The 54269-nt window shown below is 68.3% G+C and carries 63 protein-coding genes and 1 tRNA gene (2 of these 64 only partly in view); 23 read left to right on the forward strand and 41 right to left on the reverse strand.

Translation table 11 applies throughout. The annotated features are described in order from the left end of the window. The 3 genes from EP28_RS07085 to priS form a co-directional block, all read right to left on the reverse strand. Positions 1-314: the 5' portion of an MBL fold metallo-hydrolase gene (locus EP28_RS07085; RefSeq protein WP_049983290.1), read on the reverse strand. 931 nt of this gene lie to the left of the window's left edge; the window shows 314 of its 1245 coding nt (coding positions 1-314); it begins with the start codon at positions 312-314; the stop codon falls past the left edge of the window. Positions 315-386: 72 nt separating this feature from the next. Continuing rightward, the gene (locus EP28_RS07090) at positions 387-1505 is read right to left on the reverse strand and encodes a DNA replication complex subunit Gins51 (RefSeq protein WP_049983291.1); all 1119 of its coding nucleotides are present in this window, start codon (positions 1503-1505) and stop codon (positions 387-389) included. After that, positions 1502-2665 carry a DNA primase small subunit PriS gene (gene priS, locus EP28_RS07095; protein ID WP_049983292.1) on the reverse strand — a complete coding sequence of 388 codons (1164 nt, stop codon included), beginning with the start codon at positions 2663-2665 and terminating at the stop codon, positions 1502-1504. The genes EP28_RS07090 and priS overlap by 4 nt, the downstream gene beginning before the upstream one ends. Positions 2666-3178: 513 nt before the next feature. Here priS and EP28_RS07100 point away from each other — a divergent pair. Continuing rightward, positions 3179-3454, forward strand: coding sequence for a PadR family transcriptional regulator (locus EP28_RS07100; RefSeq protein WP_049983293.1), 276 nt, complete (start codon positions 3179-3181; stop codon positions 3452-3454). A 107-nt stretch (positions 3455-3561) separates the two neighbouring features. On the opposite strand, the gene EP28_RS07105 is transcribed toward EP28_RS07100, so the two are convergent. The 3 genes from EP28_RS07105 to EP28_RS07115 form a co-directional block, all read right to left on the reverse strand. Beyond that, positions 3562-4197 carry a non-canonical purine NTP pyrophosphatase gene (locus EP28_RS07105; protein WP_049983294.1) on the reverse strand — a complete coding sequence of 212 codons (636 nt, stop codon included), beginning with the start codon at positions 4195-4197 and terminating at the stop codon, positions 3562-3564. 108 nt (positions 4198-4305) lie between these two features. Next, positions 4306-5790: a sodium:solute symporter family protein gene (locus EP28_RS07110; RefSeq protein ID WP_049983295.1), complete on the reverse strand. Its 1485-nt coding sequence runs from the start codon at positions 5788-5790 to the stop codon at positions 4306-4308. Further along, entirely contained in the window at positions 5787-6059 is a 273-nt protein-coding gene (locus EP28_RS07115) for a hypothetical protein (RefSeq protein ID WP_049983296.1), read from the reverse strand. Before EP28_RS07115 ends, EP28_RS07110 begins: the two co-directional genes overlap by 4 nt. Before the next feature lie 174 nt (positions 6060-6233). Here EP28_RS07115 and dnaG point away from each other — a divergent pair, with 174 nt between their 5' ends. Next, on the forward strand, positions 6234-7814 hold the full coding sequence (gene dnaG / locus EP28_RS07120; protein ID WP_049983297.1) for a DNA primase DnaG: 1581 nt from the start codon (positions 6234-6236) through the stop codon (positions 7812-7814). 31 nt (positions 7815-7845) lie between these two features. Here dnaG and EP28_RS07125 read toward each other — a convergent pair whose 3' ends face one another. Both EP28_RS07125 and EP28_RS07130 read right to left on the reverse strand, forming a co-directional pair. Beyond that, positions 7846-8913 (reverse strand): mRNA surveillance protein pelota, encoded by a 1068-nt coding sequence (locus EP28_RS07125; RefSeq protein WP_049983298.1) that lies wholly within the window; start codon positions 8911-8913, stop codon positions 7846-7848. A gap of 25 nt (positions 8914-8938) precedes the next feature. After that, positions 8939-10009, reverse strand: coding sequence for a DUF4013 domain-containing protein (locus EP28_RS07130; RefSeq protein ID WP_049983299.1), 1071 nt, complete (start codon positions 10007-10009; stop codon positions 8939-8941). Positions 10010-10347: 338 nt separating this feature from the next. On the opposite strand from EP28_RS07130, the gene EP28_RS07135 reads away from it, so the two are divergent. From EP28_RS07135 to EP28_RS07145, 3 genes are read left to right on the forward strand one after another with little or no spacing between them, the layout of a single operon-like run. After that, positions 10348-10746, forward strand: a complete 399-nt coding sequence (locus EP28_RS07135) for a DUF8159 domain-containing protein (protein WP_049983300.1) — start codon at positions 10348-10350, stop codon at positions 10744-10746. Then, positions 10743-11675, forward strand: a complete 933-nt coding sequence (locus EP28_RS07140; protein WP_049983301.1) for an alpha/beta hydrolase — start codon at positions 10743-10745, stop codon at positions 11673-11675. Before EP28_RS07135 ends, EP28_RS07140 begins: the two co-directional genes overlap by 4 nt. Positions 11676-11700: 25 nt before the next feature. Beyond that, the gene (locus tag EP28_RS07145; protein ID WP_049983302.1) at positions 11701-12012 is read left to right on the forward strand and encodes an MTH1187 family thiamine-binding protein; all 312 of its coding nucleotides are present in this window, start codon (positions 11701-11703) and stop codon (positions 12010-12012) included. A 75-nt stretch (positions 12013-12087) separates the two neighbouring features. Here EP28_RS07145 and EP28_RS07150 read toward each other — a convergent pair whose 3' ends face one another. From EP28_RS07150 to EP28_RS14655, 3 genes are all read right to left on the reverse strand, one after another. Continuing rightward, positions 12088-13596, reverse strand: a complete 1509-nt coding sequence (locus tag EP28_RS07150; RefSeq protein ID WP_049983303.1) for an RtcB family protein — start codon at positions 13594-13596, stop codon at positions 12088-12090. A gap of 351 nt (positions 13597-13947) precedes the next feature. Beyond that, positions 13948-14454 carry an archease gene (locus tag EP28_RS07155; protein WP_049983304.1) on the reverse strand — a complete coding sequence of 169 codons (507 nt, stop codon included), beginning with the start codon at positions 14452-14454 and terminating at the stop codon, positions 13948-13950. Then, a complete protein-coding gene (locus EP28_RS14655; protein WP_255358269.1) occupies positions 14451-14585 on the reverse strand; it encodes a hypothetical protein in 135 nt (44 codons plus the stop codon). The genes EP28_RS07155 and EP28_RS14655 overlap by 4 nt, the downstream gene beginning before the upstream one ends. A 111-nt stretch (positions 14586-14696) precedes the next feature. On the opposite strand from EP28_RS14655, the gene EP28_RS07160 reads away from it, so the two are divergent. From EP28_RS07160 to EP28_RS07170, 3 genes are all read left to right on the forward strand, one after another. Further along, a complete protein-coding gene (locus tag EP28_RS07160) occupies positions 14697-15170 on the forward strand; it encodes a GNAT family N-acetyltransferase (protein WP_049983305.1) in 474 nt (157 codons plus the stop codon). A gap of 64 nt (positions 15171-15234) precedes the next feature. Then, on the forward strand, positions 15235-16458 hold the full coding sequence (hmgA, locus tag EP28_RS07165; protein WP_049983306.1) for a hydroxymethylglutaryl-CoA reductase (NADPH): 1224 nt from the start codon (positions 15235-15237) through the stop codon (positions 16456-16458). Between the two features lie 77 nt (positions 16459-16535). Next, entirely contained in the window at positions 16536-16724 is a 189-nt protein-coding gene (locus EP28_RS07170; RefSeq protein WP_049983307.1) for a hypothetical protein, read from the forward strand. A 132-nt stretch (positions 16725-16856) separates the two neighbouring features. Here the strand turns inward: EP28_RS07170 and EP28_RS07175 are convergent, their stop codons facing one another. The 6 genes from EP28_RS07175 to EP28_RS07195 all read right to left on the reverse strand — a co-directional run bounded on the left by EP28_RS07175 (position 16857) and on the right by EP28_RS07195 (position 23374). Then, complete coding sequence (locus EP28_RS07175; RefSeq protein WP_049983308.1) at positions 16857-19079, reverse strand: CDC48 family AAA ATPase; 2223 nt, start codon at positions 19077-19079, stop codon at positions 16857-16859. Beyond that, positions 19076-19198 carry a hypothetical protein gene (locus tag EP28_RS14660; protein ID WP_255358270.1) on the reverse strand — a complete coding sequence of 41 codons (123 nt, stop codon included), beginning with the start codon at positions 19196-19198 and terminating at the stop codon, positions 19076-19078. The genes EP28_RS07175 and EP28_RS14660 overlap by 4 nt, the downstream gene beginning before the upstream one ends. 116 nt (positions 19199-19314) lie before the next feature. Continuing rightward, a complete protein-coding gene (locus EP28_RS07180; RefSeq protein ID WP_049983309.1) occupies positions 19315-19872 on the reverse strand; it encodes a diadenylate cyclase in 558 nt (185 codons plus the stop codon). Between the two features lie 141 nt (positions 19873-20013). Then, complete coding sequence (cruF, locus tag EP28_RS07185; RefSeq protein ID WP_049983310.1) at positions 20014-20964, reverse strand: bisanhydrobacterioruberin hydratase; 951 nt, start codon at positions 20962-20964, stop codon at positions 20014-20016. Continuing rightward, on the reverse strand, positions 20961-21860 hold the full coding sequence (locus tag EP28_RS07190) for a prenyltransferase (RefSeq protein ID WP_049983629.1): 900 nt from the start codon (positions 21858-21860) through the stop codon (positions 20961-20963). Before EP28_RS07190 ends, cruF begins: the two co-directional genes overlap by 4 nt. A 14-nt stretch (positions 21861-21874) precedes the next feature. Further along, entirely contained in the window at positions 21875-23374 is a 1500-nt protein-coding gene (locus EP28_RS07195; RefSeq protein ID WP_049983311.1) for a phytoene desaturase family protein, read from the reverse strand. Positions 23375-23498: 124 nt separating this feature from the next. Here EP28_RS07195 and EP28_RS07200 point away from each other — a divergent pair, with 124 nt between their 5' ends. After that, on the forward strand, positions 23499-24224 hold the full coding sequence (locus tag EP28_RS07200) for an SDR family oxidoreductase (protein WP_049983312.1): 726 nt from the start codon (positions 23499-23501) through the stop codon (positions 24222-24224). 182 nt (positions 24225-24406) lie between these two features. On the opposite strand, the gene thiM is transcribed toward EP28_RS07200, so the two are convergent. From thiM to EP28_RS07245, 9 genes are all read right to left on the reverse strand, one after another. Beyond that, entirely contained in the window at positions 24407-25252 is an 846-nt protein-coding gene (gene thiM, locus EP28_RS07205) for a hydroxyethylthiazole kinase (RefSeq protein ID WP_049983313.1), read from the reverse strand. Next, entirely contained in the window at positions 25242-25880 is a 639-nt protein-coding gene (gene thiE, locus EP28_RS07210; protein ID WP_049983314.1) for a thiamine phosphate synthase, read from the reverse strand. Before thiE ends, thiM begins: the two co-directional genes overlap by 11 nt. A gap of 89 nt (positions 25881-25969) precedes the next feature. After that, positions 25970-26830, reverse strand: coding sequence for a mechanosensitive ion channel family protein (locus tag EP28_RS07215; RefSeq protein ID WP_049983315.1), 861 nt, complete (start codon positions 26828-26830; stop codon positions 25970-25972). Positions 26831-26907: 77 nt separating this feature from the next. Then, positions 26908-28071, reverse strand: coding sequence for a 7,8-didemethyl-8-hydroxy-5-deazariboflavin synthase subunit CofG (gene cofG, locus EP28_RS07220; protein WP_049983316.1), 1164 nt, complete (start codon positions 28069-28071; stop codon positions 26908-26910). 22 nt (positions 28072-28093) lie between these two features. Next, on the reverse strand, positions 28094-28774 hold the full coding sequence (cofC, locus tag EP28_RS07225; RefSeq protein WP_049983317.1) for a 2-phospho-L-lactate guanylyltransferase: 681 nt from the start codon (positions 28772-28774) through the stop codon (positions 28094-28096). 13 nt (positions 28775-28787) lie between these two features. Next, positions 28788-29966 (reverse strand): tubulin/FtsZ family protein, encoded by a 1179-nt coding sequence (locus EP28_RS07230; RefSeq protein WP_196219617.1) that lies wholly within the window; start codon positions 29964-29966, stop codon positions 28788-28790. A 153-nt stretch (positions 29967-30119) separates the two neighbouring features. Then, on the reverse strand, positions 30120-31016 hold the full coding sequence (locus EP28_RS07235; protein WP_049983318.1) for a complex I NDUFA9 subunit family protein: 897 nt from the start codon (positions 31014-31016) through the stop codon (positions 30120-30122). Between the two features lie 95 nt (positions 31017-31111). Next, positions 31112-31981, reverse strand: coding sequence for a universal stress protein (locus EP28_RS07240; RefSeq protein WP_049983319.1), 870 nt, complete (start codon positions 31979-31981; stop codon positions 31112-31114). A gap of 128 nt (positions 31982-32109) precedes the next feature. Continuing rightward, on the reverse strand, positions 32110-33537 hold the full coding sequence (locus tag EP28_RS07245) for a hemolysin family protein (protein ID WP_049983320.1): 1428 nt from the start codon (positions 33535-33537) through the stop codon (positions 32110-32112). Between the two features lie 134 nt (positions 33538-33671). Here EP28_RS07245 and tmk point away from each other — a divergent pair, with 134 nt between their 5' ends. Further along, on the forward strand, positions 33672-34265 hold the full coding sequence (gene tmk, locus EP28_RS07250; protein WP_049983321.1) for a dTMP kinase: 594 nt from the start codon (positions 33672-33674) through the stop codon (positions 34263-34265). A 65-nt stretch (positions 34266-34330) separates the two neighbouring features. Here tmk and EP28_RS07255 read toward each other — a convergent pair whose 3' ends face one another. Both EP28_RS07255 and EP28_RS14665 read right to left on the reverse strand, forming a co-directional pair. Further along, a complete protein-coding gene (locus EP28_RS07255) occupies positions 34331-34654 on the reverse strand; it encodes a DUF7991 family protein (RefSeq protein ID WP_049983322.1) in 324 nt (107 codons plus the stop codon). A gap of 237 nt (positions 34655-34891) precedes the next feature. Next, a complete protein-coding gene (locus tag EP28_RS14665; protein WP_255358271.1) occupies positions 34892-35026 on the reverse strand; it encodes a hypothetical protein in 135 nt (44 codons plus the stop codon). 218 nt (positions 35027-35244) lie between these two features. Between EP28_RS14665 and EP28_RS07260 the strand changes: the two genes are divergently transcribed. The 5 genes from EP28_RS07260 to EP28_RS07280 all read left to right on the forward strand — a co-directional run bounded on the left by EP28_RS07260 (position 35245) and on the right by EP28_RS07280 (position 38781). Next, complete coding sequence (locus EP28_RS07260; RefSeq protein ID WP_049983323.1) at positions 35245-35562, forward strand: PadR family transcriptional regulator; 318 nt, start codon at positions 35245-35247, stop codon at positions 35560-35562. Positions 35563-35587: 25 nt separating this feature from the next. Beyond that, the gene (locus tag EP28_RS07265; RefSeq protein WP_049983324.1) at positions 35588-36052 is read left to right on the forward strand and encodes a CopG family ribbon-helix-helix protein; all 465 of its coding nucleotides are present in this window, start codon (positions 35588-35590) and stop codon (positions 36050-36052) included. Positions 36053-36269: 217 nt separating this feature from the next. After that, entirely contained in the window at positions 36270-36659 is a 390-nt protein-coding gene (gene fer / locus EP28_RS07270; protein WP_049983325.1) for a ferredoxin Fer, read from the forward strand. Between the two features lie 179 nt (positions 36660-36838). Beyond that, on the forward strand, positions 36839-37288 hold the full coding sequence (locus tag EP28_RS07275; RefSeq protein ID WP_049983326.1) for a universal stress protein: 450 nt from the start codon (positions 36839-36841) through the stop codon (positions 37286-37288). Positions 37289-37401: 113 nt separating this feature from the next. Then, positions 37402-38781 (forward strand): DEAD/DEAH box helicase, encoded by a 1380-nt coding sequence (locus tag EP28_RS07280; RefSeq protein WP_049983327.1) that lies wholly within the window; start codon positions 37402-37404, stop codon positions 38779-38781. Positions 38782-38861: 80 nt separating this feature from the next. Here the strand turns inward: EP28_RS07280 and udk are convergent, their stop codons facing one another. Beyond that, entirely contained in the window at positions 38862-39560 is a 699-nt protein-coding gene (gene udk, locus EP28_RS07285) for a uridine kinase (protein ID WP_049983328.1), read from the reverse strand. 126 nt (positions 39561-39686) lie between these two features. Here udk and EP28_RS07290 point away from each other — a divergent pair, with 126 nt between their 5' ends. From EP28_RS07290 to EP28_RS07305, 4 genes are all read left to right on the forward strand, one after another. Then, positions 39687-40322, forward strand: coding sequence for a CBS domain-containing protein (locus EP28_RS07290; protein WP_049983329.1), 636 nt, complete (start codon positions 39687-39689; stop codon positions 40320-40322). Positions 40323-40391: 69 nt separating this feature from the next. Beyond that, a complete protein-coding gene (locus EP28_RS07295; RefSeq protein WP_049983330.1) occupies positions 40392-40883 on the forward strand; it encodes a GNAT family N-acetyltransferase in 492 nt (163 codons plus the stop codon). Positions 40884-40906: 23 nt separating this feature from the next. After that, positions 40907-40980, forward strand: a tRNA-Thr gene (locus EP28_RS07300). 138 nt (positions 40981-41118) lie between these two features. Then, entirely contained in the window at positions 41119-41298 is a 180-nt protein-coding gene (locus tag EP28_RS07305) for a hypothetical protein (protein ID WP_049983331.1), read from the forward strand. 39 nt (positions 41299-41337) lie between these two features. Here the strand turns inward: EP28_RS07305 and EP28_RS07310 are convergent, their stop codons facing one another. The 3 genes from EP28_RS07310 to EP28_RS07320 all read right to left on the reverse strand — a co-directional run bounded on the left by EP28_RS07310 (position 41338) and on the right by EP28_RS07320 (position 42846). Beyond that, the gene (locus EP28_RS07310) at positions 41338-42039 is read right to left on the reverse strand and encodes a helix-turn-helix domain-containing protein (RefSeq protein ID WP_049983332.1); all 702 of its coding nucleotides are present in this window, start codon (positions 42037-42039) and stop codon (positions 41338-41340) included. 127 nt (positions 42040-42166) lie between these two features. Continuing rightward, entirely contained in the window at positions 42167-42445 is a 279-nt protein-coding gene (locus tag EP28_RS07315; RefSeq protein WP_049983333.1) for a DUF7521 family protein, read from the reverse strand. Beyond that, positions 42442-42846 (reverse strand): ArsR/SmtB family transcription factor, encoded by a 405-nt coding sequence (locus EP28_RS07320; RefSeq protein WP_049983334.1) that lies wholly within the window; start codon positions 42844-42846, stop codon positions 42442-42444. Before EP28_RS07320 ends, EP28_RS07315 begins: the two co-directional genes overlap by 4 nt. Positions 42847-42954: 108 nt before the next feature. Here EP28_RS07320 and EP28_RS07325 point away from each other — a divergent pair, with 108 nt between their 5' ends. The 3 genes from EP28_RS07325 (at position 42955) to EP28_RS07335 (ending at position 45931) form a co-directional block, all read left to right on the forward strand. Next, positions 42955-44589 (forward strand): potassium channel family protein, encoded by a 1635-nt coding sequence (locus EP28_RS07325; protein ID WP_049983335.1) that lies wholly within the window; start codon positions 42955-42957, stop codon positions 44587-44589. Positions 44590-44721: 132 nt separating this feature from the next. Beyond that, complete coding sequence (locus EP28_RS07330) at positions 44722-45093, forward strand: 30S ribosomal protein S8e (RefSeq protein ID WP_049983336.1); 372 nt, start codon at positions 44722-44724, stop codon at positions 45091-45093. Positions 45094-45160: 67 nt separating this feature from the next. Beyond that, positions 45161-45931: a ribonuclease HII gene (locus EP28_RS07335; protein ID WP_049983337.1), complete on the forward strand. Its 771-nt coding sequence runs from the start codon at positions 45161-45163 to the stop codon at positions 45929-45931. Between the two features lie 20 nt (positions 45932-45951). Here the strand turns inward: EP28_RS07335 and EP28_RS07340 are convergent, their stop codons facing one another. The 7 genes from EP28_RS07340 to EP28_RS07370 all read right to left on the reverse strand — a co-directional run bounded on the left by EP28_RS07340 (position 45952) and on the right by EP28_RS07370 (position 51996). Next, entirely contained in the window at positions 45952-46425 is a 474-nt protein-coding gene (locus tag EP28_RS07340) for a hypothetical protein (RefSeq protein ID WP_049983338.1), read from the reverse strand. Positions 46426-46534: 109 nt separating this feature from the next. After that, on the reverse strand, positions 46535-47239 hold the full coding sequence (locus EP28_RS07345; protein ID WP_049983339.1) for a TMEM165/GDT1 family protein: 705 nt from the start codon (positions 47237-47239) through the stop codon (positions 46535-46537). Further along, entirely contained in the window at positions 47236-47940 is a 705-nt protein-coding gene (locus EP28_RS07350; protein ID WP_049983340.1) for a metal-dependent transcriptional regulator, read from the reverse strand. The genes EP28_RS07345 and EP28_RS07350 overlap by 4 nt, the downstream gene beginning before the upstream one ends. A 290-nt stretch (positions 47941-48230) precedes the next feature. Further along, positions 48231-49844 (reverse strand): preprotein translocase subunit SecD, encoded by a 1614-nt coding sequence (locus EP28_RS07355; protein WP_049983341.1) that lies wholly within the window; start codon positions 49842-49844, stop codon positions 48231-48233. Next, a complete protein-coding gene (secF, locus tag EP28_RS07360) occupies positions 49844-50725 on the reverse strand; it encodes a protein translocase subunit SecF (RefSeq protein ID WP_049983342.1) in 882 nt (293 codons plus the stop codon). Before secF ends, EP28_RS07355 begins: the two co-directional genes overlap by 1 nt. Positions 50726-50826: 101 nt before the next feature. Continuing rightward, a complete protein-coding gene (locus EP28_RS07365; RefSeq protein ID WP_230455269.1) occupies positions 50827-51381 on the reverse strand; it encodes a DUF5812 family protein in 555 nt (184 codons plus the stop codon). A 60-nt stretch (positions 51382-51441) separates the two neighbouring features. Beyond that, the gene (locus EP28_RS07370; RefSeq protein ID WP_049983343.1) at positions 51442-51996 is read right to left on the reverse strand and encodes a DUF8056 family protein; all 555 of its coding nucleotides are present in this window, start codon (positions 51994-51996) and stop codon (positions 51442-51444) included. A 165-nt stretch (positions 51997-52161) separates the two neighbouring features. On the opposite strand from EP28_RS07370, the gene EP28_RS07375 reads away from it, so the two are divergent. Then, a complete protein-coding gene (locus EP28_RS07375) occupies positions 52162-52800 on the forward strand; it encodes an undecaprenyl diphosphate synthase family protein (protein WP_049983344.1) in 639 nt (212 codons plus the stop codon). A gap of 60 nt (positions 52801-52860) precedes the next feature. Here the strand turns inward: EP28_RS07375 and EP28_RS07380 are convergent, their stop codons facing one another. Further along, positions 52861-54027 carry an inorganic phosphate transporter gene (locus EP28_RS07380; protein ID WP_049983345.1) on the reverse strand — a complete coding sequence of 389 codons (1167 nt, stop codon included), beginning with the start codon at positions 54025-54027 and terminating at the stop codon, positions 52861-52863. 60 nt (positions 54028-54087) lie between these two features. Further along, positions 54088-54269: the 3' end of an ATP-NAD kinase family protein gene (locus tag EP28_RS07385; RefSeq protein WP_049983346.1), read on the reverse strand. The gene runs 961 nt beyond the window's last position; the window shows 182 of its 1143 coding nt (coding positions 962-1143); the start codon falls outside the window, past its right edge — the gene reads right to left on this strand; the stop codon is at positions 54088-54090.

The following is a 54269-nucleotide window of genomic DNA, read 5'->3' on the forward strand; positions in this document are numbered from 1 at the left end:
TGCTCCGCAGAGAAGGGACAAAGCGGGCTGGTCCCGTGGAGTTTGAGCGTGTCGCGGGCGAGGGTCCGCGCGAGTTCCGCGGTCGGCGGCGTCCAATGTATCGTCGGCCTGCGCGAGCCCTTCAACAGCGCCGGGACGGCCCCGACGTGGTCGAGGTGTCCGTGCGAGAGGACGACCGCGTCGGGCTCTGGATCACGGATCGGATACTGCGGAGGGTCGCCGGTCAACAGGCCGTAATCGAGCAGCAAGGCGTCGTCGACGAGGACGGCGCTCCGCCCGACCTCGCGGGCTCCGCCGAGAAACTCGATCTCCATCGCCGAGGAGTAGTCGCTCTCGGCGTTAGTGTCCGTCGGTCGACGCCGGCGTGACGAGCCGGCTGCGTCGCGTCAGTCCAGTCGCTCCGCGGCGTCGCGCTGGACGAGGGGGTCCGCGTTCTCCGCCGGCAGCGTCACGACGTCCTCGCTCGCGAGATCGTACTCCCGGTCGTCGACGCCGAGGATCGGACCCACGTCTCGGGTGACCCTGACGGTCGTGCGGTTGTCGTGCGCGGGCGTATCGTCCCCCGGTGACCCGCCGGAGCCGCCGTCGTTGGTGCGGTCGGAACCGCGCTCTCGGTCGCCGTCTGGCGCGTCCGCGTCGGTTGCGTTCGGATTCGACTCCTCCACGCCCGGTGCGCCCGGCGGGGCGGGTTCCGGCGGTACTTCGGTCGGGACAGTGGACGCGGTCTGCTCCCCGGAGCCGTCGGCCGCGGTGTCCCGGGGAGCGTCGTCACGGGAAGCGTCGTCGTGGGACGTGTCGTCACGAGACGTCTTGGTTCCGACGATGTCGTCCGGCGGCCGTTCTCCAGTCCCGTCGGCGGTGGTCGCTTCGGACGGGACTGCGGGAGCGCCGGCGTCGTCAGAGGCGGCGTCGTCGGTGGGGGCGTCGTCGAGCGGCGAGTCGCCGGTCGTGCCGGCGGATCCACCCATCGCCCCCGCGAGGGCGCTGGCGTCCGTGTCGTCCGATGCCGTGGCAACGTCCGAGTCCGTCGAGACGGCGGTCGAGTCCGTCGAGGCGGCGGTCGACGGGTCGGGATCAGCTGACTGCGTCGCCGGATCCGATCCGGACGACGGCGGCGCGTCGCCGGAGAGCACGTCGAGCACGCGGGACTTGTTTTGGCTGATCCGGCCGACGAGGTCGTCGAACAGCTCGCGCTCCTCCGTCGTCATCCCCTCGTCTTCAACGGGCATGTCTGCCGCCGCGAAGGATGCGAGCTTGACGACCTTGCCGACGCGGCGCTCGTACAGGGCCTCTGCAACCTCCTCTGCGGTCTCGACCTCGTCGGACATGCGGCGCACGTCGTCGTCGGAGAACGGCTTTTCCACCTGCTCGGCGCGCCGGTCGCGGGCCGCGCGCAGGTCGGCGACGTAGGCGGCCACATCGTCGTAAAAGGAGTCCCGCAGGTGCTGAAGGCTGTCCTTGCGGCGTTCCTTGGCCTGCGCCGATCTGAGTTCGTCGAGGTTCATCGTTCGGAGGCTTTCCGCGCCTCGCCGCGGGCCATCAGGAAGACCCCCGCGAACTCTGGCACGGTGTTACTACCGGATTCGACTAACACTCTCTCGCCGTTTAGTTCTACCGTCCGATCCGCGTCGCTTTCGATCCGGATCTCGCGACCGACGAACCGCTCCGGAACCGCGTCCCGGAGCGGATCGAACCCGTCGAGGTCCGCGCGGTCGATCGGAGTGACGACGAGTCCGGACCCGCCGTGGAGCGTTCCCGGTAGCCGAATGAGCCGTCTGGTGTCCGTGGTGACCGGCTCGTCGATCGGGGCGGTGTCGGTCGCGGCCACGCGCGCTGCGAGCGCGGAGACGAGCCGGCGCACGCCCGGGCCGCCGGCCTCGACGTTCCCCTCGCGCACGGCGGTCGGGTTGCGCTCGAACGCGCCGAGGATCGTCTCCGCGCGACCCTCGCCGATCCCGTCGAGTTCCATCAGTCGCTCTCGGGCCGCCTCCGCTTCCATGTCGCGGAGGTCGTCCGCGTACTCCACGAGCGCCTCGTGGACGCGCGCGCCCCATCCCCCCTCGGTGCGGAGGACGCGTTTCGTCGTGCCGCGGTCCGACACCGTCCGGATCAACCCCTCCGCGTCGAGGTCGATCGCGCGGACGTAGTCGACGATCTCCCGGCGCGCCTCGCTGTTCAGGTCGCAGACGCTCTCGTCGCGGACGTGGACGTGATACCCCCGTCCGCCGGAGAAGACGATCGTGAGGTCGTCGAACGCGAAGTCGTCCTCCAAGAAGTCGAGCAGCCGCCAAAGGGCGTCCTTGCACGCGGCGAGCATCTCGGGATAGCTCGTCGTCTCCGGGTCGACGCCGGGGAGGTGATCGGCGTCGAGATCGAAGATCAGGTCGGCCGAGCGCCACCCTTTCTTCGACATCGTCGACGCGCCCGGGTCGTCGTAGCGGGCGGCCGAGAAGTAGGCGTGTCGGGGCGCGTTGTCCGCAAAGAAGGTGTCGACGTCGCCGAGGTCGAAGAGCGACTGGTGGCGCACCATCGTCGTGCCAGACCCCGGAGTCCACGGGATATGCCCCCACTCGCGGAGGTTCGCGTCCGGGGGGAGCACGGGCGAGGCATGGCGATAGTAGTCGCCGAACCGCCCCTCCAGATACTCGCGCGTCCGATCGTCCATGGTCTCGCGTTGTACCCGCGGTCGACGTATAGACGTTACCGTTTGCGGCGGTCACCTGTCGGGTGGTCCGTCTGAACACGCCCCGGACATGCGTGTTCGGTGCCGCCACACGTTCGGCTCCGCAAACCTGTGAGTGATCGAACACTGATAGCGCGTGCTCGTCAGGTTTATCACTCCATGTCCGTTATCATCGGGTGACGCTTCGTCTGGAGGGCCGAAGCGTCAGCGGGGACCAACGACACGCCCGACGCGGCTTTTTTTCCGCGTCGGGCGTGTCTCTTTCTGCCGACGAATCGCCGAACGGAAACGCCGAGGACCGGCCGGTCACGCGAGTGTATCAGTTTCCTTAGACGACGATACCAGCGAGTTCGATCGTCTAACTGCGCGCGGCGGTTGATTTTCTGATATGTCTGAGGTGGTGGAATCGCAGGGTAGTGGGGGCCGATACCAGCGATAGCGACTATTTATAACGATGTATTTATTTATTCGCGAACTGAACGTATACGCAGTTGTATGTACGACCTCACAGGTTTTCAGCGTGACCTGCTCTACGTGATCGCCGGGCTCGATGAACCGCACGGACTCGCGATCAAAGACGAACTCGAAGACTACTACGAAAAAGAGATCCACCACGGACGGCTCTATCCCAACCTCGACACCCTCGTCGAGAAGGGACTGGTGGAGAAGGGCCAGCGGGACCGGCGGACGAACTACTACACGCTGACGCGACGCGGGCAGCGCGAGATCGACGCCCGAATCGAGTGGGAGACGCAGTACATCGAGCACTGACGCCGCCCGGCCGCCGAGGCCGCCGTTTCCGGGACGGCCGATCGACCCACGAGCTACCGCGCGACCGTGAGCTACCGCGCGATCGGTAACTTCGTCTCGGCCGTGAGCTACCGATCCGCGTACCACTCCGCGAACTTCGCGAGGGCGCGACCGCGGTGTGAGACCGCGTTCTTCCGGTCCGTGTCCATCTCTGCGAACGTCTCGCCGTCGTGTTCGAAGATCGGGTCGTAGCCGAACCCGCCGTCGCCCCGGGGCGCGACGATCCGTCCGGGCACGTACCCCTCGAACAGCGTGACCGGCAGCGTCTCCACAGATTCCAAGCTGTCGTCCGTCGCCGGCCCGGCGGCCGCGGCCGTGTCGCGGTCGCCGCGGTCGACCGGATCCGGGCTCGCCGCGACCGCCTCGCCGTCACAGTAGCCGAGCGTGCACCGGAACGCGGCCCGCCGGTCGGCGAGATCGGCGGCGATCTCGTGGACGCGCTCGACGCCGAGCGTCTCCTCGACGTACGCGGAGTACGGGCCGGGAAACCCATCGAGTCCCTCGATGAACAGCCCCGCGTCGTCGACGAGGACCGGCTCGCCGGCGTGACGGTACGCCTCCCGCGCGCCGCGCGCCGCGATGGGACCCAGTTCGTCGGCCTGTACCTCCGTGTAGTCGAAGTCGAGCTGGCTAACCGAGCCGTCCGTCAGGTACCGCTCCGCCTCGCGCACCTTTCCCGGATTCGTCGTGACGTATCTGAGCACGACCCTCGATGCGGTCGGCGGCGACGAATAGCCGTCGGTCGGCCGCCGAGTGATAACAGGGATGACTGACCGGCCTGTCGTCGGACGTGGCGGCCGACCCCGCCGCCCTCAGTCGCCCGCGACGGTGAACCGCGAGGCGTCGCTCTCCGGAGTCGGCGCGGTCACGAGCGAGACGCCGACGGTGAGAAGGGCGGACAGCGCCATCAGCCCGAGCGCCACGTCCCAGCCGCCGGCGACCGTCCGCGGCAGCGTCGGGACGGCGGAGACGACCGCCGACAGCACCACCGCGAGGTACGCGACCTGCGGGATGAGCACGCCGGCGATCATCCCGCTCCGAGTCGTTCGAGGCCAGTAGAGCGCGCAGATCACGGGGAGCGCGAGCAGCGCGAACCCGGAGAAGGCCGTGTCGCCGACCTCGATCAGCGTGCCTGGTCGGAACAGGCTCGCGGCGAACGCGGCGAGCGCGAACGCGGCGACGCCGATCCGGGCGAGCCACGCCTCGCGGCGCTCGGACGCCTCGGCGTTGATCAGGGGACGGTACACGTCGCGGGTGAAGTACGACGACCCCGAGAGCAGCATCGAGTCGGACGAAGACATCATCGCGGCCATCGCGCCGGCGACCACGAGCGCCGCGAACCACGCGGGCGTGTACTCGTTCAACACGACGGGGAGCACGTTCGCGCCGTCTGGCACGTCGACCGGCATCCCGGCGGCCCACGCGCCGAGCATGAACGCGGGGACGAAAAGCAGGAGGACGAGCACCGGCCACAGCGCGAACGAGCGCTTCAACGTCTCGCCCGAGTCCGCGACGAAAAAGCGCTGGTTGATCTGCGGGAACATCGTCACGCCGAACGCGATGGTGATCGCGGTCGAGATGATGAACCCCGGCGAGTAGAGCCCGCCGCCGAAGCTCCCGAACTCGGGTCTCGCGTCGAGCATCGCGTCGGTCGCCGCGCCGACGCCGCCGACGGCGGACACGATCCAGACGGCCGCGATCCACACGACGGAGAGCATGAACAACCCCTGAATCGTGTCCGTCCACGCGACGCCGCGCATCCCGGCGAGCACGACGTAGAGGATCATGAAGGCGGTGACGAGCGCCGCGCCGCCCCAGTACGGGACCGCGCCACCGGTGAGGCCGACGAGCGCCTCGCCCGCGCCCATCTGCTGGAGCATGACGTACGGGAACAGCCACAGCAGACTCACGGCCGCGACGAGGGCCCTGAGTCCGGTCGAGCCGAACCGGTCGCCGAGCATCTCCCCGAGCGTGACGTAGCCGTGCCGGTCGCCGATCAGCCACTGCTTGTACCCGATCGCGTACCACAACACCGCGAACAACACGCCGTCGAGCGTTCCCATCACGATCAGCCACTCCGGCCCGGCGGCGAACGCGAGGTTGGGGCCGCCGAAGAAGGTGAACGCCGACAGCAGCGTGGCGAACGTGGTGAAAAGCAGAACTGCGGTCCCTATCGACCGGTTCGCGAGGTAGTAGTCCTCAGCGGTCGTCTCCGAGACGCGGTAGGCGACGAGGCCGACGGCGAGCGCGATCACGAGGTAGCCGACGACCACCCCGAGCGAGAGGCCGAGGGTCACGGCTCGTCACCTCGACCGATCGGGTCGGTCGCGCGCTCGGCGGCCGCACTCGACGACGCGTGGAGTCCCATGCCGCGCTCCCACGCCCCGCTCCGGACGAAGCGCGTGAAGAGGAGGGCACAGAGTCCCAGCCACGCGATGTGCCACCATACCCACACCGGAAGCCCCGCAACGATCAGGTCGACGCCCCACAGCGGCCATGGCACGGCGAAGGCGACGAGCACAGCGAACGTCGGTATCCACAGGAAATCTCTCTGCTTTCGCTCCATACAGATCGAATTTGATTCTATGCCCATAAATTCTACTGATTAGGTTCGATTTAGAGCTTCGTAGAATAATTCTCTTCAATCGCCGGCGACGGAGACAGTGCGATAACTATTTTCGGCGACGGACGTAACGACGCACGGGCGGTCAGCGCCGCCCGATCATCACCATTCACCCTCATGAAAGACACAGAGAAATACCTGATTCACGCCACCATCGCGGCCGACGGCGTCGTCGAGCGGAGCGACGTCGTCGGCGCGGTGTTCGGACAGACGGAGGGGCTTCTCGGAGAGGAACTCGACCTCAGAGACCTCCAAGAGTCCTCTCGCGTCGGTCGGATCGACGTCGCCGTCGAGTCCGAGAACGGTCAGTCGTTCGGCGAGGTCACCGTCGCGTCGAGTCTCGATAAAGTCGAGACGGCGATCCTCGCGGCCGCGTTGGAGACCATAGATCGCATCGGACCGTGTCACGCGTCGGTCGAAGTGACGAGCATCGAGGACGTCCGGGCGGCGAAGCGCCGCGAGGTCGTCGAACGCGCGAAGGAACTGATCGCGGGCGGCTTCGACGAGACGAGCCTCGCGAGCGACGACATCCTCGAAGAGGTCCGTGAGGCGGCCCGCGTCGAGGGGATAGTTGACTACCGCGGACTGCCCGCCGGTCCCCGAGTCGGCGACTCCGACGCCGTCATCGTGGTCGAGGGGCGCGCAGACGTGTTGACGCTTCTCGACTGCGGGATCAAAAACGCGATCGCCGTCGAGGGGACGAACGTCCCCGACGCGGTCGCGGACCTCACCGCCGACCGCACCGTCACCGCCTTCCTCGACGGCGACCGCGGCGGCGAGCTAATCTTACGGGAGCTGGCGCAGGTCGGCGACGTCGACTACGTCGCGTTCGCCCCGCCGGGCGAGTCCGTCGAGGATCTCGACCGCAGCACCGTGTTCGACGCGCTCCGCGGAAAGGTCCCGTACAGCAGCCTCGCCGACGAGCCGAACCTCCGTGAGGCCGCTGAGGCAGAGCCTCGAACGGAGACGACTGCCGGCACACGCGGTGCCGCGGTCGAGACCGATACAGTCGACTCGGTCGATTCGGACGGAGACACAGAGAGTGACTCGGCCGGAGCGGACGCGCGCGTCGAATCGAACGACGTGGCTGCGAACGCGACCGGGGGCGGCGGGTCCGACCGAGGTGACGGCGACGACGCAGTCGATGGTCCGAGTGGCGGCGATCCGAGCGACGGCGCGGGCGAGGACGCCGCCGCGGAGGATGACGCCACCGCGAGTGGGAACGCCGACGGGAGTGAAGACGCCGACGCGGAGGACAATGCCGACGCGAGCGAGGAGACCGTCACCGAGAGCGCGGCTCCCGCTTCTTCGGATGAACCGGCGGCGGCCGAAGACGAGGCACCCACCGACGATGGCGAGTCGGTCACCGCAGACGACGAGGCGACCGACGACGAGCCACGATCGCTCGAAGAGCACGTACAGGAGATCGTCGACGCCGAGAGCGGGCGCGCTCGGCTCCTCGGCGACGACCTCGGTGTGCTCGCCGAGGTCGCCGCGGGCGAGGCGTTCGACGCGATCGAGCGCGCCGACGTCGCTCCGGACGCGGTCGTCGTCGACGGGCCGATAAACCAGCGACTCCTCGACATCGCGGCACAACGGGGAGTCGGAGAGCTACTCGGTCGCGACGTCGGCGAGTTCGTGAAACGACCGGTCGGGACGCGCGTGTTGACGGTTGGGGACCTCCGTTCCGGGAGCTGACGTCAGTTCGGCGCGACGACGGGTCGGCACGCTACTGGAGCCGATATCGCAAGATCGCGGCGATTCCGCCGAGGTTCGCGAGCTGCTCGCCGGGCGCGAACTCGGAGGAGAAGACGACCACGTCGCCGCCCTGTTGTTCGACCGATTCGATGACGTCGTTGACGTCGATATCCCAGTCACCCTCACTCTGCCGCTCCGTTCGGAGCCGGTCGTCGACGACGAGGAGCGTCTCGATCGCGCCGAAGTCGGCGGCCTCGGCCACGTCCTCCGGACCGTAGGTCGCCTTCGCGCCCGTGGCGATCTCGGCGGTGAGGTCGTCGATGAGGTTCGCCTCCTTTGAGATCCGCGTCTCCTTTTGCACCTCGTCGACCGCGCCGCGTTTGAGCACCTCGTGGACGCCGCGGTCGCCCGCGGCGGAGGTGTCGACCGTGGTGATCCGGTCCGTCAAATCCCGGTACTCCTCTTCGATGTAGTCGAGCGCGTCCGTCTTCGTGAACCCCGGACCGGCGAGGATCACGGCGTCTGCGTCGAGGTGAGCGAGCGCGTCAGCGAGGTCGGCGAACAGCTCCTCTCGCGGGCGGGAGTAGTCGCCTTTCCCCGTGGGCTTGGTGAACGAGGCGTACTCCTCGGTGCCGTACTGCTGGACGGTGTGGACGTACGCGGCCCCCTCTTCGACGGTCGCGATGGCCACATCGGGGTTTTCCGCGGCCTCCGTGGCCTCCTCCAGCCGCTCGGTCTGGTCTGGCTTGAAGTGCTTTTCCACCGTGATTTCGTCGTGTTCCTCGACGTTGAGCGTGTGATGGGCGTTGAGCTGGTCCTCGCGCGAGCAGGCGACGATGATGCCCGAGACCCGAAGCCGGTTGGCGAACCGAGCGAACTCGACGTCTTCGACTTCGAGCGTCACGAAGATGTGCTCGCGTTGTCCGCCAGTGTCGCGCATCTGGTCGTCGTTCCGCTGGATCCGGCGGGTGGTGTCGCCCTCGACGTGGTCACCGGGCTCTAAGACGTGTGCCAGATGCCAGAGGTCGTCGACGTTCTCGGGAACGAGGGTGAGCCGCTCGCGCCCCTCCTCGCCGTAGCCCCGATCGGAGATTCGCATGGCCGCCCGTTCGTCCGGGCTTGTATCAACTCTTGTCTTTGCCACCGCTCAGAGGGTCCGCAGAGACCCACTCGAAGCCGGCGTCGTCCGCCTCACCCTCGTCTCGTGGATCCGGTCTATCGGGGGATTCTCGGCGGCGGATCGGGACGGTCCGCCCGGACTGGACGGCAGGGGAGGCCTCGGCTCGGCGCGACCGCGAGCCACCGTCGCCAAGCGACTGCGTCGATCGGTCGTTTCCCCCGGCGACTGCGGATGCGCCGCGCGCAGCGACTTCGGGGAACGGACGGGCGTCGTCCCCGGTGCCGACGCGTGTGACACCGGCAGGCTCGACCGCGGCTCCAGACAGCGCGTCTCGCGCGCCGCGGCCGTACACGCCGTGGGCGATCGCTCGGACGGCGAAGACCACCACGCTGCCGATCACGATCAACACGAGGGGACCGGCGAGCGCGTATCCGGCGACGAGCGTCGCTGCCGCGACGACCCACGCCGCCGCGTAGCGACTCGACCCGGCGACGCGGACGATCCGGCTCGGGTGAAGGCCGTCGCGGAGTCGGCCGGAGACGGCGAACCCGGCGAGTGCGGCCGGTTTGACGTACGCGTACGCGAGCAGGTACACAGCGGTGAGGACGCCGAGGAGTCCGACCGCGGTCGCCGCGGCCGCGGTGATCGCGCTCGGCCCGAGTGCGCCCTCGATCGCGACGGTGATCGGTCGTAAATCGGTGGACGCGGACCGCAAGACGGCGGTCACGACCGTCGCCGTCGCGAGCAGCACGGCGAGCGGCGCGAGGAGGACCGCGCTCACCAGCAGCGACCTGACGCCGTCGCGGTAGAGGTCGTTCCACGCGACGAACGACGCCGCGCCGTCGGCGTTTCCGTTCTCGATCGCGTCGGCGAGGATCCGGACGAAGTAGCCGCGAACCACGAGCGCCGGCGTGAGCACGAGCGGACCGGCGACGGCCACCGGCGGGACGGCGAGCGTCGCAACGAGCCAGATCGGAAAGGCGATCCACGTCGAGAGCGTCAACAGGCCACCGACGATGAGGGTGCCAGTGACGTCTGTCGAACGCGCCAGCGCCGTGGTCACCCTCGGAAGCATATCGGATCCTGTTCCGCGATGGTGATAAATGGTGACCGCGACGGAGAAGAATAACGAATGGTGACCGCGACAGAGAAGAATGGCGACTGCGACAGGAAAAACGGCGACACGCGGGGTCACGGTGACAGTCGATCAGATTCTGATAATTCGCCAGAGCGTTTATATATTTTCGAGAGATATCTTCACCCGGCCGCACGGGAAATCGTGTGCCTCTGACAGAATCGATAGCCGCCTCTCGGCGGCTTCCCCGTCCGCGGCTTTCAGTCGGTCGACCCCGAGGTTTGCGCTCACCGACCACACGCCGGTACCGATTTATCCCGGCCGACCGACGGTCCTGTATGACCGACGACGACCGGACGGACGACGTGGAGTCCGCGCTCCGGAGCTACGGGATCAACGTCGAGCGCATCGACGGGGGCGACCCGCTGGTGTTGACGTACATGACGGCGTTTCCCGGCCGCGAGGTCCACCACGGAGAGATCGGTCGGGCACTCAACGCGCTCATCGATCGCGCGGAAGCCGACGCGTGGGACCCAGTCACGGTTGACGGCACCGTGATCCGCTCGCCAGGCGACGTCCTTGGAACGTGGCGCGCCGAGGCGGAGTGGTTCGACGCGCTCATCGCGTACGAGATATCGGAGACCGAGTTTTCGACGCGGGTACTGGAGACGCTGACGCACGCGGACGGCGACGACGAACACGAATCGGCGGAAGCCGGGCAGGGAGACGGACAGTGACGCGCCGAAACCCGATCAACCGCGCGCAGCGCCGACTCCGGCGTCCGCCGCGGGAACGGTTCGCCACCCGCGAGGTCGCCTTCGACGTCGACGGGGAGACGTGCCGGGGCACGCTGTATCTCCCCGCCGGCGACCCGGACGATCCGCCCGTCGTCGTGTTGGCACCGGGACTAGGCGCAGAGCGGAACTTCGGCTATCCCGCGGTCGCGGAGCGGTTCGCGGACGCCGGCTACGCCGCGCTGTGTTTCGATTACCGCGGATTCGGCGCGTCCGACGGAGACTCACAGGCGGTCTCGCCCGCGGCACAGCGCGCCGACTACGCGGCGGCGATCGATCGGGCGCGCCGGGTCGACGCCGTCGGCCGGAGGCTGATTCTCTGGGGTACGTCGCTGTCGGCCGCACACGCCCTCACGCTTGCCGCCGACCGCACCGACGTCGACGCCGTGATCGGAGTCGTCCCGATGCTCGACGGGCGCGCGATCGCTCGCCGACGCGGCGCGCGATACCTGCTTCGCGCGGGCGTCGCCGGCGTCCGCGACCTGATCGGGACCCGATTGGGACGGGGACGCACGGTCCCGATCGTCGGCGACGACGCCGACCTCGCGGCGATCACGGAGCCGGGAACGAAGCGGGGGTACCTCGATCTGGTCGACCGCGACTCGCAGTGGCGAAACGAGACGCCGGCGCGGTCGCTGCTCCGCGTCGCGAGCTATCGCCCGGTCGAGCGGCTCTCGGAGATCCGCGCGCCGACGCTCCTCGTGGCCGGTACCGACGACCCGATCGTCGAGCGCGAGACGGTCGCGGACGCGGGCGAGACGCTCTCTCGCGGGACCGTCGTCTCGATGCCCGCCGACCACTTCTCCGTGCTCAGCGACGACTTCGAGCCCGCGATCGGCCACCAGCTGTCGTTCCTCCGCGGCGTGTTTTAAGTAAGAGCGACACGGAGCGCCGCGTATGACCGTCATCGCGCTGTTGAGCGTCGCGCCGGTGATAGAAGAGAGCATGGCCGAAGAGGTCGCGAAGGCCGTCGACGCGCTCGACGCGTTCGACGTGAGCTACGAGACGAACCCGATGGGGACGGTGATCGAGGCCGAGGACGCCGACACGCTGTTCGCGGCCGCGGCGGCGGCGCACGACGCCGTCGACGGCGACCGCGTCTCCACGGTGTTGAAAGTGGACGACAAGCGAACGAGCGACGAGGGCGCGGACCGCAAGGTCGAGGCGGTCGAGGCGCACCTCGGGCGAGCGGCCGAGCGCGAGCGGTGACACCGCACGGGTTCGGTCGGGCGACGGAACGCCAGCGGTGACCGCACGGGTGCGGGCGGCGAGTGACCTACTGACTCATCCCTTGATGTTACAGACGGGGAACGTCCGCGCGACCTTGTCGCCGATCCCGAGGTCGTCGCTGACGCGGATCACCTCGTCGATGTCCTTGTAGACGCCCGGTGCCTCCTCCGCGATCGTCGCCCCCGACTGCGCTTTTACGTATATCTGCTGGTCGGCTTCGAGATCCGACTGGACGTCGCCGCCCCAGAACTCCTGTTTCGCCTGCGTCCGGCTCATCAGACGGCCCGCGCCGTGGGCGGTCGATCCAAACGAGACCGCCATCGACCGGTCGCCGCCGCGGAGCACGTACGAGCCCGCGCCCATGCTCCCGGGGATGATGACGGGTTGGCCGACGTCGCGGTACGCCGCGGGCACGTCCTCGTTGCCGGCGGGGAACGCCCGCGTCGCGCCCTTCCGGTGGACGTACAGTTCGCGCTCCGCGCGGTCGACTGCCGCGTCGCCGACCGCGGGCTGCCCGTCGGCGTCGACGCCGACCTCGTGAGTCTCTTTTTTGGCGATGTTGTGTGCCACATCGTACAGGAGCTCCATGCCGAGGTCGTCGATTGGGTCGGCGTCGAACACCTCGCCGAACGTCTTGCGGGCCTGATGGGTGATGAGTTGTCGGTTCACCCACGCGAAGTTGATACACGCGCCCATCGCGCCGTAGTACTCCTCGGCAAGTTCGGAGCCGGCGGGCGCGGCGGCGAGTTCCTTGTCTGGAAGCTCATCGAGGAGGTCTGCGTGTTCCTTTTCGATCCGGCGGAGGTAGTCGTTGCAGGTCTGGTGTCCGAGCCCGCGGCTCCCGCAGTGGATCAGGACGACGATCCCGTCTTCTTCGAGCCCGTACGCTTCGGCGACGTCCTCGCGGAACACGTCCGTGACGCGCTGCACTTCGAGGAAGTGGTTCCCGGAGCCGAGCGAGCCGAGCTGGTTGCGGCCGCGGTCTTTCGCCTTCTGCGTGACGTATTCGGGGCGGGCGTCCGGGCGTCGTCCCTCGTCCTCACAGCGCGCGAGGTCGCTTTCGATCCCGTACCCCTCGTCGACCGCCCACTCGACGCCGCGCTCTAAGGCCCCGTCGATGGCGTCCGCAGTGCCGTCTACCACGCCGCCACCGCCGAGACCGGAGGGGATCGCCTCGAATAGGGCGTCGACGAGCTCCGCCTCGCGTCCGCGGAGGTCGTCGTACGTGAGATTCGTCCGCACCATCCGGACGCCGCAGTTGATGTCGTAGCCGACCGCGCCGGGCGAGATACAGCCGGTCCGAGCGTCGATCGCGCCGACGCCGCCGACCGGGAACCCGTACCCCTGGTGGCCGTCCGGCATACAGAGTGCCGGCTCGGCCATGCCCGGGAGGTGGGTCGCGTTCCGCAGCTGTTCGAGGGTGTCGTCTTCGCCGATCTCCTCTAAGAGCGCCTCGCTGGCGAGGACGCGGGCGGGGACGTTCATGCCGCCCTCGCGCGGGATCTCCCAGACGTGCTCGCGCACCTTCTCCAGTCGGATCCCGTCGATCTCGCGGGTTGTCATACGCCGGCGTTCGCCGGGACGGGGGAATAGCGTTACGTCCCGCGGGCGGTCCTCTGTGACCGGTCGTCACGCGGTCAGTACTCACCCGATCGGCGAGGAGCGCCGCGTCAGTCGTCCGGCGGGCGAACGCTGACCGCTCCTTCACCTTCGCCCGTGGAGTCGTCCGACGCGCGCCGCGGCGATGGCCGCCACCGAACGAACGAGACGGGGTCGTACCATTCCGAGCGGGCTCTGCGGGGAAAAATGGCCGAACGGCGAAAACGATAGGGTACAGACCCGGCGACGCGGCGCGGAGAGACGGAGCCGCCACGAGCGTCGGGGGAAGCGGCCGCCCGCAGTTGAGACAGACCGTCAGACGTCGAAGACGACGTACGCGTACCACTCGCCGTCGCGTCGTTCGAGCGTCATCTCGGAGTACGTGACCGCCTTGATCTCGCGGGCCGTCACGTCGTCGAGGGGGACGCCGCGGGCGGAGGCGTCGACCGTCCACGCGTCGTCATCGCGGCCGTCGGCTCCCTCGGCCGCCGTCGTATCGACCGCCGTCGTATCGGCCGTCGTCGTGTCGGACGTCGTCGTATCGGCCGTCGTCGTTCGGGATCCGGAGACCGAACACCGGTGGTCGGCCGGCAACACGGCCCGCACGTCTCGCTCGTATATCAGCCGGTCGAGGTAATCGAACAACAGCGCCTCGGGCCGCTCGGCTCGGACGGTGAACGCGAACCGATCGCCTGTCGTCGGGACCGACTCGCAGCTCGCGGCCGTGAGCCCGTCCGCGACGGCCGCGAACAGCTCCGAGAGCGTCTCTCCGGTCGCCTCGACGGCGACGTCTGCGGTGTGGTCGCGAAGCGCATACGTCATCGGTCGGGGCTCTCGGTCGCGTCCGTTGGGCCTGTCCCGTCGTCACTATCCTGTTCCGCCGCGGCGTCACTGCTCTTCTCTACCGCGTCCGTCGAACCGCGGTCGACGGCCGCCGGCGACTCATCGAACATACGCGTCACCACGATTGACCGCGACAAAACAGTTCTGTCGGGGGCGCTGACCGCCGCGAGGTGCCCCGGTGGCGGTGGAGTTATATCCCACAGGACTGTTAGATGCGTGCAGTGAGCGTCACCGTAGAGAAGCGGACGGATCCGCCCGGCGAGACCGAGTACGCCTCGGCCGCGTGGGACCTCAAAGAGCGGATCCGCGCCGACGAGGGCGTTCTACGACAGCGTCGAGGCTTCTTCGTCGACGCCTACCGGCGGTCCACGACTCACCTTCTCATCGAGCGGAACACGCTCGTCGCGTTCGCCTCCGTCCGCCGCGACGGCTACGTGCTCTTTCTCGCGGTCAATCCGGACTACCGCGGCCAGGGCCACGCGGAACGCCTCGTCGCCGACGTCGCCGCGGAACACCGCTCCGTCACCTGCCACGCCCGCACGACGAACGACACCGCGCTCGGGTTCTACGAGCACCTCGGCTTCGAGGTCGTCCGGCGGATCGACAACTACTACGAGGACGGCGGCGACGCCTACTACCTCAAGCTCGGCAGCGACTCGATACGAGAGCGGCTTTCCGAGTTCGTGAGCCGGTAGGAGGCCCGCCCGGCGATCCCGCCGAACCGATACCCATTAGCATACGCCGCGAGGAGGGTCGTCCATGACGGACCCTTCGCCGGCGTCGCTCGCGGATCGCGTCCGCGACGGCGACGTGCGGTTTCACGAGATCGAAGAGCACGCCGACGCCGACACCGCCGCGGCCGCCCGCCGGCGACTGGTCGCGGAGACGGCCGACGCCGACGTCGACGCACTCGGCGAGTACGCCTTCGACGCGGCCGACGCGCACGGCTCGAACATCGAGAACATGATCGGGGCGGTGCAGATACCGATGGGTGTCGCCGGCCCGGTGGCGATCGACGGCGGCGCGCTCTCCGGCGAGCGGTACCTCCCGCTCGCGACGACCGAAGGAGCCCTGGTCGCCTCGATCAACCGCGGCTGCTCCGTCGTCACCGACGCCGGCGGTGCGACCGCCCGCGTGACGAAAAGCGGTATGACGCGCGCACCGGTGTTCCGCGTCCGCGACGTCGCCGAGGCTGAGGCGCTCGTCGAGTGGGTCCGCGACAGCGAGGACGTCCTCCGCGAGGCGGCCGAGTCGACGACGAGCCACGGCGAACTCCTCGACGTGACGCCGTACGTCGTCGGCAACAACGTCTTCCTGCGGTTCCGCTACGACACGAAAGACGCGATGGGGATGAACATGGCGACGATCGCGACGCGCGAGGCCTGCGACCGGATCGAAGACGAGACCGACGCGTCGCTCGTCGCGCTCTCCGGGAACCTCTGTTCGGACAAAAAACCCGCCGCGGTCAACGCCGTCGAGGGGCGCGGGCGCTCCGTCACGGCCGACGTGGAGGTGCCCCGCGAGATAGTCGAGGATCGGCTCCACACCACACCGGAGGCCATCGCGGAGATCAACACGCGGAAGAACCTCGTCGGATCCGCGAAGGCCGGCTCACTCGGCTTCAACGCCCACGTCGCCAACGCGGTGGCGGCGATGTTCCTCGCGACGGGACAAGACGAGGCGCAGGTCGTCGAGGGCGCGAACGCGATCACCACCGCCGAGACGACGGCCGACGGCGACCTCTACGCGTCGGTGTCGATAGCGAGTCTCGAAGTGGGCACCGTCGGCGGCGGCACGACGCTCCCGACGCAGGCGGCCGGGCTGGATATCCTGGGAGTGCGCGGCGGCGGCGATCCGGCCGGGAGCAACGGCGACGCGCTCGCGGAGGCGATCGCGGTCTGTGCGCTCGCCGGCGAGCTCTCGCTGCTCGCGGCGCTCGGCTCGCGACACCTGTCGTCGGCACACGCCGATCTCGGCCGGTAGCCGGATCCACAGGAGGGACCAGAGCGGCGCGGGTCCCCCCGAACAACGCTTTTGTAGCTCCGACATCCAGTTCGCATATGAACGATAGTACGGTGTCCGTCCCGTCCGAGCAGTACGAGCGGCTCACGGCGCTCGCCGCCGCCCGCGGCGTGACTCCAGAGGCCCAGCTCGCCAGACTCATCGACGACGCCTACGAGGGGCTCGACGCCGACGACGCGGCGACGGAATCGCTCCCGCTCGGCGTGTGTGACACGGACGACGAGTGAACCGCCTCGGGGTCAAGCCCCGAGACACTCGCCTCGCTTATCTGTAGAGCGTTCGGCGACCGCCACGCGACCGGTTCCGCCAGCGGATCGACGGCCGCGACCCGAGGCAATACCCCCGAGTGAGACGGACCGCTACTGGAAGCCGATCCGACCGCCGGTGTCGCGGAGCGACTCGCCGCCGCCGCCCTTGAACTGCTGTTCGACCTCCTCGTAGTACGCGAGGATGTCCTCGTTGATCGTGGGCCGCACCGACTCCATCGCGCGCCGGAAGTGTTTCATCTCGACCTCCTCGGCGTCGTCGGCGTCTCGCAGGGCTTCGATGGCGGCCTCACGGGCGATCCCCTCTAGATCCGAGCCGACGTAGCCGTCCGTGATCTCCGCGATCTCGCGGAGACTCACGTCGGGCGCGAGCGGCGTGTTCTCGGTGTGGATGTCGAGGATCTGCTCGCGGCCCTCCTGGTCCGGCTGGCCGATCATCACGAGGCGGTCGAACCGACCGGATCGGAGGAGCGCGGGGTCGATCATGTCGGGGCGATTGGTCGCGCCGATCACCATCACGTCGCCCATGTCCTCTAACCCGTCGAGTTCGGTAAGGAGCTGGTTGACGACACGCTCTGAGACGTTGTTGCCCATCTCCTGTCCGCGCGACGGCGCGAGGCTGTCGAGCTCGTCGAAGAAGATGATGGTCGGACTCACCTGCCGGGCCTTGCGGAAGGTCTGTCTGATCGCCTTCTCCGACTCGCCGACCCACTTCGAGAGCAGCTGTGGACCCCGCACCGAGATGAAGTTCGCGTTCGTCTCGTTGGCGACGGCCTTCGCCATCAGCGTCTTTCCGGTGCCCGGCGGGCCGTACAGGAGGACGCCCTTCGGCGCGTCGACGCCCATCCGGTCGAACTTCTCCGGAGAGGAGAGCGGCCACTCCACCGACTCTTTCACCTGCTGTTTGGCCTCGGAGAGCCCGCCGACGTTGTCCCACGAGATCTTCGGCAGCTCGACGAGCACCTCGCGCATCGCCGAGGGCTCGACCTCGTTGAGGGCGCCCGAGAAGTCGTCGCGCTTGACTATCATCCGGTCGATCAGGCTCGGCGGCACCTCCTCTTCGTCCAAGTCGATCTCGGGGAGGTACCGGCGCAGCGCCTTCATCGCCGCCTCCTTGGTGAGGCTCTCGATGTCGGCTCCCACGAAGCCATGCGTCTCGTCGGCGAGGTGGTCCAAGCTCACGTCGTCGGACAGCGGCATCCCGCGGGTGTGGATCTGGAGGATCTCCTTGCGGCCCACCTCGTCGGGGACGCCGATCTCGATCTCGCGGTCGAATCGCCCCGGACGACGGAGCGCCGGATCGACGCTGTCGACGCGGTTCGTCGCGCCGATGACGATCACCTGTCCGCGCGTCTCCAACCCGTCCATCATCGTCAACAGCTGGGCGACGACGCGGCGCTCGACCTCGCCGGTGACGTCCTCGCGTTTGGGTGCGATCGAGTCGAGCTCGTCGATGAAGATGATGCTGGGACTCTCCTCTTTGGCGTCCTCGAAGATCTCGCGGAGCTGCTGTTCGGACTCGCCGTAGTACTTCGAGATGATCTCGGGGCCGGCGATCGAGAAGAACGACGCCGACGTCTCGTTGGCGACGGCCTTCGCCAAGAGCGTCTTTCCGGTGCCCGGCGGGCCGTGCAGCAGGACGCCCTGCGGCGGCTCGATCCCCAGCTTCGAGAAGATCTGCGGGTGTTTCATCGGGAGTTCGACCATCTCTCGGACCCGCTGGATCTCCGACTGGAGCCCGCCGATGTCCTCGTAGGTGATCCCGCCGCCGGTCTTCTCGAACCCGGAGATCGGCTCCTCGCGCAGTTCGACCTCGGTGTCCTCGGTGATGAGACAGACGCCCTTGGGCTCCGTCTCGACCGCGATGAGCGGAATCGCCTGTCCCGGCGACCGCATGAACGGGTGGTTCGTCGAGGACATCACGGGGACGATGTCGCGCTCGACGACCGGCCGCTTGAGGATCTGCCGCTTCACCATGCCGGCGGCATCGGAGCCGAACTGGACCGACGCCTCCTCCGGCGGGGCCAAGACGAGCTTGTCGGCCTTCTCGGCCTCCGCCTTCCGGATCGTGACGCGCTCGCCGATACCCACGTCGGCGTTCTGTCGCGTGAACCCGTCGACGCGGACCGTGTCCGTGTTCCAGTCCTGTCGGTCGGCGCGCCACACCTTCGCGGCGGTCGTCTCCGCGCCCTCGATCTCGATGATGTCGCCGGGCGAGAGCTTCAGGTGCAACAGCGTGTCGGGGTCGAGTCGGGCGATGCCGCGCCCCGAGTCGTTCGGGTACGCCTTCGCCACTTCGAGTTGAACTTCGTTCATGCTTCCTCGCGGGAGATACCAGTAACTGCACCCGGTTCGGGAATAAGCCTGTTGGCGCTACTGCCCGCGGCGGGGACGGTATCCGGGATCGCCCGCCCTGACCCGATCTGTGTCATCATATGGCATGGTAGGAAACCCGACGGTAAAACCCCGTCGTAAGCGTGCGTTTTCGCCGAGGTCGGCGGCCGAGCGGTGCGGGGGAGATCCGCCTGCCGCCCGGCGGAACGAAGCCCCGTCAGTCGACGCGCCACGGTCGGCCCAGTTCGTCGCGCTCCATCGATTCCGCGTCGCCGTCGCGGAAGATGCTCACGCGCCCCGTCTCCTCGCTCAGCGTGACTGTCGCGACGACCTCCGGTCGGACCGATGTCTCGATCGCACTCATGTGTCTGGACCCCATCCACGGCTCGTAGCTCACGTCATCGACGAGGTCCGACTCACCGCTCCGGGTCCCCAGATCGCGGAACCGCACCATCTGCGACTCGATCTCGCCGTCGGCGGCGACGACGATACCGCCGTCTTGTTCGAGGCTCACGGCCTCCGCCGCGTCGACGAACTCGTCCTCCTCGAAGACGGACCGGCACCTGTCTCGGGGCCAGCGGTTGTCGCCCATCGCGTCGGCGTACGCGCCGTACTCGCGGTCCGCGACGACGGCGAAATACAACCCGGGGCCTTTGGCGTGGGGCTCGTCCCAGCCGTCGAACGACCGGCTGACGTGCTCCGTACAGTAGGTCAGGCGATCGAGTATCTCCCTGACCCGGTCGTGTGATCCGTACTCGATGGCGAGGCGGCTCATCTCGCTTCCTCCGCCGCCGTCAAGGGAACGGCGGCCGCGCGAACGCTCATGGATCGATCGACGAGCGGGCGGTATATAAGCAATTTCGAGTGCCGGCGGCAGACGACGCGGAACGGATCACGGAGCGTCAGGCGAAGGCGCTCACGTCCACGGGACGAAAAGCCGGGCGTCGAACCGATCCGCGCGGACGAGACCGATGCCGAACGCGGCGGCGACGGCGGCAGGGACGAGGTTCCCGTAAAAGAGGTTGATCCCGCCCCAGAGGATGACGAAGCTCACCATGTCGTCGAGCATGAACTCGCAGTCGCGCAGGCGGGCGCGGAGGTCGTTGAGACCGAACGCCCGGTCGAGGGTGACGACCGCGACCGTCGCGGAGAGCACCCAGCCGGCGTAGTTCGAGAGTGGCACGCCGAAGAACGCGCCGCCGCCAAAGTCCCAGAAGCCGAGCGCGACCGCGCCCGGGTCGAGGACCACGTCCATCGCGACGACGGCGGCGATCACGGTCGCGAGCCGGAGCCATCCGTGCTCGGCCCGCGGCCCGAGCAACAACAGACAGAGCAGGTACGCGTTGACCACGAGCGGGATGAAGAAGACGGGAAGTGCGAGCGGCACGCCGCCGAGCATCGGCCCGAGACTCACGGTGTACGCGAACCCCCCGTAGGGCCAGCCGGTCGCGACGCCGACGAACTCGATCGCGTAGGTGTACGCGACGAGGACGCCGACCCAGCCGAGCGCGCGACGGTCGATAGACGGCAGCACGCCGACGACGAGCGGCGAGCGCATCACCAGCACGCCGAACAGCACGAACCACGGGTTGAACGCGAGCGGATCGGGTACCCATCCCTCGGCGCTGCCGACGAGCGCGACCGCTCCGACGAGCGGGAACACCACGGCGATTGTGAATCGGTTCTCCCGGACGAGCCGGTCGAGGAGGGCCTCCTCCTCCCCGCGGGCGACCGGGAGCCGGGCGCAGACGGCTTCGGTCCGGGTGGCGGCCGACGTCGAGGGAGCGGTCCCGTCGCTCGCGGACGAGGAAGCGGAGCCGTCGGGTGCGGCCGCGTCGCTCGCGGCCGATCCGCTCTCGTCGCTCATCCGAGCGCCTCCGTGATCGGGTAGACGCGCCAGAGCCCGCCCATCGCGAGCAGCGTCCCGATAACCGTGTTCAGCGCCGGGAACCACCAGTACGCGCGGTCGACGGCGACCGACGACGTCGCGACCCAGACGACGAAGACCGGATACACGCCGAGCAGCGCACCGAGCCGGTAGTCGACGGCGGCGAACGCGCCCGCGGCGACGGTCCAACAGGCGAGACAGTAGGCGTACGTCCGGCGCTCACCCAAAAGCGTCGCCGTCGTGTGGATCCCCGCGGCCCGGTCCGGTTCGATGTCGGGGATGGCGGAGAACGTGTGCATTCCCATCGTCCAGAGCCACGCGCCGCCGAGCGCCGCGAGCGGCGGGTGCGCCCCCGCGGCGGTCGCGTACGCTGCCGCGCCGGGAAGGACGTAGAGTCCGTTCGAGACGGAGTCCGCGAACGGCGTGGTCTTGAACCGCAGCGGCGGCGCGCTGTAGGCCGCGCCGAGCGCGAAGAAGCCCGCGAGGTACGGCCACGCGGCCCGAGGAGTGATCGCGAACGTCGCGAGGCCGATAACACCCGCCGCGACCACCGCGAGCGCGACGGTGCGGGACCCCCGCCAGCGCGCCTCGCGGTCGTCCTTCTTCGGATTCAGCTCGTCGATGTCGGCGTCGAATGCATCGTTGACGCCGTAGAGGTAGACGTTCGCGGGCACGAGGAAGTAGGCCGCGAGCGCGACTGTGGTCGGCGTGAACAGTCCGCTCACGTCGCCGATACCGTAGGTGACACCCACCGCGACGGGACCGGCGAGGTACAGCCAGAAGCGCGGGCGCGACAACACCAGCAGGTAGCGGAGGAGGGTCCCGATCCCCCCGCGTGATCTTTCGGTGCCCGGCGATGCGTCGGCGTCGGTCACGGAATCACCCACGCTCAGATCGAGTCCGAGATCGACTCCGCGGTCAGTTGGCCGCTGATGAGACACATCGGGACCCCGATCCCCGGCGTCGTCGTCGATCCGGTGAAGTAGAGCCCGTCGACCGTCTCGGAGCGGTGCGGCGGCCGGAGCAGCGAGGTCTGTCGCAGGGTGTGTGCAAGCCCGAGCGCGCTCCCCTGATAGCTGTTGTACCGGTCGGCGAAGTCGTCGACGCAGAACGTCTCCTCGAAGGCGATCCGGTCGCGCAGGTCGGTGTCGGTGTTCGCCGCGACGTCGTCTAACACGAGGTCGCGGTACTCCTCGCGAAGCTCGGGAGTGTCTTCTAACCCCGGCGCGATCGGCACGAGCGCGAAGAGGTTGCTGTGCCCGTCGGGCGCGACCGTATCGTCGGTCTTCGAAGGCACGCACAGGTAGTAAGCGGGGTCGTCCGGCCACGACGGGTCGTCGAATATCTGCGCGAAGTGCTCGTCCCAGTCCGTCGGCAACACGAGCGTATGGTGCGCGAGTTCGGGCACGTCCCCCTCGACGCCGAGATACAGGAGGAACGCGGAGGGGGCGTACGTCCGCGACTCCCAGTACGCCTCGCTGTACTGCCGTTTGTGTTTCGGGAGCAGCTCCTGCTCGGTGTGTGCGTAGTCGGCGTCGGAGACGACCAGATCCGCGAGGTGTCGGTCGCCGCCGACGGTGTCGACCGCGAACGCGCCCCGGCGACCCTCGATCCCCGTCACCTCGGCGTCGGTGACGTACTCCACGCCGAGGTCCGAGCCGAGTTCGACTATCCCGTCGACGACCGCGCCGATCCCGCCCTCCGGGTAGTAGACGCCCATGTTGTAATCGACGTGGCTCATCAGGTTGTACAGCGCCGGAGTGTTGTGCGGCGATCCGCCGAGGAAGACGAGCGTGTACTGCATCAGCTGCTGGAGCTTGGGGTGATCGAAGTAGCTCTCGACGTGTCCCTGCATCTTGCCTAAAAGCGAGAGTCCCCACGAGTACCGGAGCACGTCTTTGTCGACGTAGTCTCGCAGCCGCGGGCGGTCCTCGTACACGAAGTGCTCCATCCCGATCTCGTAGGTACGTTCCGCCTCCTCGAGATACGCGTCGAACGCCTCGCCCGCGCCGGGCTCGTACTCCTCGAACAGCTGCCTGTTCGCCGCTCGGTCCGGGAGCACGTCGACCCGATCTCCGTCCTTCCAGAACACGCGGTAGTGCGGGTCGAGCCGCTCCAGCTCATAGAACTCCGCCGGCGAGCGACCGAAGTGGCCGAAAAAGCGCTCGAAGACGTCCGGCATGAGGTACCACGACGGCCCCATGTCGAACCGGAAGCCGTCGGCTTCGAGCCGGCTCGCGCGGCCGCCGAGCTGTTCGGTCTTCTCTAAGAGGGTCACGTCCGCGCCGGCGTCGGCGAGGTAACACGCGGTCGAGAGGCCGCCGAATCCGCCGCCGATCACGACGACGGACTCGTCGGCCACGGCGTCGATATCCGGGGCCACGTCCATAGACAGTGGTACGCTCGGCCGAAGTATAAAGACCGGCCAGACGGGCGCGTCGCGGATCGACTTCGGCCTCGCCACCCGAACGAGTGAGTACGCCTAAGTCGCCGACGCCCCTATCGGTACCCACATGGATACGACGGTCGCGGTCACCGGCGCAACGAGCGGTATCGGGCGGGCGGTCGCCGAGGCGTTCGTCGACGCGGGCGCGTTCGTCGCCGTCTCCGGGCGCGACGGTGACGCGGTCGATCGGACTGTCGCGGCGCTGAACGGAACCGAGTCGACAGACGCAGAGGACGAGCGCGACCCCGCCGGCACCGCCTGGGGAGCCCGTGCCGACGTCCGCGACGAGTTCGACCTCGAACGCTTCTTCGAGCGAACCGCCCGCGAGGCGGGCGCGATCGACGTGGTGTTCGCGAACGCGGCAGTCCTCCACGGCGCGCCGGGCGAGAAACCGGTGGACGACCTGTCGTACGCCGACTACGACGACACGATGCGGACGAACGCCCGCGGCGTGTTCGCGACGATCAGGGAGGCGGTCCCGCACCTCGCTGCGGACGCCAGAGTCGTCGTCCCGTCGGGGTCCGTCGCGAACGACTCGACCCCGGGCATGGGCGCGTACGCGGTTTCGAAGGCCGCTGCCGAGGCGGTCGCGCGCGGGTTCGCGGCCGACCTCGACGCGACGGTCGGCGTCGTCGATCCGGGCCTCGTCGCCACCGACCTCACCGGCAAAGAGCGCGCTCGCGACCCCGAGAGCGTCGCGCCGCTGTTCGTCTGGGCCGCCACCGAGGCTCCCGCCGACGACCTTGACGGCGACCGACTTGGACTCCGCGAGTGGAAGGCCGCGACCCGCTAGCTTATCACCGGTGCCGCAGCCAGCCCGCTCGTGTCACCGCCAGTTGCCGCGCGGGGGAACGCGGGTGTGCGGTGCGGTCCCGCGCGGAGCGAACGGTCGTCGTGACCGTCCGCCGCACGCACCGCCTGTTCGCCCTCGCTGCCCGCCAGCCAAGCCGGTATCAGCACGTCGCCCTCAGCGCATCACACCCGTGACAAGCGAGACTCGACGTCGGCGTCGAGGGGGTCGTCCGCCAGCGACGCGACCGCGTCCATGAACGCTGTCCGATAGCTCGCCGGTCCGGCGGGCTCCGACGCGGCGGCACGCTCGCCGGCGAGCCCGTAGGCCGCACACGCGACGAGCGCGGCCTCCCGCGTCGAGGTGACCGGCGAGTCGGACGCGTCTGCCACCGCGGTCGTCGTTCCGAGCGTGCTCGCGAGCATGCAGCCCGACCCGACGAACGATCCCATTCGCTCGTGGCCGACCGCCAACTCGGAGGCCGCTCCGTCGTCAGCGACGACGTCGGTCGGACCGGACGCGACGACGACCGCTCCCGTCTCCGCGGCGAGCGCCCGCGCCGCCGAGGCGGCTCCGTCGCTCTCGCCGACCGATTCGACGCCTCTGACGGTCGCCTCCTCGCCCGCGAGTCCGCGGATCTCGCCGACGTTACCTTTGATCACGTCGAACGCGACCGCGTCGAGGAGTCGAGCGACCGATTCGACGCGGTGCGGAGTCGCCCCGTAGCCGACCGGATCGAGCACGACCGGGACGCCGTTCTCGTTCGCGCGGCTCCCGGCGTCGATCATAGCGTCGACGTCCGTCACGGAGGCCGTTCCCGTGTTGATCACGACCGCATCGGCACCGGCGGCCATGTCGCCCGCTTCCGCCGGGGCGTTGGCCATCACGGGAAGGCCTCCCCAGTGGAGCGTGACGTTCGCCGTCTCGCTCGTCGTCACCTCGTTGGTGAGATGGTGGACGAGCGGTGCCGACGTTCGGACGGCAGACAGCGTCGCGCGGACGCGTTCGGCGTCGATCGGATCACCGGGCATCGGCGATCACCTCGCCGAGCGCCGCGGTCGCGGCCGCCGGGTCGTCCGCGGCGGTGATCGCGGAGATAACCGCCGTTCCGGTCGCGCCCGCCTCGATCACGGGCCTCGCGTTGTTGGCGGTTATGCCGCCGATCCCGAAGACGGGGATGTCGACCGCGTCCGCGATCGCCGCCACCGACTCCGCCCCGATCCCGTCCTTCTGCTCGGGGACGTCCTTCGACACCGTTCCGTACACCGCGCCGACGCCGAGGTAGTCCGCGCCCGCCGCCTGCGCCGCCTCGGCCTCCGCGACCGTCGACGCCGAACAGCCGACGATGGCGTCGGAGCCGAGTTGCTCGCGGGCGACCTCGATCGGGAGATCCGACTGCCCGAGGTGGACGCCGTCTGCGTCGATCGCCGCCGCGAGGTCGATCCGGTCGTTGACGAGCAGCGGCACCGACGCCGCCGCCGTGAGCTCGCGGAGCCGCCGGCCGAGGTCGTATCTGTCGTGTGCCGACCGACCCTTCTCGCGGAGTTGCACGGCGTCGACGCCGCCGTCGATCGCCGCCTCGACTATCGCCTCGGTGTCGCGGCCGGCCGATCGACTCGATTGCGTCACGAGATACGTCCGCCACTCGGTGGGATTCATCGGTGGTACTTTCGAGTGGTGGCTGAAAAGTGATTCCGTCGGCGGCGAAGCGGCGGTCGGCACGCGGTTCGACCGCCGAACGATTCGCGCTACTCGTCGTCTGCGACCGCCTCGACGACTTCGACGCTACCGGTGAGCTGGCGGTGAACGTACGGCATGTCGATGCCGGCGTCGTCGAACGCCTCTTTCACCGCTGTGACGTACTCCGATCGCACGCGGACGAAGTCGCCGCGGTCGGGGTCGGCGATCCAGATCCGCGCCTGCAGTCCGACCGCCGAATCGCCCAGTTCGGTCAGGCGGACAGAGGGTGCGGGATCCGCAAGGATCTCGTCGTGTGCCGCCGCCTCGTCGACGATGATGTCCGTCGCCTCGTCGATATCGTCGTCGTAGCCGATACCGAAGACGAACTTCTGCCGAAGCGTCTCGTAGGCGACCGGGTTCGTGACCGCGTTGTTCGCGAGGTCGCCGTTCGGCACCGTGATCCGCTCGTTGTCGAACGTCCGGACCCGCGAGACGCGCAGGTCGATATCCTCGACGCGTCCGCTGTTGCCGTTCCACTCGATCCAGTCGCCGACCTCGAACGGCTTGTCCTTCAGGATGAACACGCCGGCGACGAAGTTGCCGATCAGATCTTGGGCGGCGAAGCCGACGGCGAGCGCGAGCGCGCCGCCGAAGACGGCAAACGCGGAGAGGAACGCGCCGTAGCCCGCGATCGTGAACCCGATCGCGACCGCGGCGACCCAGACGACCGCGTTCGCGACGCTCGAACCGAGGCTCAACACGGCCTCGTCGAACTCGCGGGAGCGGAGCGTCCGCTCGATCGCGGGAATCGCGACGACCTTACCGATCAGCAGCACGGCGAGGAAACCCGCGACGAACAGGAACGCCGTAAAGAGGATTTCGACGAGCGTCGCCGTCAATCCCGTCAGTCCGAACTGGAGTGGTACCATCACCCCCCTATTCGGAAGAGTATATAAAGAAGCTACTGGCTCCGCGGTTGTTTATTTTCGGTGTGCGCCGCCGGCGGTCAGTCGCTGCGGATCGCGAGCGGTCCGTCGCCGCGCGCGACGCCGCGGAGTCGGCGGCCGTGTACGTCGTCTCGATGAATTCGGGAACGGATCGCGGGAGGGAGCCAGTCGTCGCGGCCCGTCGGTTCGGGGGCGGGCTCGACTCCGGCGGGTCTGACGCCGTCCGGGAGATACGGGGGATGCGTCGGAAGGCGCTCGCGAAGCGGCATTCCCCCGGCGTCGGCCACCGCGCGAAGCCCGTCGAGGTCCGGCCACGCGTACTCGGGGTTGATGTAGTCGTCCGTGACCGGTGAGACGCCTCCCAGGTCGTCGATCCCGCAGTCGACGAGATCGGCCGCGGGCGAGAGGTTGGGTGGTACCTGCACGGAGACGGCCGGAGGAAGCGCCGCCCGCGCCATCGCGACGGCTCGGCGCATCGTCGACAGGTCCGGCTTGGGGAAGTCCGAGCGCTCGTTCGGCACGACGTTCTGTACTATCACCTCCTGTACGTGGCCGTGTCGTTCGTGGAGCTCGCGAATGGCGAGCAGGCTCTCCGCGCGATCTCGCCAGTCCTCACCGATGCCGACGAGAATCCCCGTGGTGAACGGAACGCCCTGCCGGCCCGCCGCGCGGATGGTGTTGAGCCGCTGTCCTGGCGTCTTTCGGCGGCCGCCGCTGTGCGCGTCGACGTCGGCCGTCGTCTCCAGCATGACGCCCATGGAGGCGTTCACCGCGCGCAGATCGGCGAACTGCGCCTCCGTGAGATCCCCGGGATTCGAGTGCGGGAGGAGTCCTTCCTCCAAGGCGATCTCGCAGGCGCGGTAGAGGTAGTCGTGGACCGAGTCGAACCCCCACTCGTCCAACTGCTCGTGGATCTCCGTGTATCGGCTGTCCGGGTCGTCGCCAAAAGTGAAAAGCGCCTCCGTGCACCCGGCGTCAGCGCCCACACGACACCGCTCGCGAACATCCTCGGGGGACAGAAGCGACGCCTCGCCGGGCACGTCGTAGTAGGTGCAGTAGGTGCAGGTGTATCGACACGCGGTCGTCAGGGGCACGAACACGTTCCGGGCGAAGGTGAGCCGCTCGGCGGGATCAACGTCGGCCGGCGACACCGACAGCAGCCGCTCGACGCGGGCCGAGTCGGGCGATATGTCGATGTTGTACTCGTCTGCCGCCGTGAACACAGCCGTGAGTCGCGCTCGGGGCTCAAAAAGGATCGCGGTCCCGGATCGACGCGTCGTTCCCGTCTTCGACGCGCGCGACGCCGACTCGTCCGCCGTCGTCGGCGAGGTCGATCCCGGCGTCGCGGAGCCACGCAGCGGCCGCGCCGTCGCCGTGGATCAGCACCTCCGCCAGGTCCGCGGGCTCGTCTATGTCGGTCGCCAACCGATGGGAGTCTATCACGCCGACGGTGGCGTCGACCTCGTCCGCGATCCGTCGGTGGTCGCGGTAGGACGCACCGTGGTAGTCGACGCGAAACTCGTCGTGATCGACCGCGAGCGCGTTCGTCCCGCCTCCCCGACCGGGAGCTATCGAGACGTCCACAGACCGCTCGACCGCGTCGAACAGGTCGCCGAGCGCGGACGGGGTCGCGATAGCGAGGTCGGCCATGACGATCCCGACCGGCCTGTCGGCGGCCGCGCGCCGGTCCGACAGCGCCGCGTTCACCGCGCGCGTCAGCGGCCGGTCGTCGATCTCGACCGGGCAGTCGATCGCGGGGTCGATCGGTCCGGTCGCGAGGACGCGCGGGTCGCCCCCGGCCGCGACGACCGTGTCGAGCACGTCCGCAAGCATGGTCCGGGCGAACGCCGCGCGCTCGGCCGAATCGAGGATTGCAGAGAGTCGGGACTTCGGGCGGTCGGTCGAAAACGGTACGAGGACCTCCATCGGAGAGGTCGCCTCAGAACAGCGATTCCAGCTCGTCGCTGCCGTCGCTGACGAGTTCGTCGAGGTTCTCCTCACTCTCCTCGCGGATCTCGTCTAAGTTGTCTTGCGCCTCGATGGCGACCTGCTGAAGCTCCTTGATCCGCGGGACGTTCGTGACGCCCGCGAGCAGGATGACGGTCGCGACGAAGCCGGCACCGCGGTACGGGTAGTCGCCGCCGCGGACCTCCATCGAGCCGGTCTGCTCTTCGAGCCACTTGCGACCGCGTTCTATTCCCTTCCGGTTGAGGTACTCCGGCGGCCCGGCGAGCACGAGCAGCGCGCGCTCCGCGCCCTCGATCTCACAGGGGAGCGTGAGCCGTCCCAGAGCGGCCTTGCGGACGAGGCTCGTGATCCGGTTGGTGGTGTGTGCGCTGTCGAGTTCGTCCTCGTCGTCGTCGTTGCGGAGCCGAGAGAGCAATCCGCCGGAGCTTCGCTCCTCGACCTCCTCTTCCGCGTACCCGACGGTCGAGACGCCGCCGCCGGAGAGCGTGTTGATGATCTCAGAGGAGTCGACGACGCTCTCTGCGACCTCCTGACCCTGCTGGATCTCGCCCGCGCCGAACAGAATGCCGAACCGTCGGACGATCTCTTCGTTGATCTCGGAGTAGCCGCCCTGAACGGACTCGCCGGTCTGCCGCCACGCGTCGTTGTCGAACACCATCAGGTTGTCCACCTCGCGGACGAACGTCTGGAACGACCGGGCGGCGTTGAGCGTGTAGATACCTCCCTCGTCGCTGCCCGGCAAGATGCCGAGCCCGTAGACGGGCTCCGTGTAGATCCGCTTGAGGTGTTTCGCGAGCACCGGCGCGCCGCCAGAGCCCGTCCCACCGCCGAGTCCGGCGACGACCAGGAACGCGTCGACCTCGTGGACCGGGATCGAATCGATCGCGCCCTGTACCTCGTCGATGTCCTCCTCGGCTATCTCCGCGCCGAGTTCGTTGTCTGCGCCGACTCCGTGGCCCTTCACGCGGGACTGTCCGATGAGTACCCGCTGGTCCTCGGTGATGTGCTCAAGTCCCATCAGGTCCGCCTTGGCCGTGTTGACGGCCGCGGCCGCGCGAACGATCTCCGAGCCCGTTCGCTTATCGTACTCCAAGAACTTGTCGACGACTTTCCCCCCCGCCTGTCCGAATCCGATCATTGCAAGTTTCATCGTGTGCTCTCTCGGCCTTTGGCAATAACAGACTGTGAACTCGTATTTAAGCCTTCGGTTGACGTTACCAGCCCTGAGATCAGTGCCCGCGAGCGAGGCAGACGCTCTCGGCTCGTTTCAACCGTTTCGACGGCGCAAAGCACCTGCGCCATGTTATTCGACACCGAGGTACTCGGCGAGCGTCGTCAGTTCGTCGGCGTCGACCCCGAACGCACCGGCGTCGTTGTCGGCGGTCGTGTTGTCGAACTGTAACGATCGGTACTGGTCAGCGCCCATCGGGAAGCCCGGCACCGCGCCGAGCACCGAGAGCCCGATCTTCGCAAGCGGCATCGGCAGCGGAACGATCGTGACCCCCTTCTGTTCGGCTTCGTATACGAGGTCGGTCACCTCGCGCAGCGTCAGCCGTTCCGGGCCGCCGACCTCGTAGATCTCGCCGACGTGGTCGTCCGCCTCAAGCGACGCGACGAGCATGGGGACGAGGTCCGCGACGTGGATTGGCTGGAACCGGGTCCTCCCGCCACCGGGCAGGGGGTAAAGGGGGACGCCGGGCGCGAACATTCCCTTCAGTCGCTTGGTGAACGAGACGAACTCGCCGCCGTCGCCGAAGACGACCGACGGACGGAATATCGTGTAGTCGAGGTCGCTGTCGCGGACGATCGCCTCGGCCTCACCCTTCGCGCGGATGTAGGCGGTCGTCCCGTTCGGGTCGGCACCGAGCGCGCTCAGCTGGACGAACCGGTCGACGCCACCCTCCTCTGCGGCCCGCACGAGGTTCTCGGTGCCGCCGCGGTGGATCCGGTCGTGCATCACGTTTCCCCCCTTCGGCTCGAAAAGCGGCGAGAGCGCGACGAGGTTCACGACCGCGTCCTGCCCGTCGACCGCGTCGACGATCGAGTCATAGTCGGTGACGTTGCCGACGGCAGCGGTGACGTCATCAGGCGTGTCGTCGGCCGACCGCGAGAGAGCCGTCACCTCGTGACCCCCGTCAGCGAGCGCGCGGCAGAGGTGCGATCCGATGAACCCAGTTCCGCCGGCTACCAACACTTTCATACGATTCGTGAGGGGCGGAAGCCCCGTAAACCTACCGCGGAGTCGACGAGTTCGTCACGGCCGGACGAGGAGTGATCGGCGGGGGTGGTCGGCCGCTAGGGAGCGCGATCCGGTCCCGGAACGGTCAACACCGGCACGGGCGCGGTCCGGACGGTGCGCTCTGCGACGCTCCCGAGCAAGAACCGCTCGACGCCCGTCCGTCCGCGCGTCCCAAGCGCGACGAGGTCGACGTCGTGATCGGCGATGTACGACCGGATTCCCCCGGCGGCCGACGCGGCGACTTCGACGGCCTCCACCGTCTCGACGCCCTCGACCGCGGCGGCGTCGGCCGCCGCCGCGACGGTCTCCTCCGCGTCGTCGATCAGCGCGCCGACGCCCGAGTACGCCTCGTTCCCGACGGCTCCGACGTCGACGACGGACAGCGCGTGGACCGTCGCTCCGGCCGTGGCCGCGAGCGCCGCGGCGCGCTCGACCGCGACGTCGGCGTGATCGCTGCCGTCCGTCGCGACGAGGACGTTTCGGTACGGGTACCGCATCGTCGCGTCTCCGGGACGGGCGGTCAACACCGGCACGCTCGACCGCCTGAGAACCCGTTCGGTGGTGCTGCCGAGCAGCAGGCGGTCGAGCCCCGTGCGCCCCTGCGTGGACATCGCGATCAGATCGATATCGCGATCGGCCGCGTACGTGGCGATGGTTTCGTCGACGCCGCCCTGAACGACGTCGGTCACCACCGAGACGCCGCGGTCGGCGGCGCGGTCGGCGAGGCCGGAGACGATCGACTCGCCTTCGCGTTCGAGCACGTCGACGACCTCCCCGCCGACCCGCGTGACGCTGTCGTGGGTCGTGTCGGCGACGTTGAGCGCGTGAACGGTCGCGGCGTGGTCGGCCGCGAGATCGAGGACGTGCTCGAAGACCTCGGTCGCGCCGTCGCTCCCGTCCGTCGGAAAGAGGATCCGATCTGTCATGTGGGCACCCTCATCGCGTGCGAACAAAAACCCACCTCGGATTCGCGACCACGGACGGCGTGACCGTCCGTGCCGTCGCCGTCGCCGCCGTCGGCGTCGCGTTCCCGGAATCTCTCGCACCACCGACGTCAGTCGCCGCTCTCGGAACCGTCCGCGTCGCCGCTCTCAGAATCGTCCGCGTCGCCGCTCTCGGAATCGTCCGCGTCGTCGCTCTCGGAATCGTCCGCGTCTGTCGACCCTCCCGCGGCGTCCGCCCGGATCACCCGAACGGTCGAGATGCGGGCACCGTCGACCGCCGTGACCTCGAAGCCGTATCCGGCGATAGAGACGGAATCGCCCGGATCCGGCGTGCGGCCGAGACGGTCCAACACGAGCCCCGCGAGCGTCTCGTAGCCGTTTCCGTCGAAGTCGGTGCCGAGCGTCTCGTTGACGACCGATAGGGAGACGGAGCCGTCGGCCTCGTACGTTCCCTCGGCTTCCTTCCGAATGGTGTGATCGCCGCGGTCGGCGTCGAACTCGTCGCGGAGGTCGCCGACGAGCGCCTCGACGGCGTCCTCGACGGTGGCGATCCCCTCGAAAGCCCCCCACTCGTCGACGACGGCGGCCATCTGGCGGTGCTCGGCGCGGAACTGGACGAGGAGGTCGGAGAGCGACGTCGTCTCCGGCACGACGATCACGTCTCGCACGAGGTCGCCGGCGGTGACCGACTCGTCGCCGGTCTCTGCGGCGCGCAACAGGTCTTTCACGTCGAGAAAGCCGACCACGCGGTCGGCGTCCTCGTCGGCCACGACCGGGTAGCGCGTATGACCGGCGTCGAGCGCGATCGTCCGGATCGCGTCGAGGTCGGCGTCGGCCGGCACGCTCACCACGTCGGGGCGGGGGACCATCACCTCGCGGACGACCGTGTCGTCGAGTTCGAACACCCGCTCGACCATCTCGACTTCCGCGTTGGCGACGTGACCGGCCTCGCCGGAGCGCGCCAGCACGCGCCGGAGCTCGCGCTCTTCGAGCGTCTCGTCGGTCTCGGACGCGGGCGGGACACCGATGGCCCGCGTGAACCAGTTCGCGGCTCCGTTGAACACGACGATCCCGGGCGCGAACAGGTAGTAAGAGAGCTTCATCGGCGGGGCCAAAAGCAGCGCGACCCGCTCCGCCTGCGCGATGGCGATCGTCTTCGGCGCGAGCTCGCCGAACACAACGTGAAGGAAGGTGATGACGCCGAACCCGACCCCGAACGCGACGAGGTGGACGAGGCCCTCGGGGAGCAGCGGGCCGAGCACGGGCTCGAGGAGCGCGGCGACCGCGGGCTCGCCTATCCACCCGAGTCCGAGCGACGCGATCGTGATCCCGAGCTGCGTCGCCGCGAGGTAGTCGTCGAGGCTCGCCACGACGTCCTGTAGCGCGCCGGACCCGGCGCGGCCCTCCTCGACGAGCTGTTCGACCGAGGTGGAGCGGACGCGGACGAACGCGAACTCGCTCGCGACGAAGAAACCGTTCAACACCACCAACACGAGCGCAGCGACCACGCGGGTGACTGAGACGGCGACGGCTACCATCGGTGCCTCCGTGTCGGCTGCGCCCCGGGAGAGTCGCTGACCATGCCGTCGGTTCGCCGCCGGTATACTAAAAAGGACGACGTCGTCCCTCCGAAACCCCGATCGTTTATTCCCCGGCGCGTCCGAGCGCGACCATGCTTATCACGCTTGAGGGGATCGACGGGAGCGGCAAGACGACCGCGTGGGAGGCGCTTCGCGACCGCTTCCCCGACGCGACGTTCACCCGCGAGCCGACCGATAGCTGGTACGGCGACGCGGTCTACCGGTCGATCGAGGCCGACGACGCCGACCCGCTCGCGGAGCTGTTCCTCTACACGGCGGACCACGCGGACCACCTCTCTCGGACGATCGAGCCCGCGCTCGCGGACGGCGACCTCGTGATCTCCGACCGGTACTCCGACTCGCGGTTCGCGTATCAGGCGGCGACGCTCGCCGCGAGCGACGTCGACATCGACCGACCGCTCGCGTACATTCGCGACGTTCACGACCCGTTCTCGCGGCCGCCGGACGCGACGATATACCTCGACCTCGACGCGCGGACCGCGGCCGAGCGCTCCGGACGGACGAACAAGTTCGAACAGGACGGCTATCTCGCCGCAGTCCGTGAGAACTACGAACGACTGATCGACGCCGAGCCGGACCGATTCCACCGCGTCGACGCGACCGCGTCGCCGTCAGCGGTCAGCGACCGAGTCTGTAACATCGTCAGGGACCTCACGAACTCGTAGCGGTTCGTCCGATGACAGCCGAGCCTCCGTCCTCGGATGGCCGGGGCTCCCGGTCCGTCGCGTCGTCATCGGGTGTCCGGGAGTTCGTACTCTTCCGGCGACGGGACGTACAGGTAGTCGATGGCCACGCCGAGCACGAGAGGGAGCACGATGAGCAGCCCGAAAACGATGGTCGGGCTACCCAGATCGAGGCCGATACCGACGTTGAGCACGCCAGTGAAAAACAGCGTAGAGACGAAAAGCAGTATCGGCGTCAAGACGACCGTGTAGACGACCGATCCCCACCCGGTCGACAAGCGGAGACGGAAGAACCGAGTTGTCACCCCGGCGAGCAGGACGTGGAATCCGACGAGCGCGATGAGGGTGAGGAACCCGACGAGCGCGAGCATACCCCAGATAGGAGTTCCGTACATTTCCCCCTATCGCCCGGCGGGTGGCACCGATCCGACCGGCGGGCGACTGACATCGAGCCGGGTCGGTCTCGGAGTCGGCCTGTTGTGCGATCACCTGTGTGCGATCACCGTGCCGCGCGCCGCGGTCGCACGACCCGGTAGAGGTGAGGCCGGTCCGAGGGGCGGGGTCGGTCCGAGGGGCGAGGCCGGTTCGAGGGGCGAGGCCGGTCCGCGTTACGACCCGGCGACCGATCGGACCCGCTCTTTGCCACACTTGGCACAGGACTCGACGACTTCGTCCGGATCGATGACGACCGCACGGCGCTCGTACCGGTGACGACAGATCGCCCGTTCGATCGTGGTGCGCATACGATCCCCACGAGTAGGCGACTAATGAAACTTCTGTTACTACACCTTTCAGGGTATTTCACGGTCTAAACAACTAATATGGCCCCATTTTATTGAAAACAGAACTCATGATCCGAGAGATACTGTGTCGTTCGTTTGGGTATATTGAGCCATGCTGGCCGGTGACAGCGTCGGTTGTCGACCGAAACGGTCGAGGGGAACCGCGCGAAACGCGGCCCATGACGAAGTGGCTCCACAGCGGTCGTCGCCGCGACCTGTGTGCCCTGCTGTACGACGCCGGGGAGTTGCGGGCGCAGTCGCTGAAGAGTCGGCTCGAATCGCACTACGACGCTCGGATCGATCCCGGATCCTTCTACGGGACGCTGACGTCGCTCGTCGAGGCCGGCTTCCTCGACCGCCACAGAGAGGGGATCGCGGACGTGTACGCGCTCACCGACGCCGGCGAGCGCGCGCTCCTCGATCACTACGAGTGGCTCACCGAACGGGTCGACGGCGGACGAACGACGGCGGGCGGCGAGTCGAACCTCAAACGTTAATAACATCTGTGCAGTCGATTATTATATGACGGTCGTCAGCGTCTCGATGCCGGAGGAGCTACTGGAGCGGATAGACGGGTTCGCAGACGAGCACGGCTACACCGGCCGCAGCGAGGTCGTCCGCGAGGCGTCTCGGAGCCTCCTCGGCGAGTTCGAAGACGAACGGCTAGACGGCCGAGACCTGATGGGCGTGGTGACCGTGCTGTTCGACTACGAGACGACGAGCGTCGAAGAGCGGATGATGCGGCTCCGACACGAACACGAGGGGATCGTGGCGTCGAACTTCCACAGCCACGTCGGGTCCCGCTACTGCATGGAGCTTTTCGTGCTCGAAGGGAGCCTCGACGAGATCTCGGCGTTCGTCGGGAAGGTCCGCGCGACGAAGGACACCCTCACTGTCGATTACAGCGTGACCCCTGTCGACGAGTTCGACGCCGACGAGGGAGCGCCGAGCGACGACGCCTCGGGGGGTGGCGACGCCGACCAGTGACTCGTCCGTCGGTCGTCGTCGCGTGTCCGAGACGGCCGGCTGCCGCTGCGGCCGCTGCGGCCGCGTCGAGCGGAACTGCGTGCGCGTACTGCTCGGGTTCGGGTGAGAGACGGCCGAACGCGGCTGGCTCGGTCTCGTCTCTCTCCGGGGGCTGGATTTTCGCGCAGAACACGCTGAACAGCAAAGCCTAATGAGGTGGGCATCAAACCGCCAGATGATGCCCACAGTAGAATACCTCAACTACGAAGTGCTCGACGACCAGGGTTGGTCGATGGACGACGACGACCTCTTCGAAAAGGCCGCAGACGCCGGCCTCGACGCCGAAGACTACGGCTCCCTCGACGTCAACCAGGGCGAGTACATTCTCGAATCGGCCGAGGCGCAGGGCTACGACTGGCCCTTCTCGTGTCGCGCCGGTGCGTGTGCGAACTGCGCGTCCATCGTCAAGGAAGGCGACATCGAGATGGACATGCAACAGATCCTCTCCGACGAGGAGGTCGAAGAGAAGAACGTCCGCCTGACCTGCATTGGCAGCCCGGCGACCGACGAGGTCAAGATCGTCTACAACGCGAAACACCTCGATTACCTGCAGAACCGCGTCATCTGAAGTAATCCGACGCGGGGCGAACGATTCGACCACCACTCGGGCCAACCGCTCGACCACCGCTCGATCTTATTTGAACGACCGCAGACGCGTCAGCGGTGCACATCCGAACGCGTCTCGTCTCCGTGCAGGCCGTGAGAACCGCCGACCGATTTATTCTCCGGGGTGTCGAATCTCCAGCTATGTACGATCGAATACTGCTCCCGACGGACGGAAGCGAAGGTGTCGACCGCGCGATCGACCACGCGATCGACGCCGCGAATCGGTACGACGCGACCCTTCACGTGCTGTACGTCGTCGACAGCGGCGTCGTCAACGCGTACTCCGGCGACGAGTTCGTCGACGGCGCGGAAGGTGCCGAAGCGACGCTCGAAGAGCGCGGCCGCACGGCGCTCGAATCGGTGGCCGACCACGCCGCAGACGCCGGGGTCGAGGCCGTCACCGACCTCGTGTACGGGGACCCGCACGAGGAGATCCTCCGGTACATCGAGGGGAACGAGATCGACCTGACGGTGATGGGCTCGAAGACGCGGTCGGGGAGCTACCGGCGGATGCTCGGGTCGGTCACAGAGCGCGTCTCGCGGCAGTCGACCGCGCCCGTGAGCATCGTGAAGACGACCATCTCGAAGTAGGGCGACTAGCCGAGCCGATCCGGTTGCGTTCCGCGCTCGGAGGCGCGACGCGGGCGGCAGTCGGCCGAACCCCGAACGGTGCGCCTTTGTGAGTCGGACGGTAACACTCGCCGATGACCGTCCGGCTCACCTACGAGGACGGGACGATCCGGGTCGACGCGGGCGCGGAGGCGACCGAGCCGCTTCCCCCGCTTCCCGGCGTCGAGGCCGATCCGCGGTCAGAGACGGGCCGCGCGCCCGCGTACCGCTACGCCGCGATCCGACGCGCGCTGGCGGTGGCAGGCGTCCCCGTCGACGACCGCGTGCTCGACGCGAGCGATCGCGCCGCCGACGCGGTCGGCCTCGGCGACGGCCTCGCGACCGACTACGACCTCCGCGAGTATCAGCGCGAGGCGCTCGACGCGTGGCACGAGGCGGGCAACCGCGGCGTGCTCGAACTCCCGACCGGCGCGGGCAAGACCGTGATCGCGATCCGCGCGATGGTCGACCTCGGCGTCCCGACGCTGGTCGTGGTCCCGACTGTCGACCTCCTCGACCAGTGGCAGCGGGAGCTGGAGGCGGAGTTCGACGTGCCGATCGGCCGGTTCGGGGGCGGCGAACAGCGTCGCGAGGCGATCACGGTGTCGACGTACGACTCCGCGTACCTGAAAGCCGAGGACGTGGGCGACGCCTTCGAGTTCGTCGTCTTCGACGAGGTCCACCACCTCGGCGGCGAGGGGTACCGCGACGTTGCGCGGCTGTTCGCCGCACCCGCGCGGCTCGGGCTCACGGCGACGTTCGAGCGTCCGGACGACGCTCACGAGGTCGTCGGAGAGCTACTCGGCGACCGCGTGTACGGACTCGACGTCGACGACCTCGCCGGGGAACACCTCGCACCCTACGACATCCGTCGGATCGAAGTCGAGTTGACGCCCGAGGAACGCCAGCGCTACGACGAGAGACAGGGCACGTTCGTCGAGTACGTCCGTGACGCCGGCATCACGTTCACGAGCGGGAGCGACTATCGGGAGCTCGTCAAGCGCTCGGGCAACGACCCGGCTGCCCGCGAGGCCCTGTTAGCGAAACAGGACGCTCGCGCGATCATGATGAACGCGACGCGGAAAGTCGAGCGACTCGGGGCGATCCTCGACCGGCACCGCGACGACCGCGTGATCGTGTTCACCGCACACACCGATCTCGTCTACCGGCTCTCAGAGCGGTTCCTCCTCCCCGCGATCACCGCCGAGACGAGCGCGGCGGAGCGCCGCGAGACGCTAGAGCGGTTCCGTGAGGGGACCTACAGCCGAGTCGTCGCGGCCAACGTGCTCGACGAGGGCGTCGACGTGCCCGACGCGAACGTCGCCGTCGTCCTCTCGGGGTCGGGCAGCGAGCGGGAGTTCACCCAGCGGCTCGGGCGCGTCCTGCGGCCGAAAGACGACGGGGGGCGGGCGACGCTTTATGAGGTCGTCAGCGCGGAGACCGCAGAAGAGCGGGTGGCGAACCGGCGGCGGTAGGCGGCCGCGAAAGCGGGGGAGGCGAGGAGCTGAGCGGTGAGACGAAACGCGACGACAGGTCGAGCCGCGTCGACTGAGACTCACTCGTCGCCGTCGAGGTCCGCAGAGCGCGTCTCACCCAGCGCCGATTCGAGGCTCCCGCGTTCCCAGCCGCTTCCCGACTCGCCACCGACTTCCGCGCGGAGCTTCTCTTCTAAGAGGTTCACCGCGACGCTGTTCGCCCCTTCGGGTATGATCAGGTCGGCGTGTTTCTTCGACGGTTCGATGAACTGCTCGTGCATCGGTTTCACCGTCGAGAGGTACTGTTCGATGACGCCCTCTAAGTCGCGGCCGCGGTCGATCACGTCTCGTCGGATCCGCCGGAGGATACGCACGTCGGCGTCGGTCTCGACGAACAGCCGGAGGTCCATCAGCTCGTTTATCTCCTCGTCGTACAGCGCGAGGATCCCTTCGAGCACGATCACGTCGGTCGGATCGACCGTGACGGTGTCGGCTTTCCGGTTGTGGGTCTCGAAGTCGTACTGCGGCATCTCGACGGGGCGTCCGTCAAGCAGCGTTTCGAGGTGCTCGCTGAGGAGGTCCCACTCGAACGCCGAGGGGTGATCGTAGTTGACGGACTGGCGCTCCTCGAAATCGAGGTGCGTGAGGTCTTCGTAGTAGTTGTCGAGCGGGATGCGGGTGACGTCGTCGCCGAGGTCGCGGGTGACGAGCCGGGCGACCGTCGTCTTGCCCGCGCCCGTCCCCCCAGCGATCCCGATCACGAACGAAGGCACGGTCATGTCCGCGATCGGACGGGGGCGGGTTTGAAGCCTCCTTTTTCGAGGCCCTAACCCCCAGGCTACGCGGGGGAGTCGTATAATCGTACCGGGGGCAGTTTTTAGCCGATCGGGGGTGAGCCACGAAGTATGCGAACAGACACCACGGTTCGAGACGTGATGCACCGAGAGTTCCTCGGGGCGAGCGAGTCCGACTCGCTCGCGGCGACGGCCGACCTCATGGTCTCCGAGGAGACTGACTGTCTCGTCGTGGTCCGCGGGGGCAGACCGGTCGGTCGGCTCGCGTGCCGCGAGGCGCTCGGCGTGCTGCTCGACGCGGAGTCGGCGGATTCAGACGCGGAGGGGGCCGTAGAGCGGACCGTCGGGTCCGCGATGGGACCGCCGCTGCCGACCGTCGCGCCGGACGACGCGCTCGCGGCTGTCGAGGAGCGCCTCGTCGCCGAGGGCGTCGATCGCGTCGTGGCGGTCGAGGAGGACGAGGCGGTCGGCGTCGTCACCGCCGGCGACGTCCTCGCCGCGAGGCCGCCTCGAAGCGGCGACGGCGTGCGGGGCGGCGCGTTCGACGAGCAGCCGGCGGACGGGCCGCGTCGAACGCGGACGCAGTCTACGAACGCGGACGGCGGGACCGACCCCGCCGTGGACGCGTCGACGACCGACGCCGACGGGTCGCCGACGCAGGGCGTGTGCGAGGCCTGCGGCGCGCTCGTTCCGGACCTCGTCACCGCCAACGGACAGGCGGTCTGTCCGGAGTGTCGGGAGGCGTGAGCGGTCCAGAACGAGCACGCCGCGTCCCCCGGCGATAGGCTCAACACGCGTCGCGCCGAACCACGGGTGATGCCCGAAAGCGATCGGGTCCGGGTCGACCCCGCGACTACCGACGACGTCGACGCGGTGACCGACCTCTGGGTCGCACTCGCCGCGGGACAGCGCCGCTACGGTGCGACACTGCGCGCGGAGGCGAACCGAGGGGCGGTCCGGGAGTGGGTCGCGCGCGCCGCGGTCACCGAAGAGTTGCTCGTCGCTCGCGTCGGGGAGGAGGTCGTCGGGTTCGTCGGCTTCGAGCTCGACCGGAACGGGTACGAGCGCGACCGAACGCGGGGGACGGTGAGTAACCTGTTCGTCGTTCCCGAGCGGCGCGACGAGGGGATCGGAACCGAACTGCTGGACGCGGCCGAGGAGGCGCTGCGCGAGGCGGGCGCGGACGCGGTCGCGCTTGAGGCGCTCGCGGCCAACGACCGCGCCCGCGAGTTCTACGCGGATCGGGGCTACGAACCGCACCGCGTCGAGCTGACGAAACCGCTCGCCGAAAGCGACACGCACTCATAGGTGGACCGAGTACGCCAGCCTGCGCCAGGGGAGCATGGGTGGTTCATGCACTCGACTTGTAATCGAGACTTCCGGGGTTCAACTCCCTGCCCTGGCTTCGTACGATTCGTTCAGTACCCCTGCTAACGTGGCGTTTGCACCTGAGACAACCAGTGGCGGGCCTGTCTACTCGCGGAATACCGATCACCCCCGACAGAGACACTACATTTATGCAGATGCATAGTGACGGTGTACCATGGCACACAGCCCAGAGAACGTCAAGGAGTTCGTGTGCGAGAACTGCCAAGTGACCCACGCCGGGACGCCCACACAGATCGCTCCCGGCGAACACGAGTTCGAAGCGCCGGAGGCCTGCGGCGCGTGCGGTGGGAGCGACCTCGTACCGACCGAAGAGTGGGTCCACCACCACGAGTGACGGGGCGGGGACCCGCTCGTCGGTCGCTCCGAGCGTGGCTCAAAGCGCCTGCAGGTCGGCCAGACACGCGTCGAGGTCTTTCGTGGACGTCGCGAGAGAGAACTGGTCGACCCGCGCGAGGTCGGCCGCGTGCTCCCAGAGTTCGCTGTCCTCGATACCGTGAAGGATGACCGCGTTGGGCGTGGGGCTCACGACTCGCATGGCGACGAGCGGTGACTCGCCGCGGGTGACCCCTGTGAAAACCAGCGCGCGGTTGGTGGATTGGCCGTACAGCCGGTAGAACTCCTCGCTCGACAGCCGCGTTATCGCCTCGATCGAGTTGATGACCGTGTGGCCGTTCACGTGGTCTTGATCGCCGCGCACGACCTCCGTAGCCCCCATCGCGTCGTAAAACGCCTCGAGCGACACGGCCGTCGAGTACTCGCGGAGGTCGTGGACGATGTCGCTCTCGAAGCCCGCCGAGAGCACGCGAGCGTACTGGCGGAGCCGCCCGCCGCCGCGCTGTTCGTCGATGTCGAGGAGGCCGTCGACGGTGCGCCGCACGACGCCGATGCCGGGGCTCTCGCGGCGGCCGCTCTCGTAGTCGGAGATCACGGAAGAGGAGACGTCGAGCTGGTCTGCGAGTTCGGTCTGTGAGACGTCGAAGTCGGTCCGCCACTTCCGGAGCGTCGCCCCGGGATCGTCGCTGAGCGTTATTTCGCCGGCGATCCGACGGGAGAGCTCTTCGCGTGCGTCGCTCATTGGTTCGTCGGACGGTCGAGCGGCGCAAAAGACTACCGAAACGGGGGATTCCGTGGCCGTCGCGTCCGACGGCGGAGACAGCGAACCGGCGACACAACCCGTCAACGAACGAGCCGCCACACCGACCTCACTCCACGTACAGCGAGTAGACGATGACCCCGAATCCGATCGCCGTCAGCAGGCTGTTGACAGCGATCCCGACGGCGAGGTCGGCTCCGATTATCTGGTGGGACACCCCGCCGACGAGCGCGCCGACGGTGACGGTCCCGAATCCGATACCGAGTGCGCGAAGCGACCGGTCGCCGGTCCGCCCGTACGCGCGGAGGGCGTAGTAGGTGATGCTGCCACCGAGCACGAGGATGGCGGTCTTTGCGACGATGATGAGCAGGTCGATATACGTAGTCATGTTTCCTCGCGTAGCTCCGACCACAGGTCGGCCAGGCGTTCATCTCGGGTGCGCTCCGGGCGCGTGAACGACACGTCGAACTCGCGGCGCTCCGGGTCGCCGTCGTCGTCTGGATTCGCCGAGACGGCGACCGTCACGGACTCGAAGGCCACCGAATACCGCGTCGTGTGTTGTCCGTCACGGCGGATGTCGGTCGACTCTTCGAGGAGCGAGGCCTCGGTGAGCTGTTCGAGCTTGCGGTAGGTCGTCGACAGCGGGATGTCGCACTCCTCGGAGAGTTCGCTCGCGGTCTTCGGCTCGGAAAGTGCCGTGACGATCCGCCGCGCGGCGTCGTCGGCCAGCGCGTCGAGCACCTCGTCGACCGACGGAGGAGCCCGCTCGCGCGGCGGGTTCCGCACCATGTGCCTCCATCGACGCCCGCGAATCTTAAACCCTCGACGTTCGGCCGCGGACGCGGGGCGGGAACGCACACGTCCCGTTTTAGTGGGTGGGTTCCGTACGGCGATTCGATGGACTCGTGGAAGCGGCGCGTCGTCGGGTACTCCGCGTTCGTCGTTGCCGTCCTGATCGCCAACGCCTTCGCCTACCGGTGGGGGATGCGGGTGTACGAGAACGACCCGCGCACGCTCGTCGAGTCGCTTCGGTTCTCGGTCGAGATGTTCACAACGACCGGCTTCGGCGGCGACGCCCCATGGGAGAGCCAACAGCTGAACGCGTACATCGCCGTGATGGATCTGGTCGGGATGGTGCTCCTCATCGGCGCGTTGCCCGTCGTCGTGACCCCGCTCCTCCAAGAGGCGTTCTCGACGACGGTCCCCCGCGCGGTCGACGACGGCCTCACGGACCACGTCGTGGTCTGTGCCGACACCACACGGTCTGACGCGCTGCTCACTGAGTTCGCCTCGGGGTCGATCCCGTACGTCGTCGTCGAGCCCGACTCCGACCGCGCGGTGGCGCTGTACGAAGACGATCACGACGTGATCCGCGCCGACCCCGAGTCAACCGACGGGCTGCAGCGCGCGAACCTGACGAGCGCTCGGGCGCTCGTCACCGACGTGTCAGATCAGGTCGACGCGAGCATCGTGCTCGCCGCCAAGGAGATCTCGTCCGACATTCGCGTCATCAGCGTCGTCGAGAACCCCGACCGCGAGCGGTACCACCGGCTCGCCGGCGTGGACGAAGTGCTCTCCCCGCGCTCGCTACTCGGCGAGAGCCTCGCCGCGAAGGTGACGACCGCGGTGCATACAGACCTCGATGAGGCGGTCCCGATCGGGGATTCGCTTCGGCTCGCGGAGGTGTCTATCCACCACGGGAGCGGGCTCGCCGGGACGACGCTCACCAACAGCGGCATCGGCGCGCGAACCGGCGTCAACGTGATCGGAGCGTGGTTCAACGGGGAGTTCGAGGCCGCGCCGACGCCGGACGCGACGCTGTCGGCGGGGACCGTGCTCTTGGTCTCCGGACGCGAGGACCAACTCGAACGGCTCGTCGACATGAGCAACTCCTCGACCCGTCGGTTCGGTGCCGGCGAGACGGTCGTCGTCGGCTACGGACAGGTTGGGCGCGCGGTCACGGCAGTCCTGACCGACGCCGGCATTCCGGTGACGGTCGTCGACGAGAGTGACGCAGAGGGCGTCGACGTGGTCGGTGACGCGACCGATCCGGAGACGCTCTCCGCTGCCGGTATTGAGGACGCACAAACGGCCGTGCTCGCGCTTCCCGACGACACGGTGGCGGAGTTCACGACGCTCGTCGCCCGCGATCTGGCACCGAACGTCGAGATCCTCGCGCGGGTCGAAGAGAGCGAAAGCGTCCCGAAGATGCACCGCGCTGGTGCCGACTACGTGCTCGCGCTCGCGACGGTGACCGGGCGGCTGTGTGCGTCACGCGTCCTCGACGACCGTGACGTGCTCTCGCTCGACACCCATGTCGAGGTGATCCAGAGCGCGGCACCGCGGCTGGCCGGGAAGACCGTCGCCGAGGCGGACGTTCGCGAGACGACCGGGTGCAGCGTCATCGCGATCGAGCGGGACGACGAGACGATCACCGACATCGGACCCGACACGCGCTTCGTCGCCGGCGACGAGGTCGTCGTGGTCGGCACCGACGACGGGATTCGCGCGTTCGAGCAGCAGTTCGCGTGACGACGGCCGGTTCGCGTGACGACAGATGGTTTGCGTGACGACGGCCGGTTCGTGCCGCGTCGGCGGCGAGACAGGCCGTATAGCCCGGTGCGAGTCGAACGGTTCAAGTATTCGCTGGCTGTTCGTCTCTGTATGAAAGACCAAGGACGCTCCACGCGCAAGCGCACGGGCGGACGACTCAAGCACGCCGCGAACAAGAAGCGCCACCAGCTCGGCCGCGAGCCCGCCGAGACGACCGTCGGTGAGACCCGGGTCCAGTACATCGACTCCCGCGGCACCGAGACGAAGGTCCGCGCGCTCTCGACGAACGTCGCGCAGGTCGCCGACGACGGTGCGGTCAGCGAGGCCACGATCGAAAACGTCGTCGAGAACCCCTCGAACGTCAACTACGCCCGCCGGAACATCGTCACGAAGGGCGCTATCATCGAGACGTCCGCCGGCCGCGCCCGCGTCACCTCCCGTCCCGGCCAGACCGGACAGGTCAACGCCGTCCTCGTCGAGTAGCTACCCCCGTCGGACGCGCTCGACCGCTTTCTGAACGTATTTATTCTTCAGCGACGACCACCGACGCGTGTATCTCGGCGTCGACGAGGCCGGCAAGGGACCCGTGCTCGGACCGATGGTGGCCGCGGCGGTACTCGCGGATCCGGCGCACCTGCCGGCGGACGTGGACGACTCGAAGCGCCTCTCGTCCGACCGGCGCGAAGCGATAGACGCCGGGCTCGCGGCACTCGATACGGTCGCGATCGGCGTCGCGTTCGTCGAGCCGGACGAGATCGACCGCCCAGACACTGATATGAACACGCTCACCGTGCGCGCCCAAGCGCGAGCGACACGAACCGCCCTCTCGGGAGCCGTCGCGGCCGACTGCGACGAGCCGATCCGCGTCGTCGCCGACGCGGGCGACACCAGCGAGGAGCGGTTCGCGCGGCGGCTGCGCGAGTTCGTCGACGGGGACGGCGGTGCGGGCGACGGTGGTACAGACGACGACGGTGCGGGCGACGGCGGCGCGGACCGGACGGACGCGATCCCAGAAGCCGGTGCGGCGCTGCCGTCCGTCGATGTCACCGCCGCACACGGAGCCGACGCGGACGACCCCGTCGTCGGCGCTGCGAGCGTCGTCGCGAAGGTGTCCCGCGACGAACGAATGGCCGCGATCGATGCCGAGTACACCGAGTACGCCGACCTCGGCAGCGGCTATCCGAGCGACCCGACGACCCGGTCGTTCCTCCGCGAGTACGTGGCCGACACCGGCGACGTCCCCGACTGTGCCCGCCGGTCGTGGGCGACCTGTGACGACCTGCTCGCCGCCGCCGAGCAGTCGGCGTTAGACGAGTTCTGACGGCGACGTAAGCCGCCGCGCTACAGGAGGAATCCCTTGAACGCGTTGATCACCGCCCACTTTATCTGCTCGACCGTCTGGCCGTCCTCCCCGGTGATGACGATGTCGTCGTTAGCGACCGCGTCGCGGAACGCGCGAGCCGGGTTGTCGGCCGCGGTGAGACGTTCTATCGTCTTACGGTCGGTGGTTATCTTCCGGACCGCGTCGTCGTCGGCGCTCTCGGAGAGGTCCGTGATGCGGTTCCGGTCGTCTATCGTCATCGAGTACGTGATCACGGAGTCACCGTCCTCGATGTAGATGTTGCTCGTCCCGGCGATGCTGACCGGACCGAGGTCGACGCTGTCGGCGTGTTCGTTGTACGTCGGGACCATCTCCTCCAGCGCCTCGTACAGGTCCGCGTCGCCACCGGAAGGCTGTGCGACCGCGCCACCGGTGACGGCACCGACGGCTACCACCGCGACGACGAGAACGGTCAGAGTGCGTGTGCGCCTCATTCCAGGAGGGAGGCGACGCAAGTATATAATATACTGCACCGGGCTGGGCGGACCGGGACGGCCGCGAACGCTGACCGAGCGAAACCGCGCTTGCCGACCGCGTACCGATTCAGAACAGCCCGGACGCGAGCCCGCCGACCGTGCCGACGAACGCCTCCCAGACCGAAAATCCGGTGGCCATCGAGAGCACGGTGTCGGCACCGAAGAAGGTGAAGAGCAGCGCGGATCCGAAGTGCGCGAGTCGCATGTCGAACCGGCCGGCGAAGGTCGAGAACAGGTACGCGTTCGCGAGGCTCACCGGGATGATGGCGAGCATCTCGCCGGCCCAGATCGCCGACGTCGCGCCGTACTGCACCGCGAGCCCGATCGTGACAAGCTGCGTCTTGTCGCCGAACTCACCGGTCGCGGTAAGAAGGAAGATGGGAAAGAAGCCGCCGAGCGACTCCGAGTAGCGGTCGAGGCTTCCCGGTAGCGAGAGGTCGTCGAACGCGGCGAGTCCGCCGTCGGTCCGCTCTGCGTCCCCGAACCCGGAGTTGCGGACGGGCGCGGACCGATACAGGAGGACCGCGAAGGCAAAGAACAGCACCGCGGTCACCGCGTCGAGCGCGAGCGGTGGCAACGCGGCCTGAAGCGCCCGACCGAACGCGATCTCGACGGCGGTCCAGCCAGCGAACGCCGACCCCGCGGCCGCGACGACGACCTTCGGGTCGTATCGCGTCGCGAGCCCGGCGATCATCAACTGGACCTTCTCGCCCGGAAGCACCGCGAGCTGTGCGGCGAAGGCGACCACGACGATCTCCGCGTACCCCGTCATGCGCCTCCCGCCTCCACGCCGTCGTCGGCTCCGGCGGCCTCCGGCGGCCGCGCGACGTGAACGCGCTCGGCGACCGCCTCGGGCAGGTCGTGTTCGGCCTCGTCTTCGGTCCTGACCGTCACCATCCCGAACGACGTGACGTCGACGACGTCGACGGTCGTCTCCGGTGTGATGCCCGCGTCGAAGAGGAACTCCAGAACGTCTCGGTCGCGGTCGCTCACCCGGGTGACCGTCGCCCGCGATCCCGGTTCGAGCGAGGCGAGCACCGCGGTCCCGGACGTCTCGGGCGTAGACAGGTCTGCGGGCGGGATCGGATCGCCGTGGGGGTCAGCGGTCGGGTAATCGAGCGTGCGCTCCACCCGGCGGGTGAACTCCTCGCTGACGTGGTGTTCGAGCGCGTCGGCCTCGTCGTGGACCTCGCTCGGCTCGTATCCCAGCTGTTCGGAGAGGAACGCCTCGATGAGCCGGTGGCGGCGGACGACTTCGAGCGCGGCGACCTCGCCTGCCGGCGTGAGTTCCGCGCCCGCGTACTTCTCGCGGGTGAGGAGACCGCGGTCCGAGAGCGTTCCGAGCATGCTCGTGACGGTCGCCGGGGCCTTCCCGAGCGCCTCCGCGATCGCCGAGGTGGAGACGGGCGGTCCCGTCCGGGACTCGATCCGGTGGATCGCCTTGAGATAGTCTTCGACGGTGTCGGTCGGCATACTCGGTTTAGACTGGTCTAAACTAATAGTTTGTCGGTTGGGCACTCATAATCGTGGGTGATCGATTCTCGTCGGGGACACTCCGGCGATCGGACACAGCACGGCGGGGTCTCCGACGGCGCAGTGACCTCACGGGAGCAGGGAGAGCCGGCCGCGAACAGCGCGACAGTGAGTCGACCACGGACGGCGGAGGGGAGGACGCGAAACAGCGAAGCCAACAAAAATCGGTCAGCGGTCGATCCGGACCGACGGGAGCGGGTGTGCGGTGCGGGCGCGTCCCGAACGGGACCTCACCGGATCGTGAGCAGCCGACGGAGGATGTCGCCGTAGGCAGGGCGGGTGATCAACACGCCGATCAGCACGCCGAGGATGGTGAAGATCGCGAACCCGGAGAGGTCGCCGAGCGAGAGCACCATGAGCGGCGACATCGCGACGATGGTCGTCGCGGCGGCCGCTCCGATGACCCAGAACGCGCGGCGGAACCGAGAGTCGAACACCGTCCGAGAGTTCACCTCGCCCTCGCTCATCACCTCGTCTGCGATGATCACGAGGTCGTCGACGCCGGTCCCGACCACGGCGATGAACCCGGCTATCACCGCGAGTTCGAGCGGGTAGCTCAGGAGCGCTGCGAACCCGAGGAGCGCGTACACCTCGGCGAGCGCCGTCACGATCATCGGGAGCGCCACCGCGGGCTCGCGGTAGCGGAGGAACACCATGCCCGCGACCGCGAACACCGCGAGGATACCGGTCACGAGCGAGTAGTTCTTGTAGCTTTCACCCTGCGCGGCCGAGATGGTGCTCGACGTGCCCTGTCCGCTGATGTCCAACTCGGCGGGCAGCGCACCGGCGCGCAGGTTGACGGAGATGGTCTCCGCGGTCGCGAAGTCGCCGGTCGTCAGCTGGAAGCTCCCCGTGTCTGCCCACGCGCCGTTCGCCATGCTGGCGGCGAGGTCCGGATCCATCCCGAAGGAGTTGACGACTTCATCGTCGACGGTGAGGAGGAGACACGGGTTCCGATCCCCGTTTACCGCCTCGATCTCGCCGGTCTCCGAGTTGTACCCGCACCGGTCGGCCTCCGTCTGATACGCCGACTGGAACCCGCGGTCGGTGACCGCCTGCTGGAACACCGCCGCCGGCGACTGCTCGCCGCCTGCCGCGGTGTTCCGGACCGTGACCGGCACGTACGACTGCGTCGTCCTCTCCCGCTGCGTGGCCGTGCCGATGTTCTCGAAGTCGTCTTGGATCAACACCGCTTCTTGGACCGCGGTGCCGTTGTCGGTCGGGTAGGCGATGTCGATCTGGACCGTCCCTCGCTCTTGGAGAAGCGAGACGACGTCCTCTCGACCCTCGCCGGGCACTTCGACGAGCATGAAGTGCCGTCCGGTTATCGACTGGACCTGCTGGACGCTCCCGCCAGACAGGCCCGCCTCGTTGATCTTACCTTGGATGATCTCTTGGGCGAGATCCCGCGTCTCAGCGGTCACGCCCGGCCGCACATCCTCGTACGCGTACCCCGCCGCGTCCATCGCCGCGCGGAACTGGTCTTCGCTCACGGAGGCGTCCGTGACCTCGATCTGCCGCGCGTCGTCTTCGACGTACGTGCCGACGTTGCGAGCGCCGGTGTCGTCGAGCTCCGCGGCGACGGCCTCCTCGGCGGTCACGGGGTCGTCACCGGCGAAGTCGACGCCGGTCGCGGTGTAGCCGAGGAGCGGGGCGCGGACGCGCGTCCCGCCGGCCAGATCGAGCCCGTACTGGAGGTTCGTGATCCCCTGGTCGACCTCGCTCGCGTTCTCGCCCGGCGCGGTCTGCGGGCCGAACTGGGGCGCGAACAGCGCCACGGTCGCGCCGAGCACGACGACGACCAAGAGCAGGATGCGCCAGTTCTTCTTGACCGGTTCGAGCATTAGCGGCTCACCCCCTCGAACTTGTACCAGCGGAGCAGCGAGACGTTGAGCAGGTACGTGTTCATCAGGTCGGCACAGAGCCCGACCGCGAGGATGATCCCGATGTTACGGAGGAGGTCGACGCCGAAGGCGGCCGCGACGACCGCCATGACGATCATCGCCGCCATCGACGTGAGCGTCATCGTCACCCCGGTCCGCATCGCGCGGCTCACCGACTCATAGAAGTCGCCGGTTCGTCGCAACACGGAGTTGTTCAACAGGATGTCCGAGTCGACGCTGTAGCCGATGATCATGAGAAGCGCCGCGATCGTGCCGAGCGTCATCTGGATCCCGAGCAGGTTCATCACCGCGATGGGGATCACGAGGTCGGAGAACGCGGAGGCGACGACCGCGATGGAGGGGACGAACGTCCGGAACAGCGCGAACACGAGCACGCTCATTCCGAGGAACGCGAGCGCGACGCCGAAGACGGCGGTGCGTGCGGTGTCGCTGGCGAAGCTCGGCGAGACCTGGTCGACCGCCTCGGTCGAGAGCCCGGCCTCGTCGGCCTGCGTCGAGAGGTCGTTCGCGAGCCCCTCGGGGTCGTCGTCGGCCGCGCGGAAGGTGACGACGTACACGTCGTCGGCGGGAATCGACCGGACCGAGTCCGGCTGTCGCTCGAATGCGGTTTCGATCTGCTGTTCCACGTCGCCGCCGTCGTCGGCTATCCGGAGCTCCACGCCGCCCGTGAACTCCAACCCGAGGTCCGCCGGCGCGCCGGTGGCGAGATACCACCCGCCGATGATCGCGAGCGCGAGAACGAGGACCGCGAGCGGGACCGCCACGAGCTGCCGGTTTGAGTACTCGGTGTAGTTTATCTCCGGTACCTCGATCGCTACCATGGTAATCGGTTCCCGCGCGGGTTTGAATAAGCCTTCTCACTCGGACGCGCGCGAGCGGCGTCGTCCGGGCAGCTCACTCCGTCGGCGACGGTTCCCCGGGCTCACGGCAGGTATCGCACGCTGACGACGCCGGGCTCCGACCGGATCTCGACGCGGTTCACGCCCAACCGGGCCGCCCGCGCGAGCGTCCCTTCACGGTCCGCGAGCACGTCGTCGACCGCGTCCCGCGTGTCCGCGTCGGGCGGCGTCAGCACATGGACCTCCCCGACGCCGGCGCGCGGCTCGCGAGCCAGTTCGCCGGTCTGGGTCTCCGCCGCGAGGTCGCGCTCGTGAACCGTCGGCGGCTCCTCACTCTCCGCTATCGAGAGGCTCCGCCGCTCTTCCACCTCGACCACCTGATATGTTACCTCCATCGGGGGGTCCGGCGCGACGGTCGCCTCGACCGCGTCGGCCTCGTCGAGTCCAGGGTTCGAACTCAGTGTGTGGACCTGTCCGTCGTGAACGTCTTTTAACACCGCCGAGTCGGCCTCGACGTGGGTGACGAGGAACGTGCTCTCCTTGCCGGCGACCGCGTCGGAGTCGCCGTCGCTATCCCGCTCGCGATCCGGTTCGTCTGTGGAGGCCGGCTCGTCGCCGCGGCCCGCTTCGTCGGTCATTACACAGGCGTACGGCGCCGAGACCCTTCGGGGTTTCGAGCCGCGACGGCGGGGCGGGTGCTACTCCGCGGCGGAGTCGGTCTCGCTGGCGTCGTCGGCCGCCGAGTCCCCGGCGACGCGGAGTCGGAAGTGGAGTGCGAACACGAGGGCGGCGGCCGCGACCGGCGGGACGACCGCCGCCGGTCGCGGCAGCGCGTAGAGCGCGCCCAACACGACCGACTCCGTCGGCTCGCGCAGGTCGGCCGGCGCGGAGATTATCATCCCGACGTACAGCGAGGCCAGAAAGCAGAACCCGCCGTACGCGAGCTTCCGGTCGTAGTCGTCGCGGACCGGATCGCCCCGCCGGTGTCGGCGCGCGACGAAAAGCAGCGGAGCGAGGAGCGGCGCGACCGCTGCGAAGCCGGCGACCACGAACAGCGACCGCGTGAACAGGAACGTCCCGCTCTCGACGCCGACGGTCTCGCCCATCCAGACGACGAGTCCGAGCGTGACGACAAGCGCGATGAACCCGGCCGACAGCGCCCCGACGACGCCGTACAGTCGCATGGTCCACGACTCGGTGTGCCGGATCGCGTAGGGGATCGCGCCGAACACGCCGCGATAGCTATCTGCCATCGCGCACGCTACGAGCGACGGCGAATTAAACCCCTCGTCGTCCGCGCGGCACGCCCGCTCCGTGCGATCGCCGCGCTGTCGGGCGTCCGCGTCGCCGCACCGTCAAGTGCCCGCGTCGGCGTCGGACGCCGACGATTTATACCCGACCGACGGGATCGGTTCGACGTGGGACTGTACGACAGCTACCTCGCGCTCCGTCACCGCCTCCACGACGGCGACCCCCCCTCACACGTCGCGGTCGTCATCACCGAGCGCGATCTCCTCGCCGACGGCGCGTTCGACACCCTCGCCGACGCGCTCCGGTGGGCGTTCGAATACGGCGCGGCGCGTGTCACCGTCTCCGTCTCCGTCCTCGACGAGGCCGTCGTCCCCGCGCTCACGCGCGAGCTTCGCCGGCTCGACACCCCCGAGCCCCTCGTCGTTCGGGGGCCGGCGGACGCCGACCGCGACGGCTCGGACGCACCGCGTTCGGACGCCGAAGACGCCCCGATCCGCGTGACGGTGGGACTCGGAGGAAAAGCCGAGTTCGCGGGCGCGGTCCGAGAGCTGGCACGGGACGTCGCCGACGGCACCGTGGACCCGGAGGAGATCGACGCCGACGACGTCTCGGACCGGCTCGTGTTCCCCGAAGAGCCCGATCTCGTCATCAAAACGGGCGCGGAGCGGCTCTCCGACTTCGCGATCTGGCAATCGGTGTACGCGGAGCTGTATTTCACCGACGTGAACTGGCGTGACTTCAGGCGGCGCGACTACCTCCGGGCGGTCCTCGATTACCAGAATCGACAGCGGCGGTTCGGTCGGTAGGCCCGAACCGAGAGTCGGCGGCTCCGATGCGACGCGCGCGTTCCTCGGCGTCCGACGCGGCTACCAGACGAACCGGAAGAGCAGCGTGAACGTCACGAGCGCGCCGACCGTCGAGAGGAGCGGCACGACGTTCTGCATCAGGACGACGCGGGCGCTCGTGGTGGGGTTGAAGAGATCCGCCGCGGAGGGGATGTTCGACGGATCGCCCTCACCGATTTCGGTCGTCTCGTCTGCGGCGAGCGCGCCAACGGAGACCGTCGGTTCCTTCTCGCCGCGTATCCCCTGTCGGACGGTGACGGTCCGCGTCGCGCGCCCCCAACCGAGTCCGACGATCGACATCGTCGCGATGATCACGAACGACGCCGGGATTCCGACTGCAGAGAGGGTGATGACGATCCCGGAAGAGACGCAGGCGACGACGATCGCCGCGGTCAGGGGCAGGTCTGTGATGTCGTTTCCGAGCGTGTCGAGCGTCCGCCGGGCGATCGTGAACGCGCCGACCGCGACCGCGACGCTCCCGAGGAGGATCATCGGCTCCATCTCGACGCCGTCGAGCGCGACGAGCGGCGCGATGGCGTTCGCGATGTTCGACGTGCCCGAGGAGAAGGCCATGAGACAGCCGATGGCGATGACGACCGCGCCGCCGACGAGTTCGCGCCGAGTCGTGTTCGGCCCGGGGACGGGCCGCGGAACCGCGCCGGAGCGGTCGAACTCGAACAGCGCGCCCTCGGTGCTCTCGATCGCGACCCACTTGTCTATCGCCGGGTAGAAGTACCGGCCGACGACGCCGGAGACCCAAAATCCGATGATCGGGGCGACGATCCACCAGATCGCGATCTCGCCCATCACCGCCAGATCAAGCGTCCCGGTCGCCAGCCCGAGCCCGGCGATCGCTCCGACCGCCGTCATCGACGTCGACGCCGGGACGCCGGCGAAGTTCCCGATGAACAGCGCGCCGCCGATGAAAAACAGGACGACAATGCTCGTCTCCAGCGTGAAGACGTTCGCGCCCGTCACGAGATCTTCGCCGAGCGTCGTCACGACGCGCTGTCCGAGCGTCCCAGCACCGACGAAGAAGAACACCGACATTAACGCGGCCGCGCCGGCCTTCGAGATCACGTTTGCGCCGACTGCCGGCCCGAACGCCGGCCCCGTCGTCGCTCCGCCGATGTTGTACCCGACGAACGCCGCGACCACCAATCCGACGAGAAGCAGAACCTCGACCATATACGTCGATCACGATCCACGGTGGGTTAAACGAACAGGTTCGCGCGTCTCGTGGACGCCTCAGGCGATCTTCATCATCCGCGTCTCGAACTTCCCGACCCGAACCCGGACCCACCCGGCCAGCGCGGCGTCGAGGTCCGGGTCGTCGGTGTCGACGCGGAGCGCGCGCACGTCGTCGAGCTTCGACCGAGAGGCGACGATCTGCACCTCACAGCGCTCGATGACGGCTGGCGACAGCTGTG

Origin of the sequence: Halorubrum sp. BV1 (genome assembly GCF_000746205.1) — an archaeon.
Classification (GTDB): domain Archaea; phylum Halobacteriota; class Halobacteria; order Halobacteriales; family Haloferacaceae; genus Halorubrum.

Coding starts and splice junctions, on each gene's coding strand:
- EP28_RS07090 (WP_049983291.1), bottom strand. CDS start 1,505: ATGAACCTCGACGAACTCAGATCGGCGCAGGCCAAGGAACGCCGCAAG.
- priS (WP_049983292.1), bottom strand. CDS start 2,665: ATGGACGATCGGACGCGCGAGTATCTGGAGGGGCGGTTCGGCGACTAC.
- EP28_RS07100 (WP_049983293.1), top strand. CDS start 3,179: ATGTACGACCTCACAGGTTTTCAGCGTGACCTGCTCTACGTGATCGCC.
- EP28_RS07115 (WP_049983296.1), bottom strand. CDS start 6,059: ATGGAGCGAAAGCAGAGAGATTTCCTGTGGATACCGACGTTCGCTGTG.
- dnaG (WP_049983297.1), top strand. CDS start 6,234: ATGAAAGACACAGAGAAATACCTGATTCACGCCACCATCGCGGCCGAC.
- EP28_RS07125 (WP_049983298.1), bottom strand. CDS start 8,913: ATGCGAATCTCCGATCGGGGCTACGGCGAGGAGGGGCGCGAGCGGCTC.
- EP28_RS07130 (WP_049983299.1), bottom strand. CDS start 10,009: ATGCTTCCGAGGGTGACCACGGCGCTGGCGCGTTCGACAGACGTCACT.
- EP28_RS07135 (WP_049983300.1), top strand. CDS start 10,348: ATGACCGACGACGACCGGACGGACGACGTGGAGTCCGCGCTCCGGAGC.
- EP28_RS07145 (WP_049983302.1), top strand. CDS start 11,701: ATGACCGTCATCGCGCTGTTGAGCGTCGCGCCGGTGATAGAAGAGAGC.
- EP28_RS07150 (WP_049983303.1), bottom strand. CDS start 13,596: ATGACAACCCGCGAGATCGACGGGATCCGACTGGAGAAGGTGCGCGAG.
- EP28_RS07155 (WP_049983304.1), bottom strand. CDS start 14,454: ATGACGTATGCGCTTCGCGACCACACCGCAGACGTCGCCGTCGAGGCG.
- EP28_RS14655 (WP_255358269.1), bottom strand. CDS start 14,585: ATGTTCGATGAGTCGCCGGCGGCCGTCGACCGCGGTTCGACGGACGCG.
- hmgA (WP_049983306.1), top strand. CDS start 15,235: ATGACGGACCCTTCGCCGGCGTCGCTCGCGGATCGCGTCCGCGACGGC.
- EP28_RS07170 (WP_049983307.1), top strand. CDS start 16,536: ATGAACGATAGTACGGTGTCCGTCCCGTCCGAGCAGTACGAGCGGCTC.
- EP28_RS07175 (WP_049983308.1), bottom strand. CDS start 19,079: ATGAACGAAGTTCAACTCGAAGTGGCGAAGGCGTACCCGAACGACTCG.
- EP28_RS14660 (WP_255358270.1), bottom strand. CDS start 19,198: ATGATGACACAGATCGGGTCAGGGCGGGCGATCCCGGATACCGTCCCC.
- EP28_RS07180 (WP_049983309.1), bottom strand. CDS start 19,872: ATGAGCCGCCTCGCCATCGAGTACGGATCACACGACCGGGTCAGGGAG.
- cruF (WP_049983310.1), bottom strand. CDS start 20,964: ATGAGCGACGAGAGCGGATCGGCCGCGAGCGACGCGGCCGCACCCGAC.
- EP28_RS07195 (WP_049983311.1), bottom strand. CDS start 23,374: ATGGACGTGGCCCCGGATATCGACGCCGTGGCCGACGAGTCCGTCGTC.
- EP28_RS07200 (WP_049983312.1), top strand. CDS start 23,499: ATGGATACGACGGTCGCGGTCACCGGCGCAACGAGCGGTATCGGGCGG.
- thiM (WP_049983313.1), bottom strand. CDS start 25,252: ATGCCCGGTGATCCGATCGACGCCGAACGCGTCCGCGCGACGCTGTCT.
- thiE (WP_049983314.1), bottom strand. CDS start 25,880: ATGAATCCCACCGAGTGGCGGACGTATCTCGTGACGCAATCGAGTCGA.
- EP28_RS07215 (WP_049983315.1), bottom strand. CDS start 26,830: ATGGTACCACTCCAGTTCGGACTGACGGGATTGACGGCGACGCTCGTC.
- cofC (WP_049983317.1), bottom strand. CDS start 28,774: ATGGAGGTCCTCGTACCGTTTTCGACCGACCGCCCGAAGTCCCGACTC.
- EP28_RS07230 (WP_196219617.1), bottom strand. CDS start 29,966: ATGAAACTTGCAATGATCGGATTCGGACAGGCGGGGGGGAAAGTCGTC.
- EP28_RS07235 (WP_049983318.1), bottom strand. CDS start 31,016: ATGAAAGTGTTGGTAGCCGGCGGAACTGGGTTCATCGGATCGCACCTC.
- EP28_RS07240 (WP_049983319.1), bottom strand. CDS start 31,981: ATGACAGATCGGATCCTCTTTCCGACGGACGGGAGCGACGGCGCGACC.
- EP28_RS07245 (WP_049983320.1), bottom strand. CDS start 33,537: ATGGTAGCCGTCGCCGTCTCAGTCACCCGCGTGGTCGCTGCGCTCGTG.
- tmk (WP_049983321.1), top strand. CDS start 33,672: ATGCTTATCACGCTTGAGGGGATCGACGGGAGCGGCAAGACGACCGCG.
- EP28_RS07255 (WP_049983322.1), bottom strand. CDS start 34,654: ATGCTCGCGCTCGTCGGGTTCCTCACCCTCATCGCGCTCGTCGGATTC.
- EP28_RS14665 (WP_255358271.1), bottom strand. CDS start 35,026: ATGCGCACCACGATCGAACGGGCGATCTGTCGTCACCGGTACGAGCGC.
- EP28_RS07260 (WP_049983323.1), top strand. CDS start 35,245: ATGACGAAGTGGCTCCACAGCGGTCGTCGCCGCGACCTGTGTGCCCTG.
- EP28_RS07265 (WP_049983324.1), top strand. CDS start 35,588: ATGACGGTCGTCAGCGTCTCGATGCCGGAGGAGCTACTGGAGCGGATA.
- fer (WP_049983325.1), top strand. CDS start 36,270: ATGCCCACAGTAGAATACCTCAACTACGAAGTGCTCGACGACCAGGGT.
- EP28_RS07275 (WP_049983326.1), top strand. CDS start 36,839: ATGTACGATCGAATACTGCTCCCGACGGACGGAAGCGAAGGTGTCGAC.
- EP28_RS07280 (WP_049983327.1), top strand. CDS start 37,402: ATGACCGTCCGGCTCACCTACGAGGACGGGACGATCCGGGTCGACGCG.
- udk (WP_049983328.1), bottom strand. CDS start 39,560: ATGACCGTGCCTTCGTTCGTGATCGGGATCGCTGGGGGGACGGGCGCG.
- EP28_RS07290 (WP_049983329.1), top strand. CDS start 39,687: ATGCGAACAGACACCACGGTTCGAGACGTGATGCACCGAGAGTTCCTC.
- EP28_RS07295 (WP_049983330.1), top strand. CDS start 40,392: ATGCCCGAAAGCGATCGGGTCCGGGTCGACCCCGCGACTACCGACGAC.
- EP28_RS07305 (WP_049983331.1), top strand. CDS start 41,119: ATGGCACACAGCCCAGAGAACGTCAAGGAGTTCGTGTGCGAGAACTGC.
- EP28_RS07310 (WP_049983332.1), bottom strand. CDS start 42,039: ATGAGCGACGCACGCGAAGAGCTCTCCCGTCGGATCGCCGGCGAAATA.
- EP28_RS07315 (WP_049983333.1), bottom strand. CDS start 42,445: ATGACTACGTATATCGACCTGCTCATCATCGTCGCAAAGACCGCCATC.
- EP28_RS07320 (WP_049983334.1), bottom strand. CDS start 42,846: ATGGTGCGGAACCCGCCGCGCGAGCGGGCTCCTCCGTCGGTCGACGAG.
- EP28_RS07325 (WP_049983335.1), top strand. CDS start 42,955: ATGGACTCGTGGAAGCGGCGCGTCGTCGGGTACTCCGCGTTCGTCGTT.
- EP28_RS07330 (WP_049983336.1), top strand. CDS start 44,722: ATGAAAGACCAAGGACGCTCCACGCGCAAGCGCACGGGCGGACGACTC.
- EP28_RS07340 (WP_049983338.1), bottom strand. CDS start 46,425: ATGAGGCGCACACGCACTCTGACCGTTCTCGTCGTCGCGGTGGTAGCC.
- EP28_RS07345 (WP_049983339.1), bottom strand. CDS start 47,239: ATGACGGGGTACGCGGAGATCGTCGTGGTCGCCTTCGCCGCACAGCTC.
- EP28_RS07350 (WP_049983340.1), bottom strand. CDS start 47,940: ATGCCGACCGACACCGTCGAAGACTATCTCAAGGCGATCCACCGGATC.
- EP28_RS07355 (WP_049983341.1), bottom strand. CDS start 49,844: ATGCTCGAACCGGTCAAGAAGAACTGGCGCATCCTGCTCTTGGTCGTC.
- secF (WP_049983342.1), bottom strand. CDS start 50,725: ATGGTAGCGATCGAGGTACCGGAGATAAACTACACCGAGTACTCAAAC.
- EP28_RS07365 (WP_230455269.1), bottom strand. CDS start 51,381: ATGACCGACGAAGCGGGCCGCGGCGACGAGCCGGCCTCCACAGACGAA.
- EP28_RS07370 (WP_049983343.1), bottom strand. CDS start 51,996: ATGGCAGATAGCTATCGCGGCGTGTTCGGCGCGATCCCCTACGCGATC.
- EP28_RS07380 (WP_049983345.1), bottom strand. CDS start 54,027: ATGGTCGAGGTTCTGCTTCTCGTCGGATTGGTGGTCGCGGCGTTCGTC.